At 67.4% G+C, this 57671-nt stretch carries 49 protein-coding genes (2 of these 49 cut by a window edge); 39 read left to right on the top strand and 10 right to left on the bottom strand.

Features of this window, described 5'->3' with window-relative positions; genetic code table 11:
- Positions 1 to 1346, top strand: the 3' portion of a protein-coding gene (locus IAG39_RS03935; protein ID WP_223283279.1) for a sensor domain-containing diguanylate cyclase. It extends 340 nt beyond the left edge of the window; the window shows 1346 of its 1686 coding nt (coding positions 341–1686); its start codon lies beyond the left edge, outside the window; it ends in the stop codon at positions 1344 to 1346.
- Positions 1347 to 1359: 13 nt separating this feature from the next.
- On the opposite strand, the gene IAG39_RS03930 is transcribed toward IAG39_RS03935, so the two are convergent.
- The gene (locus tag IAG39_RS03930) at positions 1360 to 4902 is read right to left on the bottom strand and encodes an indolepyruvate ferredoxin oxidoreductase family protein (protein ID WP_118931580.1); all 3543 of its coding nucleotides are present in this window, start codon (positions 4900 to 4902) and stop codon (positions 1360 to 1362) included.
- Positions 4903 to 5004: 102 nt separating this feature from the next.
- On the opposite strand from IAG39_RS03930, the gene IAG39_RS03925 reads away from it, so the two are divergent.
- Positions 5005 to 5910 carry a LysR substrate-binding domain-containing protein gene (locus IAG39_RS03925; RefSeq protein WP_118931579.1) on the top strand — a complete coding sequence of 302 codons (906 nt, stop codon included), beginning with the start codon at positions 5005 to 5007 and terminating at the stop codon, positions 5908 to 5910.
- Between the two features lie 20 nt (positions 5911 to 5930).
- Here IAG39_RS03925 and IAG39_RS03920 read toward each other — a convergent pair whose 3' ends face one another.
- Positions 5931 to 6839: a LysR family transcriptional regulator gene (locus IAG39_RS03920; RefSeq protein WP_118931578.1), complete on the bottom strand. Its 909-nt coding sequence runs from the start codon at positions 6837 to 6839 to the stop codon at positions 5931 to 5933.
- Positions 6840 to 6965: 126 nt separating this feature from the next.
- On the opposite strand from IAG39_RS03920, the gene IAG39_RS03915 reads away from it, so the two are divergent.
- The 8 genes from IAG39_RS03915 (at position 6966) to prpF (ending at position 18068) form a co-directional block, all read left to right on the top strand.
- A complete protein-coding gene (locus tag IAG39_RS03915) occupies positions 6966 to 7559 on the top strand; it encodes an amino acid synthesis family protein (RefSeq protein ID WP_088142851.1) in 594 nt (197 codons plus the stop codon).
- Positions 7556 to 8344 (top strand): alpha/beta fold hydrolase, encoded by a 789-nt coding sequence (locus IAG39_RS03910; RefSeq protein WP_118931577.1) that lies wholly within the window; start codon positions 7556 to 7558, stop codon positions 8342 to 8344. Before IAG39_RS03915 ends, IAG39_RS03910 begins: the two co-directional genes overlap by 4 nt.
- Positions 8345 to 8375: 31 nt before the next feature.
- Complete coding sequence (locus tag IAG39_RS03905; protein ID WP_054452078.1) at positions 8376 to 9347, top strand: Bug family tripartite tricarboxylate transporter substrate binding protein; 972 nt, start codon at positions 8376 to 8378, stop codon at positions 9345 to 9347.
- A 106-nt stretch (positions 9348 to 9453) separates the two neighbouring features.
- Positions 9454 to 11346, top strand: coding sequence for a sigma-54-dependent Fis family transcriptional regulator (locus tag IAG39_RS03900; RefSeq protein ID WP_118931576.1), 1893 nt, complete (start codon positions 9454 to 9456; stop codon positions 11344 to 11346).
- Between the two features lie 220 nt (positions 11347 to 11566).
- Entirely contained in the window at positions 11567 to 13369 is a 1803-nt protein-coding gene (locus tag IAG39_RS03895) for an NAD(P)/FAD-dependent oxidoreductase (protein ID WP_059371234.1), read from the top strand.
- A gap of 135 nt (positions 13370 to 13504) precedes the next feature.
- Positions 13505 to 14215, top strand: coding sequence for a GntR family transcriptional regulator (locus IAG39_RS03890; protein ID WP_118931575.1), 711 nt, complete (start codon positions 13505 to 13507; stop codon positions 14213 to 14215).
- A complete protein-coding gene (gene acnD / locus IAG39_RS03885; protein WP_118931574.1) occupies positions 14212 to 16821 on the top strand; it encodes a Fe/S-dependent 2-methylisocitrate dehydratase AcnD in 2610 nt (869 codons plus the stop codon). The genes IAG39_RS03890 and acnD overlap by 4 nt, the downstream gene beginning before the upstream one ends.
- 62 nt (positions 16822 to 16883) lie before the next feature.
- The gene (gene prpF, locus IAG39_RS03880; protein WP_118931573.1) at positions 16884 to 18068 is read left to right on the top strand and encodes a 2-methylaconitate cis-trans isomerase PrpF; all 1185 of its coding nucleotides are present in this window, start codon (positions 16884 to 16886) and stop codon (positions 18066 to 18068) included.
- Between the two features lie 69 nt (positions 18069 to 18137).
- On the opposite strand, the gene IAG39_RS03875 is transcribed toward prpF, so the two are convergent.
- Positions 18138 to 18809 carry an ankyrin repeat domain-containing protein gene (locus IAG39_RS03875; RefSeq protein ID WP_118931572.1) on the bottom strand — a complete coding sequence of 224 codons (672 nt, stop codon included), beginning with the start codon at positions 18807 to 18809 and terminating at the stop codon, positions 18138 to 18140.
- Between the two features lie 129 nt (positions 18810 to 18938).
- On the opposite strand from IAG39_RS03875, the gene IAG39_RS03870 reads away from it, so the two are divergent.
- A complete protein-coding gene (locus IAG39_RS03870; protein WP_059371229.1) occupies positions 18939 to 19811 on the top strand; it encodes a LysR family transcriptional regulator in 873 nt (290 codons plus the stop codon).
- On the opposite strand, the gene IAG39_RS03865 is transcribed toward IAG39_RS03870, so the two are convergent.
- Complete coding sequence (locus IAG39_RS03865; protein WP_118931571.1) at positions 19795 to 20997, bottom strand: amidohydrolase family protein; 1203 nt, start codon at positions 20995 to 20997, stop codon at positions 19795 to 19797. The two genes, IAG39_RS03870 and IAG39_RS03865, sit on opposite strands and share 17 nt — an antisense overlap.
- 612 nt (positions 20998 to 21609) lie before the next feature.
- Here IAG39_RS03865 and IAG39_RS03860 point away from each other — a divergent pair.
- Positions 21610 to 23301, top strand: a complete 1692-nt coding sequence (locus tag IAG39_RS03860; protein WP_118931570.1) for a sodium:solute symporter family protein — start codon at positions 21610 to 21612, stop codon at positions 23299 to 23301.
- Between the two features lie 28 nt (positions 23302 to 23329).
- Entirely contained in the window at positions 23330 to 23452 is a 123-nt protein-coding gene (locus IAG39_RS31465; protein WP_217278763.1) for a putative transporter small subunit, read from the top strand.
- A gap of 26 nt (positions 23453 to 23478) precedes the next feature.
- On the opposite strand, the gene IAG39_RS03855 is transcribed toward IAG39_RS31465, so the two are convergent.
- Positions 23479 to 24621, bottom strand: coding sequence for a glycosyltransferase (locus IAG39_RS03855; RefSeq protein ID WP_118931569.1), 1143 nt, complete (start codon positions 24619 to 24621; stop codon positions 23479 to 23481).
- Positions 24622 to 24907: 286 nt separating this feature from the next.
- Between IAG39_RS03855 and IAG39_RS03850 the strand changes: the two genes are divergently transcribed.
- The 16 genes from IAG39_RS03850 (at position 24908) to IAG39_RS03775 (ending at position 40376) form a co-directional block, all read left to right on the top strand.
- On the top strand, positions 24908 to 25582 hold the full coding sequence (locus tag IAG39_RS03850) for a heavy metal response regulator transcription factor (RefSeq protein ID WP_118931568.1): 675 nt from the start codon (positions 24908 to 24910) through the stop codon (positions 25580 to 25582).
- A complete protein-coding gene (locus IAG39_RS03845) occupies positions 25579 to 26961 on the top strand; it encodes a heavy metal sensor histidine kinase (RefSeq protein ID WP_118931567.1) in 1383 nt (460 codons plus the stop codon). Before IAG39_RS03850 ends, IAG39_RS03845 begins: the two co-directional genes overlap by 4 nt.
- Before the next feature lie 78 nt (positions 26962 to 27039).
- On the top strand, positions 27040 to 27531 hold the full coding sequence (locus IAG39_RS03840; protein WP_059371223.1) for a plastocyanin/azurin family copper-binding protein: 492 nt from the start codon (positions 27040 to 27042) through the stop codon (positions 27529 to 27531).
- A 42-nt stretch (positions 27532 to 27573) separates the two neighbouring features.
- Positions 27574 to 29376, top strand: coding sequence for a copper resistance system multicopper oxidase (locus tag IAG39_RS03835; RefSeq protein ID WP_118931566.1), 1803 nt, complete (start codon positions 27574 to 27576; stop codon positions 29374 to 29376).
- Positions 29377 to 29384: 8 nt separating this feature from the next.
- Positions 29385 to 30380 carry a copper resistance protein B gene (locus IAG39_RS03830; protein ID WP_165867767.1) on the top strand — a complete coding sequence of 332 codons (996 nt, stop codon included), beginning with the start codon at positions 29385 to 29387 and terminating at the stop codon, positions 30378 to 30380.
- A 189-nt stretch (positions 30381 to 30569) separates the two neighbouring features.
- Complete coding sequence (gene ccmA / locus IAG39_RS03825; RefSeq protein ID WP_118931564.1) at positions 30570 to 31184, top strand: cytochrome c biogenesis heme-transporting ATPase CcmA; 615 nt, start codon at positions 30570 to 30572, stop codon at positions 31182 to 31184.
- 12 nt (positions 31185 to 31196) lie between these two features.
- The gene (gene ccmB, locus IAG39_RS03820; protein WP_118931563.1) at positions 31197 to 31865 is read left to right on the top strand and encodes a heme exporter protein CcmB; all 669 of its coding nucleotides are present in this window, start codon (positions 31197 to 31199) and stop codon (positions 31863 to 31865) included.
- 7 nt (positions 31866 to 31872) lie between these two features.
- The gene (gene ccmC / locus IAG39_RS03815; RefSeq protein ID WP_059371219.1) at positions 31873 to 32607 is read left to right on the top strand and encodes a heme ABC transporter permease CcmC; all 735 of its coding nucleotides are present in this window, start codon (positions 31873 to 31875) and stop codon (positions 32605 to 32607) included.
- Positions 32604 to 32786, top strand: a complete 183-nt coding sequence (gene ccmD / locus IAG39_RS03810) for a heme exporter protein CcmD (protein ID WP_316253428.1) — start codon at positions 32604 to 32606, stop codon at positions 32784 to 32786. The genes ccmC and ccmD overlap by 4 nt, the downstream gene beginning before the upstream one ends.
- Complete coding sequence (gene ccmE / locus IAG39_RS03805) at positions 32779 to 33246, top strand: cytochrome c maturation protein CcmE (RefSeq protein WP_118931562.1); 468 nt, start codon at positions 32779 to 32781, stop codon at positions 33244 to 33246. Before ccmD ends, ccmE begins: the two co-directional genes overlap by 8 nt.
- On the top strand, positions 33243 to 35219 hold the full coding sequence (locus tag IAG39_RS03800; RefSeq protein ID WP_118931561.1) for a heme lyase CcmF/NrfE family subunit: 1977 nt from the start codon (positions 33243 to 33245) through the stop codon (positions 35217 to 35219). The genes ccmE and IAG39_RS03800 overlap by 4 nt, the downstream gene beginning before the upstream one ends.
- Entirely contained in the window at positions 35216 to 35737 is a 522-nt protein-coding gene (locus tag IAG39_RS03795; RefSeq protein WP_118931560.1) for a DsbE family thiol:disulfide interchange protein, read from the top strand. Before IAG39_RS03800 ends, IAG39_RS03795 begins: the two co-directional genes overlap by 4 nt.
- On the top strand, positions 35734 to 36192 hold the full coding sequence (locus IAG39_RS03790; RefSeq protein WP_118931559.1) for a cytochrome c-type biogenesis protein CcmH: 459 nt from the start codon (positions 35734 to 35736) through the stop codon (positions 36190 to 36192). Before IAG39_RS03795 ends, IAG39_RS03790 begins: the two co-directional genes overlap by 4 nt.
- Positions 36189 to 37043, top strand: coding sequence for a c-type cytochrome biogenesis protein CcmI (gene ccmI, locus IAG39_RS03785; protein ID WP_118931558.1), 855 nt, complete (start codon positions 36189 to 36191; stop codon positions 37041 to 37043). Before IAG39_RS03790 ends, ccmI begins: the two co-directional genes overlap by 4 nt.
- A gap of 15 nt (positions 37044 to 37058) precedes the next feature.
- A complete protein-coding gene (locus IAG39_RS03780) occupies positions 37059 to 37793 on the top strand; it encodes a cytochrome c biogenesis CcdA family protein (RefSeq protein ID WP_118931557.1) in 735 nt (244 codons plus the stop codon).
- A gap of 102 nt (positions 37794 to 37895) precedes the next feature.
- Entirely contained in the window at positions 37896 to 40376 is a 2481-nt protein-coding gene (locus tag IAG39_RS03775) for a heavy metal translocating P-type ATPase (RefSeq protein ID WP_118931556.1), read from the top strand.
- Positions 40377 to 40421: 45 nt separating this feature from the next.
- On the opposite strand, the gene IAG39_RS03770 is transcribed toward IAG39_RS03775, so the two are convergent.
- The 3 genes from IAG39_RS03770 to IAG39_RS03760 form a co-directional block, all read right to left on the bottom strand.
- Positions 40422 to 41948: an argininosuccinate lyase gene (locus IAG39_RS03770; protein WP_118931555.1), complete on the bottom strand. Its 1527-nt coding sequence runs from the start codon at positions 41946 to 41948 to the stop codon at positions 40422 to 40424.
- Positions 41949 to 42051: 103 nt separating this feature from the next.
- Complete coding sequence (locus tag IAG39_RS03765) at positions 42052 to 43065, bottom strand: NADP-dependent oxidoreductase (RefSeq protein ID WP_118931554.1); 1014 nt, start codon at positions 43063 to 43065, stop codon at positions 42052 to 42054.
- A 36-nt stretch (positions 43066 to 43101) separates the two neighbouring features.
- On the bottom strand, positions 43102 to 43710 hold the full coding sequence (locus IAG39_RS03760; RefSeq protein ID WP_165867766.1) for an NAD(P)H-dependent oxidoreductase: 609 nt from the start codon (positions 43708 to 43710) through the stop codon (positions 43102 to 43104).
- Between the two features lie 102 nt (positions 43711 to 43812).
- On the opposite strand from IAG39_RS03760, the gene IAG39_RS03755 reads away from it, so the two are divergent.
- Together IAG39_RS03755 and IAG39_RS03750 are read left to right on the top strand one after the other, a co-directional pair.
- Positions 43813 to 44706, top strand: a complete 894-nt coding sequence (locus tag IAG39_RS03755) for a LysR family transcriptional regulator (RefSeq protein WP_118931552.1) — start codon at positions 43813 to 43815, stop codon at positions 44704 to 44706.
- Positions 44707 to 44777: 71 nt separating this feature from the next.
- Positions 44778 to 45686, top strand: a complete 909-nt coding sequence (locus IAG39_RS03750; RefSeq protein WP_059371207.1) for a LysR family transcriptional regulator — start codon at positions 44778 to 44780, stop codon at positions 45684 to 45686.
- Between the two features lie 16 nt (positions 45687 to 45702).
- Here the strand turns inward: IAG39_RS03750 and IAG39_RS03745 are convergent, their stop codons facing one another.
- Positions 45703 to 47241, bottom strand: coding sequence for an AMP-binding protein (locus IAG39_RS03745; protein WP_118931551.1), 1539 nt, complete (start codon positions 47239 to 47241; stop codon positions 45703 to 45705).
- A gap of 297 nt (positions 47242 to 47538) precedes the next feature.
- Here IAG39_RS03745 and IAG39_RS03740 point away from each other — a divergent pair, with 297 nt between their 5' ends.
- From IAG39_RS03740 to IAG39_RS03710, 7 genes are all read left to right on the top strand, one after another.
- Positions 47539 to 48297, top strand: a complete 759-nt coding sequence (locus IAG39_RS03740) for a class II aldolase/adducin family protein (RefSeq protein WP_059371205.1) — start codon at positions 47539 to 47541, stop codon at positions 48295 to 48297.
- Positions 48298 to 48342: 45 nt separating this feature from the next.
- Complete coding sequence (locus tag IAG39_RS03735; protein ID WP_118931550.1) at positions 48343 to 49335, top strand: ketopantoate reductase family protein; 993 nt, start codon at positions 48343 to 48345, stop codon at positions 49333 to 49335.
- A gap of 33 nt (positions 49336 to 49368) precedes the next feature.
- A complete protein-coding gene (locus IAG39_RS03730) occupies positions 49369 to 50334 on the top strand; it encodes a Bug family tripartite tricarboxylate transporter substrate binding protein (protein ID WP_118931549.1) in 966 nt (321 codons plus the stop codon).
- Positions 50335 to 50378: 44 nt separating this feature from the next.
- Positions 50379 to 52376 (top strand): flavin-containing monooxygenase, encoded by a 1998-nt coding sequence (locus IAG39_RS03725; protein WP_118931548.1) that lies wholly within the window; start codon positions 50379 to 50381, stop codon positions 52374 to 52376.
- Positions 52377 to 53237, top strand: a complete 861-nt coding sequence (locus IAG39_RS03720; RefSeq protein ID WP_118931547.1) for a patatin-like phospholipase family protein — start codon at positions 52377 to 52379, stop codon at positions 53235 to 53237.
- 156 nt (positions 53238 to 53393) lie between these two features.
- Positions 53394 to 54593 carry a benzoate/H(+) symporter BenE family transporter gene (locus tag IAG39_RS03715; protein WP_059371200.1) on the top strand — a complete coding sequence of 400 codons (1200 nt, stop codon included), beginning with the start codon at positions 53394 to 53396 and terminating at the stop codon, positions 54591 to 54593.
- Between the two features lie 38 nt (positions 54594 to 54631).
- The gene (locus tag IAG39_RS03710) at positions 54632 to 55930 is read left to right on the top strand and encodes a serine hydroxymethyltransferase (protein ID WP_165867765.1); all 1299 of its coding nucleotides are present in this window, start codon (positions 54632 to 54634) and stop codon (positions 55928 to 55930) included.
- Positions 55931 to 55936: 6 nt separating this feature from the next.
- Here the strand turns inward: IAG39_RS03710 and IAG39_RS03705 are convergent, their stop codons facing one another.
- On the bottom strand, positions 55937 to 57430 hold the full coding sequence (locus IAG39_RS03705; protein WP_118931545.1) for a PLP-dependent aminotransferase family protein: 1494 nt from the start codon (positions 57428 to 57430) through the stop codon (positions 55937 to 55939).
- A 131-nt stretch (positions 57431 to 57561) separates the two neighbouring features.
- Here IAG39_RS03705 and serC point away from each other — a divergent pair, with 131 nt between their 5' ends.
- Positions 57562 to 57671: the start of a 3-phosphoserine/phosphohydroxythreonine transaminase gene (serC, locus tag IAG39_RS03700; protein ID WP_118931544.1), read on the top strand. It continues 973 nt past the right edge of the window; only the first 110 of its 1083 coding nucleotides appear in the window; it begins with the start codon at positions 57562 to 57564; the stop codon falls past the right edge of the window.

Raw genomic sequence — 57671 nt, 5'->3', positions numbered from 1 at the left:
CCGCGCCCCGCGCCCACACCTCCGGCCACAACCTGTCGACAGTGGTCGGCGACATGGTCGCGGTGGTTCCCGAACTGCGCGCCGCGATGTCCGACGGCATCGGCCTGATCGCCCGGAACCAGGGCGAAGACTTCGACCTGCTGTCGCTGGCGCTGCTGGCCGGCGAACTGCGCGAACAGGCCGGCCTGCTCGGCTCCACGTTCGCGCCCGCCCTCAGCAAGCGCCGCACCCTGACCGCCAGCGACCAGCTGCGGATAGAACGCGTGATCGGCCGCATCGACCAACTACGCGCGCTGATCGACGCCAACATCGCCAGCATGCCGCGATACGCCTCCTCCCTCGCCTACCGCGAACTGCAGCAGCAGTACTTCGGCGACGGCATGAATTACCTCGACAGCGTGCGCGCCATGGCCGAACGGGTGCCCGAAGAATCCCTGGTATCGATGTACGAACTGGGCGCGAACTATGTGCCGCGCATGAAGTCCATCCTCCGGTTCCGCGACCTGATGCTCAATGAAGTGGAGCGGCGCATCGGCGAAAACCGCCAGGCCGCGATCCGCGTGCTGCTGACCACCCTGGCGGCCGCCGCGATGCTCACCGCCGCGTTGATCATCGGCTTGTCCATGTTCCGCAAGCGCGTCATCCGGCCTTTCGTGCGCGCCACGAACATCATCGGCGCGATCGCAAAAGGCGGCGACGTGCCGGCCATTCCGGCGGACCAATACCGCGGCGAAGTGAACGGCATGTTCAAGGCCTTGAACGTGCTCAACGACAACGCCGCCGCCGTGCGCAAGCTGGAGCTCGAACGCGACCGCCTGATTCAAGACCTCGCCATCATGGCCGAAACGGATTTCCTGACGGGCCTGCTGAACCGCCGCGCCTTCGAGAAGCGCCTGGAAGCTTCGCTGGACGACATCCGCAACGACGCGCAGGACGGCCTGGGCTTCATCCTGTTCGACATCGACCACTTCAAGTCCATCAATGACACGCACGGCCATGCCACTGGCGACGAAGCGCTCAAGACCGTGGCCCACCTGTGCCGCACGACCTTCCGCGAATCCGACGTGGTCGCGCGCGTGGGCGGCGAAGAATTCGCGGTGCTGTGCCGCAGCCGCAATCCGGACCGCGTCCGGGACATTGCGGAACGCATGCGTCTGAGCATCGCGCAAACGCGGATCCGCGCCGACGGCGGTTCCTCCTTCAGCATGACCGCCAGTTTCGGCGTCTCCCATGCCCGCGGCGGCGATACGGCGGCGCTGGAGAACCTGTCGCGCCGCGCGGACGAGTTGCTGTACAAGGCCAAGCTGACCGGCCGCAACTGCGTGCTGCTCGAACAGATGGCTTGACGCCACGAGCCACTCAGGCCGCCAGCGTTTCCCGCGCCGGTGCGCGGTACTGCTCCCACAGCCCGGCTTCCCGCGCGCGCGCCCCTTCGACGTTTTGCTCCTTGACATGGCCATAGCCGCGGATCGTGTCCGGCAGCGCGGCCAGTTCCAGCGCCGTGGCGCGATTGGCCGCGTCCAGCGTGCGCGAGAACTCCCCGGCCAGCGCCAGATAGTCGGCCGCCAGTTGACGCTCCATGCGGCGTTCCGCGGTCTTGCCGAACACGTCCAGCCAGGTGCCGCGCAGCCGCTTCATGGGCGCCAGCGCGCGAAACGCCAGCCCCATCCACGAACCGTAGGCGCGCTTCTGCAGGCGTCCGCGCGCGTCGCGGCGCGCCAGCGCGGGCGGAGCCAGGTGATAGCGCAGCTGGTAGTCGCGGCCAGGCTCGCCTTCGAACTGCTGGCGCAGCCGGGCCTTGAAGGCGGGGTCCACGTACAGACGGGCTACCTCGTATTCGTCCTTGTAGGTCATGAGCTTGGCGAGATTGCGCGCGACCGTCTGCGTGACTTCGAAACGCTGCGGATCCGCCAACGTGGCCTCACGCGCGCGCACCGCCGCCACCGCCTCCAGGAAGCGCGCGGCGTAGGCCTCGTCCTGGTAGGCGCGCACGTGTTGCGCCAGCCGCTGGATCTGGCCGTCCAGGGACTCCGGCAGGGCCATCACCTGCGCTCGCGGCGCCGGCTTGAGCGCGGCGGCGCCATGATGCGCGGCTTGCCGGCCCAATTCGAAGGCGGCCAGGTTCTTCTCGACCGAGACGCCGTTCAGTTCGATGGCGCGCCGCAGGCTGTCCAGCGCCAGCGGCAGCCCGCCCTGCTGCCAGGCGTAGCCCAGCAGCAGCGGGTTGGCGTAGATGGTGTCGCCGAGCAGAGCTTCGGCCAGCGGACCGGCCTCGATGAAGTCGCAATTGCCGCCCGTGCTGCGCGCCAGCGCGGCTTCGGCCTGCGCGCCGGGAAACCGCCAGCTCGGCTGCGACAGGAAAGCCGCCGTCGGCGCGGCGCTGCTGTTCACCACGGCGCGGCCATGGTCCGGCCGCAGGCGCGACAGCACTTCCGGCGACGCCGCCACCAGCGCATCGCAGCCGATGACCAGATCCGCCTCGCCCAGCGCCACGCGCGTGGCATGCAGGTCCGCGGGACGATTGGCCAGTTGCACGTGGCTGAGCACGGCGCCGCCTTTCTGCGCCAGCCCGGCCATGTCCAGCACGGTCACGCCCTTGCCTTCAAGATGCGCGGCGGCTCCCAGCAGCGCGCCGATGGTCACGACGCCAGTGCCGCCCACGCCCGCTATCACCACGCGGTAGGCCCCTGGCGGGCGGATTTCCGCCAGGTCGGGCTGCGGCGGTTCGGCCAACGCGGGGAGATTCCTGCCCGTGCCCGGCTTGCGCAGCGTCGCGCCTTCCGCCGTGACAAAACTGGGGCAAAAGCCCTCCACGCAGGAGAAGTCCTTGTTGCAGGACGACTGGTTGATGCGGCGCTTCGTGCCCAGCGGCGTGTCCAGCGGCTCGACCGACAGGCAGTTGGATTGCACCGAACAATCGCCGCAGCCTTCGCAGACCGACTCATTGATGAAGGCGCGGCGCTGCGGGTCGGGATACTCGCCGCGCTTGCGGCGGCGGCGCTTCTCGGTGGCGCAGGTCTGGTCGTAGATCAGCACCGTCGTGCCTGCGACGTCGCGCAAGGCGCGCTGCACGTCGTCCAGCGCCTTGCGGTGGTGCACTGCCACGCCCTGCGGCAGCGCGGCGGCGCCGGCGTACTTTTCCGGCTCGTCGGTCACCACCACGGTCTGGACCACGCCTTCGGCCTGCATCTGCGCGGCGATCTGCGGCACCGTGAGCACGCCGTCCACCGGCTGCCCGCCCGTCATCGCGACGGCGTCGTTGTAGAGGATCTTGTAGGTAATGCTGGCGTGCGCGGCGACTGCCGCGCGTATGGCCAGCAGCCCCGAATGGAAATAGGTGCCGTCGCCCAGGTTGGCGAAGATGTGGCGCTCAGTGGTGAAGTCCTTCTGGCCCAGCCAGGCAACGCCTTCGCCGCCCATCTGGCTGAAGGTGTCGGTCTTGCGGTCCATCCACATCGCCATGTAATGGCAGCCGATGCCGGCGACCGCGCGCGAACCTTCGGGCACGCGGGTGGAGGTGTTATGCGGACAGCCCGAACAGAACCAGGGCTTGCGCTCTTCCACCAGCGTGGGGCGGGCAGCCTCGCGCTCCTTGGCGTCGATCACCGCCAGCCGCGCCGCGATGCGCGCCCGCAGCGCGTCCGACAGGTCGGCTTTCTCCAGGCGCGCGGCGATGGCGCGGGCGATCAGGGCCGGCGACAGCTCGTGGCGCGCGGGCAGCAGCCAGCCGCCGCGCGGCGTGGACCATTCGCCGCCGCCATTGTCGCGCTCGTCGAACTTGCCGTAGACGCGCGGCCGCACGTCGTCGCGCCAGTTGTAGAGTTCTTCCTTCAGCGCGTACTCCAGGATCTGGCGCTTTTCCTCCACCACCAGGATCTCTTTCAGGCCAGTGGCGAATTCGCGCGCATCCTGCGCGTCCAGCGGCCAGATGCAGCCCACCTTCAACACGCGTATGCCGGCCTCGCGACAGGCGGCCTCGTCCAGGCCCAGGTCATTGAGCGCCTGGCGCACGTCCAGATACGCCTTGCCGGCCGTCATGATGCCGAAGTGCGCCTGCGGCGAATCCAGCACCACGCGGTTCAGCTTGTTGGCGCGCACATAGGCCAGCGCCGCATACCACTTGTGATCCAGCAGCCGCGCCTCCTGCGCCAGCGGCGTGTCAGGCCAGCGGATGTTCAGTCCGCCTTCGGGCAAGGCGTCCTCGGGCAGCACAATCTGCACCCGGTCCGGATCCACTTCCACCGAAGCGCTGGATTCGACCACGTCGGTCACGCACTTCATCGCTACCCACAGGCCGGTGTAGCGGCTCATGGCCCAGCCGTGCAAGCCATAGTCCAGGTATTCCTGCACATTGGACGGATACAACACCGGTATGCCGCTGGCGATCAGCACGTGCTCGGACTGGTGCGCCACCGACGAGGACTTGGCGGCATGATCGTCGCCCGCCAGCATCAGCACGCCGCCATGCGCCGAGCTGCCGGCGGAATTGGCGTGCTTGAGCACGTCCACCGACCGGTCCACGCCAGGCCCCTTGCCGTACCACATGCCGAACACGCCATCGCGCGCCGCGCCCGGAAACAGGTTCAGCTGCTGCGAACCCCAAACCGCCGTGGCGGCCAGGTCTTCGTTCACGCCCGGCTGGAACACCACGTCGTTGGCCTGCAGGTGGCGCTTGGCCTTCCACAGCGCCTGGTCCAGCCCGCCCAGCGGCGAGCCGCGGTAGCCCGAGATGTAACCGCCGGTGTTCAGGCCGGCCTGCAGGTCGCGCTGCTTTTGCAGCAGCGGCAGCCGTACCAGGGCCTGGGTGCCGCTCAGATAGATGCGCCCTTGGCTGCGGGTGTACTTGTCGTCCAGCGTCAGGCCATGGGTATCGGCCGCGCCTGCGGAAAGGGGGGTGTCCACGCTTGTCTCCTGCGTTCCGGTTCTTGGTGTTTTGCCGCAGTGTAGGAACCAGGCTGGTTATCGTATATTCATATATTCAGGTATCAGGTATGCGATAAACAGATGGCTAACGACGTCACCTTGCGGCAGCTGCGCTACTTCGCGGCCGCCGCCCGGACCGGCCGGTTTTCCATGGCCGCCGCCGACGAGCATGTCTCCCAATCCGCGGTCACCAATGCCGTGCTGGCGCTGGAGGCGCAACTGGGCGTGCGCCTGTTCGACCGCCATCCGCATGGCGTCACCCTGACGCCCGAAGGGCATAACTTCCACCAGCGCGCACGTGAAGTGCTCGATTCGCTGGACGACGCCCTGCGCGAGCCCGGCTTCCAGCGCTATGCGCTGCGCGGCGCAGTGAGGATCGCCGCGTCCTACACGGTGCTGGGCTACTTCCTGCCAGATCTGCTGGCGCGCTTCCGGCGGCGCTATCCCGACGTGGAGCTGGACCTGGTCGACCCGGACCGGCCCGAGATCGAAGCCGCGGTGGCCAGCGGCGAGGTCGAACTGGGCGTGGCGCTGCTGTCCAACGTGGAACGGCGCGAGCGCTTCGGAAACCAGGTGCTGGTGCGCTCGCGGCGGCAGCTATGGACCGCGTCCGGCCATCCGCTGGCGCAGGCGTCGGCGCCGTCGCTGGCCGATATTGCCGGCTATCCCTACATCCTGCTGGAAATGGACGAAGGCGAGCGCTCCGCGCTGGCCTATTGGCGCGCCCATGGCCTGCAGCCTGATATCGCGTTCCGCACCCGTTCGATGGAGGCGCTGCGCGGGCTGGTTGCGCATGGCTTCGGCGTCACGATGCTGTCGGACATGGTCTACCGTCCGTGGTCGCTGGAAGGCCGCAAGATCGAGGCCGTACCCATTACCGACGCCGTCCCGCCCATGGAGGCCGGGCTGCTGTGGCATCCGCAAGCGCGGCTGGCCAAGCCCGCCGAGGCCTTCCGCCAGTTCATGATCTACGCCTGCGGCGTCTAGCGCCGCAGCACGCCTGGCCGCTATACCAGGATCGCGCCCTTGCGGCGCGTGAACTGGGCCAAGGAACGCAGGGCCAGCGCATGCATGGCCGCCACGGACGGCAGCAGCGTTTCTTCCTTGCGGGTCAGCACGCCGACGATGCGCTCGACCGTGGGTTCGGCCAGCGGCACGAAGGCCAGGCCGGTCGCGGCCGCCGGCCGCGCCAGCACCGGCAGCACGGTCACGCCCAGGCCGCTGAACACGCTGGCCAGCAACGACGCGCGGTTCGACACCACCATGAACGGGTCCTCGATGGCGCTGCCCAGTTGCCGGTTCTTCAGCGTGTCGAAGGTGGCATTGCCTATCAGGCGTTCGTCCGCCAACGCCGACCAGGGCACGGGGCCGCGCCGCCGCGCCAACGGATGGCTCTTGCGGCACACCAGGCCGAATGCGTCGCGCGCCACCGGCGCGAACGCCACTTCCGTGGTGCGCGGTACTTGTCCCGCCACCCCTACCTGGACCTCGCCGCTCAGCACCAGGCGGTGCACGTCCTGCGAGGACTCGTCGACGGCGCGGATGCGGATCGCGGGGTGGCTGCGCGCGTAGCGCTCCAGCAGGCGCGGCAGCCACTCGTCGGCCAGCGACGGCATCACCGCCAGCGACACCGGTCCCTGGCTGCCCAGGCCGAATTGACGCGCCGCGTCCAGCACCCGGTCGTGGGTGGACAGCAGTTCGCGGAACAACGGGGCCACGGCAATGCCCAGGGGCGTGAGCTGCGCGCGCTTGCCGGGTTCGAACAGCGGCGCGCCCAGCTGCTGCTCCAGATCCTGCATGGCCGCCGACACGGCTGCCTGCGAGCGGAACGTGCCTTCGGCCGCCATGCGGAAACTGCCATGGTCGGCCGCCAACAGGAACTGGCGCAGATGCTGGATTTTCAAGGGCGCGGACATGGCTTGAAGGCTGTAGAAAATTCGGATTTTCCGAAATTAACTTGAGTTAATTTGGATTGTCAAAAATCCGCTTCGCCTTCAACAATGGCCGCGTCTTTCATTCCTACAGGTACTGGAGCAGCGGTTATGTCTTTGCAAGTGCGCAAGGTAGTCAGCTATGTGGAAAAAACCCTGATCGAAGGCGGCCGCGAGGCCGAGCGCCCGCTGGTGATGGTCATCGCCGCGGCCGTGATCCGCAATCCCTGGGCCGGCCTGCCGTTCCAGGAAGACCTGCGGCCCAAGATCCTGGAAGCCGCGCCGCCGCTGGGCGAGCTGCTGGTCGCGGAAATCCTGCGCCAGGCCGGTTCGGCCGATCAGGTCGAAGCCTATGGCAAGGCGGCGGTCGTGGGCACTGCCGGCGAAGTCGAACACGCCTCGGCCCTGATCCACACGCTGCGCTTTGGCAATGCCTATCGCGGCGCGGTCGGCGGCACCAGCTACCTGAGCTTCACCAATATGCGCGGCGGCCCCGGCTGCGTGATCACCGTGCCGCTGATGCACAAGCTCGACGAAGGCCTGCGTTCGCACTACCTGACCGTGCAGACCACCATCAACGACGCGCCCGCCCCCGACGAAATCGTGATCGCCCTGGGCGCGGCGACCTCGGGCCGTCCGCATCATCGGATCGGCAACCGCTACTCCGACCTGCAGGAACTGGAACGCGAGGCGCAAGCCAAATGAGCGCGCATGTTCGGCGTTCGGGCCGCGGCGCGCCGCTGGTGCTGCTGCATGGCGTCGGCCTGGACCACACCTTGTGGGACGATCTGGCGCCGCTACTGGAACCGCATTTCGAGGTGCTGCGCTACGACATGCTGGGCCATGGCCGCGCCCCCGCCGTCGCCGATGGGGTGACGGTACAGGACTACGTTGCCCAGCTGGACGCGGAACTGGACCGCGCCGGCTGGCAAAGCGCCAATCTGCTGGGCTATTCCATGGGCGGCCTGATCGCGGGCGCCTATGCCGCCGCCCGCCCGCGGCGCGTCACCCGCCTGGCCTTGTTGAGCACGGTATTCCGCCGCAGCGCGGACGAAACACGTGCCGTGCTGGCGCGGCTGGAAGCGGCGGCCACGCAGGATCCCGCAGCCGCGGCCCAGGTCTCGCTGCAGCGCTGGTTCACGCCCGCGTTCCAGGCCCGGCGTCCCGAGCGCGTGGCCGGCATCGGCCAGCGCCTGCTGGACAACGACCGCGCCAGCTTTCTGGCCGCCTACCGCGTGTTCGCGCAGGGCGACCCGATCCTGGCGCAGGCCGCACCCGATATCGCCTGCCCCGCCCTCGTGCTGACGGGCGAGCTCGACGTCGGCTCGACCCCGCGCATGACGCGGGAACTGGCCAAGGCGCTGCCCCATGCACGGGCGCAGGTGGTGCCGGACCAGCGGCACATGCTGCCGGTGGAAGAGCCCGCCATCGTGGCGGCGGCGCTGCATGAGTTTTTTCTGCCGGCTGCCGGCGCGCCAAGCGCGGCCTAGCCCGCGTAGAGTGGATACGGAGACAAACAATATGAATCGCAGAACCATCCTGAAGAACATGGCGGCCCTGGCGCTCACGCCGCTGGGCGCCGCGCTCGGCGGCGCCGCCAGCGCGCGCGAAGCCCCCTTGCGCGTCATCGTGCCCTTCCCGCCCGGCGGCGGCACCGACGTGCTGGGCCGGGTGATCGCCGCCACGCTGGAAGGCGCGCTCGACCGCCCGGTGGTGGTTGAGAACAAGCCCGGCGCCAGCGGCATGCTGGGCGCCGACTACACCGCCAACGGCGCCAAGGATGGCAGCGTGCTGCTGTTCGCCGGCCTGGTGCCCTCGGTGCGCTACTACGCCAAGCCGCCCGAGGACGTACTCAAGCAACTGGCGCCCGTCTGCCCGATTGCCCGTTCGCCTTATATGGTGGCGGTCAACGCCGACCTGCCAGCCAAGACCCTGGGCGAACTCGTCGCCCAGGCCAAGCGCGAGCCCAAGGGGCTGACCTTCGGTTCCCCCGGCAACGCCACGCCGCAGCATCTGGCCACCGAACTGCTGCAGGCCGCCTGCGGCATCGACATGCTGCACGTGCCCTACCGCGGCACGGGCCCGATGATGACGGACCTGCTGGGCGGACAGATCCAGGTGGTGGTCGCCACCGTGGCGGCGGTGGAACCGTATCTGCAGGGCGGACGCCTGCGCGTGCTGGCCGTGACCAGCCCGGAACGCCTGCCCAAGTACCCGGACATCCCGACGGTGGCGGAAGGCGGCTACCCCGGCTTCTCGGCGCAGATCCAGTTCGGCACCTATTGCGCGGCCGGCACGCCGGAAGCCGCCATTGCGGCGCTGAACCAGGGCATCAACCGCGCGCTGCAGACCGAGACGGTGCGCGCCAAGCTGGGCGAACAGGGCTTCCAGCCCACCGGCGGCACGCCCGCGCAGCTGCAACAGGCGCTGCTGGCGGAAATCCGCGACGTGGCGGGGCTGGTGCAGGCCGGCAAGGTCAAGGTCGACCTGTAGCGTCCCCATACGTCCCGATGCTGGATAACCAGCATTTACAGGCATGTCGTCCTCTGTGCATGCTGCCCGTTGATCCGGCGCAGATCGGGCGCAACATGGAGACGACATGCCTAGTCAGGAATCCCTGCACTCCGCCCATATCCGCGAGATCGAACTAGTCGGCCAGGGCCGCCCCACCCAGCGCGACGCGCACGTGGTCAGCAGCTGGCTGCGCTGCCTGGACCAGTACCGGCTGGATCCCGCCCAGGCCTGCGAGGCCTACATCGTGCCGGATGGCCGGCTGCGCGAACACCGCCAGCAGTCCGAAGCGCTGATTTCCATTGCACGGTCCGGCCTGGACCATCTTTTCCGCCAGGTCGCCGGCCAGAACTACGTGCTGCTGCTGGCCGACCGCCAGGGCGTCACCGTGGAATTCCTGGGCGATGCGCAGCAGACCGCCAACCTGCGCAAGGCTGGACTGTATCTGGGGTCGGAATGGTCGGAGCGCCGCGCCGGCACCTGCGCCGTGGGCGCCTGCCTGGAAAGCGGCGAAGCCCTCACCATCCACCAGACCGATCACTTCGACAACACCCACACCCCCCTGTCCTGCACCGCCGCGCCCATCTATAACGCCGACGGCGAACTCGCGGCCGTGCTGGACATCTCGCTGCTGAGTTCGCCCATCCTGAAAGCCAGCCAGAACCTGGCGCTGCATCTGGTCACCAGCACCACGCGGCGCATCGAGATGGCCAACCTGATGGCGCGCACCAGCAACGAATGGGTGCTGCGCTTCGCGCGTTCACCGGAATTCCTGGACGTGGATCCGGAGGCCGCGATCTCGCTGGACGGCTCCGGCCGCATCCTGGGCATGACGCATACCGGCGCCAAACTGCTGGCGCGCGCCGCCGGCCTGGACTGGCGCAATCCCGCCGGCCTGATCGGCCAGCCCGTCACCCGTTTCTTCGACCTGCAGCTCGATGACCTGCCGCGCTACACCCGCGCCCATGCGCCGCAGCAACGCCTGATCGCGGCCCGCGACGGCAACGCGCTGTTCGCGCACGCCATCGAACCCAACCGGCACGCGCGCGGCGCCTCGGTCGCGGTGCGCGGCGCGCCGTCCGCGCTGCGCGGCCTGGATGGCGGCGACGCCCGCATGGCGGCCCTGCTGACGCGCGCAGCCAAATTGGCCCGGCAGGGGCTGCCCCTTCTGCTGCAAGGCGAAACCGGAGTCGGCAAGGAATACCTGGCCCGCGCCATCCACGACGGCAGCCAGCGCGCCGGGCGCTTCGTCGCCGTGAATTGCGCGGCAATTCCCGAATCGCTGATCGAAAGCGAGCTGTTCGGCTACCTGCCCGGCGCCTACACCGGCGCGGCGGCCAAGGGCCGCAAGGGCCTGATCGAGGAATCCGACGGCGGCACGCTGTTCCTGGACGAGATCGGCGACATGCCGCTGGCGCTGCAAAGCCGCCTGTTGCGCGTGCTGGCCGAATCCGAGGTCACGCCCATCGGCGCGAACGCTCCGCGCGCCGTGCGCCTGTGCCTGGTGTCGGCCTCGCACCGCGACCTGGCCGCGCTGGTGCGCGAGGGACGCTTCCGCGAAGACCTCTATTACCGCATCAATGCCGCCACCCTGACGGTGCCGCCGCTGCGCGAGCGCGCCGACCTGGAATGGCTCATCTCCCGCCTGCTGGCGCGCCACCAGGACGAGTCCGGCGCCCCCGTGCTGGCGCCTGCCGCGCTGATGGCGTTGAAGGCGCATGCCTGGCCCGGCAACATCCGCGAACTCGCCAACGCCATCGCGGTCGCCGCCGCGCTGTGCGAAAACGGCGTGATCGAACCCGCCGACCTGCCCGACGCGCTGGCGCCCGCGGCGGCCGCCGCCAGCCCCGCAGAGGCGGCCTTGCGCGCCATGCTGGCCAGTTGCGGCGGCAATGTCTCCGAAGCCGCGCGGCGCCTGGGCGTGGACCGCTCCACCGTGCATCGCCAGATGCGGCGCCACGGCCTGGCCTCGCGTTCCTGAGGCCCACGGCCGGGCGCCACAGCTGGGTGCCACACCCGGGCGCCACAGGTGTGGCGCGACGCCACGGCATCCCGCCCCCGTCCTCCTGTGCGCCGGGGCTGGCATGCCGATTGCTTGATCGTTATCGACGCCCACCGGCCGGCACAGGCCGGGGCCGCCAGCGGACCATGCCCCGGTCCGCCACGACAACGATCGCCCGCCACGGGCAAGGAGACTAGACATGCAGACCGATCAAGCCGGCGCCGCCCTGGACGCCGTGCTCGCGCGCCTGAACACGGCGCTGGGCAACAAGGACATCGATGGCGTCGCGGCGCTGTTCCAGGACGACTGCTACTGGCGCGACCTGGTGCTGTTCACCTGGAACATCCGCACGCTCGAAGGCCATGGCCAGATCCGCGACATGCTGCAACACCAGCTGCCGCAAGTGGAGCCGGTGCGCTTCAGCCTGGATCCCAAGGAAGCCGTATCGGAAGACGCCGGCCTGCTGCAAGGCTGGATCGAGATCGAGACCAACCGGGCCCGCGGCTACGGTCACATCCGCGTCCAGGACGGCAAGATCTGGACCCTGCTGACCACCATGTCCGAACTCAAGGGGCATGAGGAACCCAGCGGCCTGCGCCGCCCCAAGGGCGCCGAGCACGGCAGCAGCCGCACTCGCCAGACCTGGCTGGAAAAGCGCGAGCAGGAAGCCGCCGAACTCGGCTACCAGACCCAGCCCTACGTGCTCATCATCGGCGGCGGCCAGGGCGGCATCGCGCTGGGCGCGCGCCTGCGCCAACTGGACGTGCCGACCATCATCATCGAAAAGAACGCACGCGCCGGCGACAGCTGGCGGAAGCGCTACAAGTCCCTGTGCCTGCACGACCCGGTCTGGTACGACCACCTGCCCTACATCCCCTTTCCCGAGAACTGGCCCGTTTTCGCGCCCAAGGACAAGATCGGCGACTGGCTGGAGATGTACACAAAGATCATGGAACTGAACTACTGGACCTCCACCGTCTGCCAGTCGGCGCGCTACGACGAGCAGAAACAGGAATGGGAGGTCACGGTACTGCGCGAGGGCAAGCCCGTGGTGCTGCGGCCCAAGCAGTTGGTGCTGGCCACCGGCATGTCCGGCAAGCCCAATGTTCCCAGCTTCCCCGGCCAGGACGAATTCCAGGGCGAACAGCAGCACTCCTCGCAACACCCCGGCCCCGACGCCTACCGCGGCAAGAACGTGGTCGTCATCGGCGCCAACAACTCCGCGCACGACATCTGCGCGGCGCTATGGGAAGGCGGGGCCAACGTCACCATGGTGCAGCGCTCGTCCACCCACATCGTGCGTTCCGACACGCTGATGGACATCGGCCTGGGCGGCCTGTATTCCGAGCAGGCGCTGGCCAACGGCATGACCACGCGCAAGGCCGACCTGACGTTCGCCTCGCTGCCCTACAAGATCATGGCGCAGTTCCAGATCCCGCTCTATGACCAGATGCGCGAACGCGACGCCGGGTTCTACGCCAAGCTGGAAGAAGCCGGCTTCATGCTGGATTGGGGCGATGACGGTTCGGGCCTGTTCATGAAGTACCTGCGGCGCGGCTCCGGCTACTACATCGACGTCGGCGCCTGCGACCTGATCATCGACGGCAGCGTCAAGCTGCAGTCGCGCACCGACGTCAGCCACCTGACGCGCGACGCCGTGGTGCTGAAGTCCGGCGTCACGCTACCCGCGGACCTGGTGGTCTACGCCACCGGCTACGGCTCGATGAACGGCTGGGCCGCCGACCTGATCAACCGCGAAGTCGCCGACAAGGTTGGCAAGTGCTGGGGCCTGGGCTCGGACACCACCAAGGACCCCGGCCCCTGGGAGGGCGAGCAGCGCAACATGTGGAAGCCCACGCAGCAGGAGGCGCTCTGGTTCCATGGCGGCAACCTGCACCAGTCGCGGCACTACTCGCAGTACCTGTCGCTGCAGTTGAAGGCGCGGCAGGTCGGCATGCCCGTGCAGGTCTATGGTTTGCAGGAGGTGCACCACAAGCGGTAGGCGCCCGTCCTGCGCCCCATCGGGGCGGGCCGGGCTTGCGCCCGCCCTGCCCCCGAGGTAAATTGTTGACAATCTTGCGCCACGAGGCGCTTTTTTTCTAATTTTTCTTCCCGTAGCGGAAAGATTGTCAACACAATGAGCAAGGTGCTGACCCTGCCTGGCGCCGTCCCCGCCGATAACGAGACGCTTGCGGAACACATCTTCCGCAAGATCCAGTCCGCCATCGTCAAGGGTGAAATCGCCCCCGGCAGCAAGATTTCCGAGCCCGAGCTGGCCCGCATCCACGGCGTCAGCCGCGGCCCGCTGCGCGAAGCCCTGCACCGGCTCGAAGGCCAGAAGCTGCTGGTGCGCGTGCCCCATGCCGGCGCCCGCGTGGTGTCGCTGTCGCAGCAGGAACTGTCCGAACTCTACGAAATCCGCGAATCGCTGGAAGGCATGGCCTGCCGCCTGGCCGCCGAACGCATGCCGCCCTCGGAAATCGCCGAGCTGCGCGCCGTGCTGGAAGCGCACGAGCGCGACGAAGCCTTCCAGGCCGGGCTGGGCTACTACCAGCAGGAAGGCGACTACGATTTCCACTACCGCATCGTCAAGGGCAGCGGCAACCAGATGCTGTTCCGCATGCTCTGCGACGAGCTCTACCAGCTGGCGCGGATGTACCGCATCCAGTATTCGACCACCCCCAACCGCCCCCGGCAGGCTTACGCCGAACATCACCGCATTCTGGACGCCATCGCCGACGGCGATGGCGAGTTGGCTGAAATCCTGATGCGCCGCCACATCCGCGCATCCCGTCTCAACATCGAACAGCAGATCGCGCAGGGCAACCTGCAGCGCACCGAGGCATGAACCAAAACTACCGCAAGCCCCTGCCCGGCACTCGCCTGGACTACTTCGACACCCGCGCCGCCGTCGAGGCGATTTCGCCCGGGGCCTACGACCGCCTGCCCTACACCTCGCGCGTACTGGCGGAAAACCTGGTGCGCCGCTGCGATCCGGCCATGCTGACGGACGCGCTCAAGCAGCTGATCGAGCGCCGCCGCGACCTGGATTTCCCGTGGTTTCCGGCGCGCGTGGTCTGTCATGACATTCTCGGCCAGACCGCGCTGGTGGACCTGGCCGGCCTGCGCGACGCCATTGCCGACAAGGGCGGCGACCCCGCCAAGGTCAATCCGGTGGTGCCGGTGCAGCTGATCGTCGACCATTCGCTGGCCGTGGAGTACGGCGGCGACGATCCCGACGCCTTCGCCAAGAACCGCGCCGTGGAAGACCGCCGCAACGAGGACCGCTTCCATTTCATCGACTGGACCAAGCAGGCCTTCCGCAACATCGAAGTCGTGCCTCCGGGCAACGGCATCATGCACCAGATCAACCTGGAGCGGATGTCGCCCGTCATCTACACGCAGGACGGCGTGGCCTTCCCCGACACGCTGGTCGGCACCGACAGCCACACGCCGCACGTGGACGCGCTGGGCGTGATCGCCATCGGCGTGGGCGGCCTGGAAGCCGAGAACGTCATGCTGGGCCGCGCCTCGTGGATGCGCCTGCCCGACATCATCGGCGTGGAGCTGACCGGCCGCGCCCAGCCCGGCATCACCGCCACCGACATCGTGCTGACCCTGACCGAATTCCTGCGCAAGGAGAAGGTCGTGGGCGCCTACCTGGAGTTCTACGGCGCAGGCGCCGCCAGCCTCACGCTGGGCGATCGCGCCACCATCTCGAACATGGCGCCCGAGTACGGCGCCACGGCCGCGATGTTCTCCATTGACCAGCAGACCATCGACTACCTGCGCCTGACCGGCCGCGAGGACGAACAGATCGCCCTGGTCGAGAACTACGCCAAGACCACGGGCCTGTGGTCCGACAGCCTGAAGCACGCCGAATACGAGCGCGTGCTGCGCTTCGACCTGTCCAGCGTGGTGCGCACCCTGGCCGGCCCGTCCAATCCGCACCGCCGCCTGCCGGTCAGCGACCTGGCCGAGCGCGGCATCTCCGGCGTGGTGGAAAACAATCCCGGCCAGATGCCCGACGGCGCCGTGATCATCGCCGCCATCACCAGCTGCACCAACACCAGCAATCCGCGCAACGTCATCGCCGCGGGCCTGTTGGCGCGCAACGCCAACCGCGCCGGCCTGACCCGCAAGCCTTGGGTCAAGAGCTCGCTGGCGCCAGGATCCAAGGCCGTCTCGCTGTACCTGGACGAAGCCGGCCTGACCCCGGAACTGGAACAGCTGGGCTTCGGCGTCGTCGCCTTCGCCTGTACCACTTGCAACGGCATGTCGGGCGCGCTGGATCCCGTCATCCAGCAGGAAATCATCGATCGCGACCTCTACGCCACCGCCGTGCTGTCCGGCAACCGCAACTTCGACGGCCGCATCCATCCCTATGCCAAGCAGGCCTTCCTGGCCTCGCCGCCGCTGGTCGTGGCCTATGCCATTGCCGGCACCATCCGCTTTGACATCGAGCGCGACGTGCTCGGCACGGACGCCGCCGGCCGCGAGATCCGCCTCAAGGACATCTGGCCCAGCGATGAAGAGATCGACGCCGTGGTCAAGTCGGCGGTCAAGCCCGAGCAGTTCCGCAAGGTCTACGCCCCCATGTTCGGCATCCAGGACGACCGCAAGGCCGCCGTCAGCCCGCTGTATGACTGGCGCGCACAGAGCACCTACATCCGCCGCCCGCCGTACTGGGAAGGCGCGCTGGCTGGCGAACGCACGCTGCGCGGCATGCTGCCGCTGGCCGTGCTGGGCGACAACATCACCACCGACCACCTGTCGCCGTCCAACGCCATCCTGATGGACAGCGCCGCCGGCGAATACCTGCACAAGATGGGCCTGCCCGAAGAGGACTTCAACTCCTACGCCACCCATCGCGGCGACCACCTCACCGCGCAGCGCGCCACCTTCGCCAATCCCAAGCTCTACAACGAAATGGTGAAGAACGAGGACGGCACGGTGAAGCAAGGCTCGCTGGCCCGCGTGGAACCCGAAGGCAAGGTCATGCGCATGTGGGAAGCCATCGAAACCTACATGGACCGCAAGCAGCCGCTGATCATCGTGGCGGGCGCCGACTACGGCCAGGGCTCGTCGCGCGACTGGGCCGCCAAGGGCGTGCGCCTGGCCGGCGTGGAAGCCATCGTGGCCGAGGGCTTCGAGCGCATCCACCGCACCAACCTGATCGGCATGGGCGTGCTGCCCCTGGAATTCAAAGCGGGCGTGAACCGCAAGACGCTGGGGCTGGACGGCACCGAAAGCTATGACGTCATCGGCGAGCGCAAGCCGCGCGCCGACCTGACGCTAGTGATCCACCGCCGCAACGGCGAAACCGTCGAAGTCCCCGTGACCTGCCGCCTGGACACCGCGGAAGAGGTCTCGATCTACGAAGCCGGCGGCGTGCTGCAGCGCTTCGCCCAGGACTTCCTGGAAGCTTCCGGCGCCGACAAGAAGGCCGGCTGATCCGCCATCGGCCGGGCGGGCGCCGCGGCGCCCGCCCCAACACCCATCATCAGGACTGCCCCATGACCCATGCACCCCAGACCAAGATAGCCGCCACCTACATGCGCGGCGGCACCAGCAAAGGCGTGTTCTTCAAGCTCGATGACCTGCCCGAGTCCGCGCGCACGCCCGGCGCCGCGCGCGACGCGCTGCTCATGCGCGTGATCGGCAGCCCCGATCCCTACGGCAAGCAGATCGACGGCATGGGCGCGGCCACTTCCAGCACCAGCAAAACCGTCATCATCGGCAAGAGCACGCGCCCGGACCACGACGTGGACTACCTGTTCGGCCAGGTCTCCATCGACCAGCCCTTCGTGGACTGGAGCGGCAACTGCGGCAACCTGTCCGCGGCCGTCGGCCCGTTCGCCATCACCAACGGTCTGGTCGACCCCGCCCGCGTGCCGCAGGACGGCGTGGCCGTCGTGCGCATCTGGCAGGCCAACATCCAGAAGACCATCATCGCGCACGTGCCCATGACGGGCGGCGCGGTGCAGGAAACCGGCGACTTCGAACTGGACGGCGTGACCTTCCCGGCGGCTGAGCTGCGCCTGGAATTCATGGACCCGGCCGAGGAAGGCGACGGCGGCTCCATGTTCCCCACCGGCAAGCTGGTCGACGACCTGGAAGTGCCTGGCATCGGCACCTTCAAAGCCACCATGATCAACTCCGGCATCCCCACGATCTTCCTGGACGCCGAGGCCCTGGGCTACAAAGGCACCGAACTGCAGGACGACATCAACGGCGACGCCGCCGCGCTGGCGCGCTTCGAGACCATCCGCGCCCACGGCGCGCTGCGCATGGGCCTGATCAAGACGCTGGAAGAGGCCGCCAGCCGCCAGCACACGCCCAAGGTCGCCTTCGTGGCGGCGCCCAAGGAATACGTGTCCTCCAGCGGCAAGAAGATCGGCGCGGGCGACATCGACGTGCTGGTGCGCGCGCTCTCCATGGGCAAGCTGCACCACGCCATGATGGGCACCGCATCCGTCGCCATCGCCACTGCCGCGGCGGTGCCTGGCACGCTGGTCAACCTGGCGGCGGGCGGCGGCGAACGCGACAACGTCTGCTTTGGCCATCCGTCCGGCACCTTGCGCGTCGGCGCCGAGGCAAAGCTGGTCGACGGCGAATGGAAGGTCACCAAGGCCATCATGAGCCGCAGCGCCCGCGTGCTGATGGAAGGCCGCGTCCACGTGCCGCGCGAGGGCTTCTAAACCGGCCGGCGGTCGGCGGCATGAAAAACGGGGCTTGAGAGCCCCGTTTTTTTGCGCGGCGCCCGCGCCTCAGCCCTTCGCTCCCGCCGCCTCCAGCAGGCGCACGACCTCGGCCTGTCCGCGTTCACGCGCATGGCGCAGCGGCGTAATGCCCTTGCCGTCAGCCAGGTTGACGTCGGCGCCGGCTTCGATCAGCCGCTTGACGATGGCCTGATGGCGCGCGCCGCCATCGCCCAGGATCACGGCTTCCAGCAGGCCGGTCCAACCCAGGTTGTTCACATGATCCGCGTCCACGCCGGCGCGCAGCAGCATGTCCACCACTTCGACGTGGCCGCGCTCGCAGGCGGGAATAAGCGCCGTGCCGCCGTAGCGATTGGTGCTTTTCAGGTCGGCGCCATGCGCCAGCGTCAGCGCCAGGATCTCGCGATAGCCACGGGCGCCAGCCAGCAGGTAGGCGCTGTCGCGGATCGCGTTCTGCGCATTGACGTTGGCGCCGGCCTCGATCAGGACGCGCGCCGCTTCGACATGATTGCCTTGGGTCGCGCGCAGCAGCGGCGTATTGCCGTCCGCATCGCGCATATCCACGGCGGCGCCCTGCCCCAGCAGCTGCTTGACGCGGGCTGCGTCGCCATTGCCCGCGGCGGTCAACAGCGCGGTGTCCGGGCCCGCGGCCGCGGCCACGCCCCCCATGCCCAACAGGAATGCCGCCAGCCAAAGCCGGACCGCGCGAAAGATAGACATTGGTATTTCCTCCAGATCAACAGCCTGAGGCTCGGCGCATCGACTCGCGGCCTCGTGAGATTCCAAGTATGGCGGCCGGCCCAAGTATTATGAAATTAATTGGCTTGATAGATTCGAGTGGACATCCCAATGCTAGATCCGGTTCTGCTGCGCAGCTTTCTTACCGTCGTGGACACGGGCAACTTCACCCGCGCCAGCGAACACCTGCACCTGACGCAATCCACCGTCAGCCAGCACGTCATCCGGCTGGAAGAGAACCTGGGCTGCCGCCTGCTGGACCGCACGCAGCGCCATGTCCTGCCCACCGAGGAAGGCGAACGACTGCTGGGCTATGCCCGCAGCATCCTGCGGCTGGCTGAGGAAGCGCGCGAAAACGTGGCCGCTGCCCAGGCCAGCGCCGTGGTGCGCGTGGGCGCGCCCGAGGATTTCATGGGCGCCACGCTGATGCCTACCCTGGCCGCCGTGGAAGCGGCCTACCCGCGGCTGCGCGTGGAAGTAGAAGGCGGCCTCAGCCATCAGCTGCTGCGGCGCTACCGCGATGGCGAGTTGGACCTGCTGCTGGTCAAGCAATGGGAAGTGGACGCCGATTGCGATGCGCACTGGCCCGAACCCCTGTGCTGGATCACCGCCCGAGGCGCACCGCCGCCCGCGCCCGACACCGCAGTGCCGCTGGTGGCCTTTCCGTCCGGCGCGCTGTACCGTCAGGAAATGACCGCCATGCTGGAAACCAGCGGCAAGCCCTGGCACGTGCGCTTCTCCAGCCCCAGCCTCCCCAGCCTGAGCGCCGCCGTCGCGGCGGGACTGGGGATCAGCCTGCTGCCCGCCGCCTGTGCCACCGCCGAACACCGGCTGCTCACGCCAGAAGAAGGATTTCCGGCGCCGCGCGGCCTGCACTTGTCGCTGTATGCGCGCTCACGGCTCAGCGACGCGGGCCACGCGCTGCGCCGCGCGCTGACGGACTTTTGCACGCAGCGCGCCGCGCAGGTCACGCCGCCGGCGTGACGCTGGCGTATGCTTGCGCTGCCTCGCCCACGGGTTTGCCCTTGCGGAACAGAAAGCGCTGCGCCGGCACCGCAGCAACCGCTGCCGCGCCGTTTGGCGCGGGCAACGCCACGAAGTTCGCCTCGTTGCCCGCCTGCAGGCCGTAGCCGTCCAGGCCCAGCACCGCCGCACCCGCATGCGACGCCATGTGCAAGGCCGTCAACAGGTCGTCGTCCGTGTAGAAGCCCGAGCGGTAGCCGATCAGCATCGCGCGCTGCAGCATGTCGCCATTGCCATAAGGCCACCAGCAATCCTGGATGTTGTCGTTGCCCGTGAATACCTGCACGCCCGCCGCGCGCAGCGCCAGTATCGGCGGAAAAGCCCGGTCGCCCGGCGCGTTCGTCATGATGGCCACGCCGGCGTCGGCCAGCTTGCCCGCCACGTCCTCCAGCGCCCCTTGGTCGACGTCGCCCAGCGCATAGGCGTGGCTGATGGCGACCCGGCCCGCCAGGCCCAGCGCCCGCGTCCGCGCGGCGATGCGGGCAATCTGCGCGACGCCCTGTACGCCCGGCTCGTGCAGGTGGATATCGATCTTCGCGCCCAGCCGCTCGGCAATGCCGAAAACGCAATCCAGCTGGCCTTCGGCATCGCCATCCAATGTCGACGGATCGATGCCGCCCACCACCTCGGCGCCTTCGCGCACAGCCGCCTCCAGCCATTGCGGCGTGCCTGGACAGGACATCACGCCGGCCTGTGGAAAGGCCACCAGTTCGATGTCGACGATGCCGCGCCATTTCTCGCGCGCCGTCATGACGGCATGCAGATTGGCCAGTTCGGTCGTAGCGTCCACGTCCACATGGCAGCGCATCGCCATCGTGCCGAATGCCGCGGCTTGCGCGATGAGGGCATCGGCGCGCCCTTCGATGGGCGGTGCGGCGGCCAGTTCCTGCTTCTCGATGGCCAGCCGTTCGCGCAGGCTGGTTGCGGGCCGGTGCGGCCGCCAGCGATCGCCGACGAAACTCTTGTCCAGGTGGATATGGCCGTCGACAAAGCCCGGCAGCACCAGGTGTCCGCGCAGGTCGGTCACCTGCGCTGCGCCCGCGGCAGGCGGCTCGGCGCCCAGCGCCAAGATGCGGCCATCGCGCACGTGCATGAATAGGGGATTGCCGTCTGCTCCCACGGCGTTGAGGTATACGCGGTCAGTCATGTGTCGTCTCGGTCTTGCGCGGCCATGCCGTACGCATGGCCCGGGCTTGCGTACACCTTATCGGAGGACTCGCGCCGCGGCCAATTAAGTGTTGCGATACCCGTCAATGCGAATCGCGATACCCGCGCATGCACACCTGATGGACGCATGCTGGACTAGCGCGGGGTATGTCCCTATACTTTGCGCCTGTTGTAGTTCATTACGCATGCAGCCAGACGATGCACATCGCTGGAAGCATCCATCACACGGCCGCGCACAGCGGCCCGGCGTGTAACGCCGAAACACCCATACCCAGCCGTAAAGGCTGCGGAACAAAACTCCTGCTTACCAGGCAGGACCATCGCTCGCCGCATCGGGCAACGTAAAAAAGCAACCAGCGTTCTGCGCTATGCGGCAGCAAGACACCTATACGGTGTGCCTTATTGCTGTCCGTCCGAGGGCGTGTCCAATCACGTCCGCGCCGGGCAGGCATGCGATCGCGCCTACGGCCGCTCGCCTGGTGTTTCGGCTGCGTCACAGGGGTTTGCCGCCCATCGCATCCCGCGGAAACGGCCTTCATGCAGCCATGACTGTCCGTCATGAACACGCTGTCAAGGAGAAAGGACGAAGACGATGCAAGAAACAGAATTCTTTCAGCTATCCGCCACCACAGCCATCCTGTTGCTGGTGGGGTTCTATGGGGTGACCTTCCTCATGTCGCTGCTGATCAGCCAGAAGAACGAGAACGTAGACGGCTACATGGTGTCGAACAATGCGGTCGGCTTCGGCCTGTCCACCGCCAGCATGATCGCCACCTGGATCTGGGCCGCGTCGTTCTACGCCAGCGCCACCTCGGGCTACAAATACGGCCTGTCCGGCCCGCTGCATTATGGCTTCTGGGGCGCGCTGATGATTCTCTTCATCTATCCCTTCGGCAAGCGCTTCCGCAAGCTGGCGCCCAAGGCCCATACGCTGGCCGAGGTCATACACGCGCGCCACGGCACCTCCAGCCAGATGATCATGGCGGTGTCGAACATCGTCGGCAGCTGCATCAGCCTGATGGTGAACTTCACCGCGGCCGGCGCGCTGGTTTCGATCCTGAGTCCGCTCAGCTTCATCCAGGGCGTGCTCATCGCCGGCCTGGGCGTGCTGTCCTACACGCTGTGGTCGGGATTCCGCACCTCGGTGATGACGGACTTCGCGCAACTGGCCGCCATGATCATCGCGGCGGTCGTCATCATCCCGCTCATCTTCTTCAACGCGGGCGGACCCGACGTGCTGTCGGCCAACATGTGGCGGCTGAGCGCCGACCAGGCGGACTTCTATTCCACCCGCGCCATCCTGGAACAGGGCGCGCCCTACTTCGTGGCCGTGCTGGCCTACGCCATCGGCAACCAGACCATCGCGCAGCGCCTGTTCGCGGTACGCGAAGACTTGATCAAGCCCACCTTCCTGACGGCCACGGCGGGATATGGCGCCGTCGTGATCGGATTGGGCATGCTGGGTCTGTTGGCGCTCTTCGTCGGCCTGGAACCCGCCAACGGCGACATGAACAACATCATCCCGCAGATGGCGTCGACCTATCTGCCGCCCTTCGGCATCGCGCTGTTCTTCCTGCTGGTGGTGGGCTCGCTGTCTTCGACCGCCGACTCCGACCTGGCCGCGCTGTCGGCCATCGTCATGACCGATGTGTACGCCAAGAACCTGGCTGGCGGCCGCCCCGATCCGCGCCGCATGCTGTGGTGGGGCCGTATCACCATGATCGTCGCCACGATGGTGGGCGTGATCTTCGCCAGCCTGCGCCTGGATATCCTGGTCATGCTGGTGTTCGTCGGCGCGCTGTGGGGCGCCATCGTGTTCCCCGTCATCGCCAGCTTCTACTGGGACCGCGTCGACAACCGCGCCTTCGTCAGCGCCGTGCTCAGCGCCGTAGTCCTGTTCACCGTCGTGCGCTTTGAATTGCTGCCCATCACCGGCGCCGTCGCCGTGTTCTTCGAGATCTGCTCGGCCATCGGCGGCGGCGTGGTGCTGGGCCTCATGACCTTCGGGTTCTTCGGCCGCACCGCGGCGCTCGCCGTGGGCGCCCTGGGCATGCTGGTCATGCTGCCCCTGTTCGTGGGCACTTTGCGCGAATACATCGTCCTGATGGGCTCGCTGACCGCCTACGGCGTCAGCGCCACGGTCTGCGCCGGCCTCAGCCTGCGCAACCAGCAACGCTTCGATTTCAGCCTGCTGGCCGACCGCGTGACTTCCTTCCAGGAAGCGCAGGACGCCCTGTCCGCCCCTGCCGTGCAACGCCCCGAAGTCCAGCCAGCCCAAGGCTGAGCATCCATCCCGCAACAAGGAGACCGATATGTGGTTGACGTTCTATTTTCTGGTGTGGCCGGCCATTTCCGCCCTCATCCTGGCGCTGCTGTGCGTGACGCTATGGCAGGACATCCGCGCGGCCAGGCGTAGCGGCAAAGCGATGGTCTGAGGCCGTGAGCCGGGGTCCGTTGCCATTCACGCCAGCCGCAACGGACGCTGGGCCTGCGCCCGCGCCTCGAGGTAGACCGCGTGCGTGTCCGCCACGAAGCGCGACAGGGCGAAGTCCCGCAGGGCTTTCTCCCGCGCCGCGCGCCCCATGGGACCCAATAGCTGCGGTTGCGCCAGGATCTCGCGCAGCACGCCTGCCACGGCCTCGGGCGCGCGCGCCGGAACCACCCAGCCGTCCAGCCCCGCATGCACGTTCTCGGCCAGCCCGCCGGCATTGCTGACGACGACCGGCACGCCCATGGCCATCATCTCCCGGCACGCGAACGAGATGGTCTCCATCTCCGAGGACAGCACAAAGCCCACGTCCAGCGCGGCCACGAAGGACCGCACGTCGTCCAGCAGGCCTGCGAAGATCACTTGATCCTCCATGCCCAGTTCGCGCACCCGCCGGCGCTGATGTTCACCGGGCGGCTCGCCGGCGATCATGACGACGATGCGCGCGCGCAACTGGGCAGGCAGCAAGGACACCGCCTCGACCATGTCCGGCCAACGCTTGTAGTCCGCGGTGCCTGCATTGCTGCCGACCACCAGGCGGCCAACATGCGCGGCCGGCAGCCAACGGCGGCGGGCTTCATCCACCGCTTGCGGCGAGGGCGGCCTGAACCGCTCCACGTCCACGCCGTTGCGCACGGTGCGCAGGCCGCAGCGCCCGAATGCGCTGCCCGCCAGCTTGCGGCGCGTGTGCTCGCACACGCAGATGACGCGGTCCGTCGCCAGCCGGGCGCGCAGCATCGTGCCCAAGCTGCTGGCGGTCCGGTCGTTGTGCTGCGTGTACACCACCGCGGGGCTGTCCGCTCCCAGACCCAAGCCCGCCAGCATGCACACGCGGTGGTCGGCAGAGCCGTTGACGTGCGCGATGTCGAAACGCTCCTGCACCAGCAGCCGCCGCAGGCGGCGCGCATTGGGCAGGGCGGCCAGCAGGCCGCCGCGGAAATCCAGCGCTTCGGCCCGCACGCCTGGCATGGCCAAGGCCGCGTTGAACAACCGGCTGCCTGGCGGCGCCGCCACGACGATATCGTGCGCGCCGCGCAGCGCGCGGGCCAGCGACAGCACATACGTGGTGTGCCCGCCGCCGTCGCCGCGATGGAAATTGGTGTACAGGATCTTCATCGCGGAACGCCTGTTCAGATCCTGGACGGACCAGCCCCGCCGGCAGGCGTCCGCGCATATCGCCATGCACATTTTGGCGCGCAGGATGCATAATGCGCGGCAACGGCAATTTCATCGTTGGCCGTTGCCAAGCTCTTCGAGAAAGATTTTCGAGCACTCACGGATCGTTCCTTGCATTTCAGCGCCGCCAAGCGGGAACTTGGCTGACCCGCTGAACTCTACGCAGTCGGCAATTACAGAAGCCGGACCGACTCATTACATTTATGCAAGGAAAGCGAGGCGCCCCATGCGTATCCTCTTGATCGAAGATGAAAGAAAGCTGGCGGACTACGTCCGCAAAGGATTGACCGAGCACAACTACGTGGTCGACATCGCCCGCGACGGCGTCGACGGACGGCATGCCGCCATCGAAGGCGACTACGACGTGGTGGTGCTGGACGTGATGCTGCCGGGCGTCGACGGTTTCGGCGTGCTGGCGGACCTGCGCAAGCACAAGGAAACGCCGGTCCTGATGCTGACCGCACGCGACAAGGTGGAAGACCGCGTGCGCGGCCTGGAGGGCGGTGCGGACGACTACCTCGTCAAGCCCTTCGCCTTTTCCGAGCTGCTGGCGCGGATCCAGGCCCTGTTGCGCCGCGGCCGCGGGCAGGAATCGACGCTGCTCAGGCTTGCCGACCTGGAGATGGACCTGGCGCGACGCAAGGCGCAAAGAGGCGGCATGCGCCTGGACCTGACCGCCAAGGAATTCACGCTGCTGACGCTGATGCTGCGCCGCCATGGCCAGGTGCTGTCCCGTACCGTGCTGGCCGAACAGGTATGGGACATGAACTTCGACAGCGACACCAACGTCATTGAAGTCGCCGTGCGGCGCCTGCGGGCAAAGATCGACGATCCGTTCGAGACCAAGCTGCTGCATACCGTGCGCGGCATGGGCTACGTGCTGGAGCTGCGTGAAAAATGAAGCTGCCGCGCATCGCGTCCATGGAAATCCGGCTCACGCTGCTGCTCGGCGTCATTGCGCTGGTGGTGTCCAGCGTCGCCGGCTACACCTTGTTCTGGGCCTTGAAGCGCGAGGTGCAGCGCCAGGAGATCACCGAGGTGGCGGGCAAGCTGGAGCTCATCAACCACCTCATCGGCATGCAGGCCACGCTGGCGCAGATGCAGGATCTGCGCGGCGCCCTGGACAACATCATGGTCGGTCACGGCAACCTCAAGACCTGGATCACGCTCGCCGACGGCAGCGTGTTCTACGGCGACGCGCCGCCCGTGGACGTACGGCCCCTATCCGGCCGCGAGATCAGGCTGCACTCCCAGGACGGCTGGAACATGCGCGGACTGCGCGTGCCGCTGGAAGGCACGCTGCTGCCTGGCGCCGAGCTCACCGTGGCCGTGAACCTGCGTCCCGGCACGCAGTTCCTGTATGCCTTTGCCACCGCGCTGGTCCTGATCTGCGCCATCTGGGTCGGCGCCACGCTGGTGCTGTCGGCGTGGGCCGTGCGGCGCTCGCTGTCGCCCATCCGCCGCCTGTCGCAGCAGGCCGCCCGGATCCAGCCGGACAATCTTGCCGTGCGCCTGCCGGAACAGGGCATAGACCGCGAGCTGCGCGAATTTACCCATACCTTCAACGGCATGCTGGGCCGGGTGCAAACGGCCTACCAGCAGATGGAAGGCTTCAACGCCGACGTGGCGCACGAACTGCGCACGCCCCTGGCCACGCTGATCAGCGGCGCCGAGGTCATCCTGTCGTCCCCGCGTTCCGAGCAGGAGCTGCGCGAGGTGCTGGAGTCCAACCTGGAGGAACTGGAAGGGCTGAAGGCGCTGGTCAACGACATGCTGTTCCTGGCCCGCGCCGACGGCGGCGAACCGGCGGGGGACCTGCAGGAAGTGGACGTGCGCCGGGAGGTCGCCCGCGTGGCCGAATACTACGAGGCCGCGCTGGACGAAGCCGGCGTTTCCCTGACCGCGCACGGCGCCGCCACCCTGATGGCCAACCCGCGGTTGTTGCGGCGCGCCATCGCCAACCTGCTCAGCAACGCCATCCGCGCCACGCCCCACGGACGCGGCATCGACCTCTATTGCATCACCCGGCAGGACGAGATCGAAATCAGGGTCAGGAACCCCGGCGCGCCGATCGCAGCGGAGGCGCTGCCGCGCATCTTCGACCGCTTCTACCGGGGCGACGATGCCCGCAGCCGGCGCGCCGACGGGCACGGCCTGGGCCTGGCCATCGTCCGCGCCATTGCCCGCATGCACGGCGGCAACGCGTTCGCCCGTTGCGGCGGCCAGGGCACCGAGGTCGGCTTCACGCTGTCCCGGACGCCGAACATTACAGGAAAGTAATCCTCCCGACAGGTTGCGGTGTGGAGCGCGTCACTAAAGTGGCGCCTCCTACCCCCAATTCGAGTCTAGAGGATACGCATGAAGAAACTGGTGAAACTCGCGCAGGGCGCCGTCGCCGCGGGCGCCCTTTTGCTTTCCTTCGGCGCCATGGCTGCCCCCGGCCACGGCGCGGGCCACGGCGGCGGCCATGAAGCCGCAGCCCCCATCGGCAAGCCCGGCAACCCCGCCAAGGTCTCGCGCACGATCGTGGTCGACATGACGGATGCGATGCGCTTCACGCCGGACAAGATCGACGTCAAGGCAGGCGAGACCATCCGTTTCAAGGTCAGCAATTCCGGCAAGATCCGCCACGAAATGGTGCTGGGCACCACGGCGGACCTGAACAGCCACTACCAGATGATGCTCAAGGATCCGGGCATGCGCCACGAGGAACCGAACTCCGTGTCGCTGGAAGCGGGCAAGGCCGGCGACATCGTCTGGACCTTCGACAAGGCGGGCACCGTCGCCTTCGCCTGCCTCGAACCCGGACACTATCCCGCCGGCATGAAGGGCGCGGTTTCCGTCAAGTAATCCACAGCCGGGATGCCGGTCCGGCTACCGGGGAGATAGAGCATGAGTAGAGCAGTTTCGAATCCGCGCCGCCGGTTTGTGCAGGGCCTGGCCACGGGCGGCGCGCTGGCCGGCATGGGTCTGTGGAGTCCGTCCTCATGGGCGCAGTCCGGCGCCGCCCGGCAGAGCGTGCTGTCGGGCACCGAGTTCAACCTGGAGATCGGCGAGAGCCCCGCCAATTTCACTGGCGCTCCCCGCATCGCAACCACGGTCAACGGCATGCTGCCCGCGCCCACGCTGCGCTGGCGCGAAGGCGACCGCGTCACGCTGCGCGTCACCAACCGCCTGCGCGAAGATACCTCGATCCACTGGCACGGCATCATCCTGCCCACCGGCATGGACGGCGTGCCCGGCCTGAGCTTTCCCGGCATCGCGCCAGGCGAAACCTTCACCTACCAGTTCGACGTGGGCCAGAGCGGCACGTACTGGTATCACAGCCATTCCGGCTTCCAGGAGCAGACGGGACTGTACGGCGCCATCGTCATCGATCCCAAGCGCCCGGACCCGGTACGCGCGGACCGCGATTACGTCGTCCTGCTGTCCGACTGGACCGACGAGGACCCCATGAGCGTGTTCCGCAAGCTCAAGGTGATGCCCGACTACTACAACTACATCCAGCCCACGGTCGGCAGCCTGATGGACGACGCCGAGAAATCCGGCTGGAAGAACGCGCTGAACGAACGGCTCATGTGGCAGAAGATGCGCATGAACCAGACCGACCTGGCCGACGTCTCGGGCGCGACCTACACCTTCCTCACCAACGGCAAGTCGCCAGCCGGCAACTGGACCGGCCTGTTCCGTCCGGGCGAACGGATCCGCCTGCGCTTCATCAACGGGTCTGCCATGACCTACTTCGACGTGCGCATCCCCGGCCTGAAGATGACGGTGGTGGCCGCCGACGGCCTGGCCGTGCGCCCGGTGGAAGTGGAAGAATTCCGCATCGCGGTGGCCGAGACCTATGACGTCATCGTCGAACCTCAAGACGAGCGCGCCTACACGATCTTCTCGCAGGCCATGGACCGCTCCGGCTATGCCCGCGGCACGCTGGCGCCGCGCGAAGGCATGCAGGCCGAGATCCCGGCGCTGGATCCGGTGCAGGTGCTGACCATGATGGACATGGGCATGGCGCACGACATGCCCGGCATGGACATGGGCGGGTCGCAGGCCGGCGGCATGGACCACGGCGCACAGGGCGCGATGAACCATGGCGCCCAGGGCGGCATGAATCACGGCTCCATGGCAGGCATGGACCATGGCGCGGGCGGCAACGAAGGCGGCATGGTCGAGGTCAAGCACCCCTACCCCGCCGAATACAGTCCCGCCAACTCCATGGTGCCCGACATCGTTTCGACCCGGCTGGACGATCCCGGCGTGGGCCTGCGCAACAACGGCCGCCGCGTGCTGACCTATGCGGACCTGCACTCCATGGTCGAACCCGCCGACAACCGCCCGCCGACCCGCGAGATCGAGCTGCACCTGACCGGCAACATGGACCGCTACATGTGGTCGTTCAACGGACTGAAGTTCACCGAAGCCAAGCCCATCGTGCTCAAGTACGGCGAGCGCGTGCGCTTCGTGCTGGTCAACGACACCATGATGACGCACCCCATCCACCTGCATGGCTTGTGGAGCGACCTCGAATCCGCCGATGGCAATTTCCAGGTGCGCAAGCACACGATCAGCCTGAACCCGGCGCAGCGCCTCAGTTACCGCGTCAGCGCGGACGCGCGCGGCAACTGGGCCTATCACTGCCACTTGCTGTTCCACATGGAGGCCGGCATGTTCCGCGCGGTCGTCGTGGAATAGGAGGAATAATGAGAACAACGACTTCCAGAAAGCACTGGCCCGGGCTCGTCGCGGGCGCCGCCCTTCTTTCCGCCGCATCCGGACTGGCCGTGGCGCAGACGCCGGCGGGAACCATGAGCGGCATGGACCATGGTTCGATGCAAGGCATGGATCATGGATCGATGCAAAGCCAGGCGCCAGCCGCGAAGCAGAGCATGGATCACAGCACGATGCCGGGTATGGACCACAGCTCGATGCCCGGCATGGATCACAGCGCCATGCCCGGCATGGACGAAGCCCCGCCCAAAGGCCCGCCGGTGGGTTCGCTGCCCTCCAGCGACGGCAGCACGGAGCAGCGCTACGCCGCCTATCGCATCCATCCGCACATGATGGACAACGTCGTCACCAGCCACCTGCTGTTCGACAAGCTCGGCGTCGCCTACGACCGCAACGAACAAACCAGCCTGCAATGGGACGGCCAATTCTGGATCGGCCGCGACCTGAACAAGCTCTGGATCAAGAGCGAAGGCGATCGGCTGAACGGCAGCACGGACGCCAAGATCGAGGCCTTCTGGAGCCACACGATCTCTCCGTTCTGGGATCTGCAGCTGGGTGCGCGGCGCGATTTCGGCACGGGTCCGAAACGCAACTGGGCCGCGTTCGGCGTGCAGGGCGTGGCGCCCTATGGCATCGAAACCGAGATCACCGGCTATGTCGGCGGATCCGGCAGGACCGCGTTGGCGCTGAAGGCGGAATACGATCTGCTGCTTACCCAGCGCCTGATCCTCACGCCCGAGATCGAAGCCAGCTTGTACGGCAAGAATGACGAAGCGCGCGGCGTGGGTTCCGGACTGTCCGACGCCTCGTTCTCCTTGCGGCTGCGCTACGAAGTCACGCGCGAGTTCGCGCCTTATGTCGGCGTGTCGTTCGGACGCAAGTTCGGCAAGACCGCAAGCTACGCCAGCGAAGCCGGAGAAAGCCGTTCCGAACGCGCGATCCTGGCCGGCGTGCGCATCTGGTTCTAAGCATCGCCGGCGCCGCGATTCGCGGCGCCGGTCAGAACTTTTTCAACTGCTACGCCCGCATCCGCGCAAGCTGTGCTGAAACACGGCCATTTCCGCTCGAACATTACAGGAATGTAAACCGCCAGCAATCTGGCGGTCAGACGCGCCTCCCTATAGTTTCCCCTTTGTCCACACAGCGACGGGGCGGCAATGCTTGAAGCGATGGATCTGGGTTGCATGCGCGCTGAGCGCCCGCTGTTCAAGCAGCTGACCCTGCGCGTGGCGCCCGGCGAATGCCTGTTCGTCCACGGACGCAACGGCAGCGGCAAGACCAGCCTGCTGCGCATTCTGGCGGGCTTGGCGCGGCCCGCCCGCGGCAAGGTGCTGTGGCAGGGACTCGGCATCTCGCAATCCGGCAGCAGGTATCGCAGCCAGTTCTTCTATCTGGGCCATGCCGACGGCCTCAGTGGCGAACTCAGCGCCATCCAGAATCTGCGGGCGCTGCAGGCCGCAAGCGGAGACGCGGACCGTCCCGCGGCGATTGCGTCCGCGCTGCGCGACGCAGGCCTCGAAAGCAGGCAGCATCTTCCGATCCGTGCCCTGTCGGCTGGCCAGAGGCGGCGGGCAGCCCTCGCTCGCTTGCTTGCCGATTTCCGCCCCCTCTGGATTCTCGACGAACCCGTGACCGCCCTGGACGCCGCCGCCCACTCATGGCTGGCACGCGCCATGGATCGCCATCTGCGCGATGGCGGCGCGATCGTGGCGACGAGTCATCAGGAGATCGCGCTGGACCATCCGCACCAGCAGATCCGGCTTGGCCCCTAGCGCATGAGTTCCATGACGAAATCGTTCGCAGCCATTGCGCTGCGCGACCTGCGCATCGCCCAACGGCGCGCCAGCGACACGCTGACACCGCTGGCCTTCTTCCTGGTGGCCGCCAGCCTGTTCCCCCTGGCTGTCGGCCCCGAACGGGAAATGCTGCGCGCCATTGCGCCGGGCGTGCTCTGGGTGATGGCCTTGCTGTCCTGCCTGATGTCGCTGGGCCGCCTGTTCGAGGCAGACCATCGCGACGGTTCGCTGGAGCAGTTGATCCTGTCCGCCGCGCCCTTGCCGGTGATCGTGCTGGGCAAGGTCGCGGCCCACTGGCTGCTGTCCGGTTTGCCGCTGACCCTGCTTGCGCCCGTGCTGGGCCTGCAATTCGGCCTGGATGCCGCCGCCCTTCTGATCCTGACGCTGGGCCTGGCCATCGGCACGCCCGCGCTTGGCCTGATCGGCGCCATAGGCGCGGCGCTCACCCTGACCGCGCGCGGCGGCGGCACGCTGCTGGCCCTGCTGGTGCTGCCCCTCTTCATTCCCATTCTGGTATTCGGCGCGGGCGCGGTACAGGCGGCCCAAAGCGGCCTGGGCGCGAATGCGCACCTGTCGCTGCTGGGCGCCGTGCTGGCCTTGTCCCTGTTCCTCGCGCCGCTGGGCGCGGCGGCCGCCATACGCATCTCGCTTGAATGAGGAGCCCATGATCCGCTGGTTTCACTATGCCTCGCCCAAGGCCTTCTATCCCCTGGCCGGAAAAGCGATCCCCTGGTTCGCCACGGCCGCGGTCCTGCTGGCCGCGGCCGGCCTCTATATCGGCTTTATCGCCGCGCCTGCCGATTTTCAGCAGGGCCAGGGCTACCGCATCATCTTCGTCCACGTCCCGGTCTCCTGGATGTCGATGTTCGTTTATCTGGTGATGGCGTTCTGGGCGCTGATCCACCTGGTTTTCAACAGCAGACTATCGGCCATGATGATCGCCGCGCTGGCGCCCACCGGCGCGCTGTTCACGTTTCTTTCGCTGTGGACCGGCGCGCTGTGGGGCAAGCCCATGTGGGGCGCCTGGTGGGTCTGGGACGCGCGTCTGACCTCGGAATTGATCCTGCTGTTCCTGTACGCGGGCTACATCGCGTTGAAGGCCGCCATCGACGATCCGCAGCGTGCCGACCGCGCCGGATCGGTGCTGGTGCTGGCCGGCGTGGTCAACATTCCCATCATCTATTTCTCGGTGCAATGGTGGAGCACCCTGCACCAGGGCGCTTCGGTCTCGCTGACCGCAGCGCCCAGCATGGCCGGCATCATGCTCGCCGGCATGCTGCTGATGTCCCTGGCCGCGTGGATGTACAGCATCGCAACGGCGCTGGCGCGCCTGCGCTGCATCGTGCTCGAACGCGAGCGGCACGCGGCCTGGATCCGCGAACAATGGAGTAGCGAATGATGCACTGGTCCAGTCTGGGCGAGTTCCTCGCCATGGGCGGTTACGCGGTTTACGTGTGGGGATCGCTGCTGATGACGGCGTTCCTGCTGGGCAGCGAGCAGCTGCTGCTGGCGCGCCGCCGCCGCGCGATCCTGGCGGGGCCGCACCCCGCTGAACGGCGGGAGGACAACGATGAATAAGCGGACGCGGCGCTTGTGGCTGGCCCTGGGCGGCCTGGCTTCGGTGGGCGTGGCCAGCGCCCTGGTGCTCAACGCCTTCCAGAGCAATCTGGTGTTCTTCTACACGCCCACCCAGGTCAGCAACAACGAAGCGCCGGCAGGACGCGCCTTCCGCGTGGGCGGCATGGTCGAAGCCGGCAGCGTGCAGCGCACGCCGGGCGCGCTGACCGTCCGTTTCGTCGTGACCGACACGGCCCACACCGTCCCCGTGGCCTATGAAGGCATCCTGCCGGACCTGTTCAGCGAAGGAAAGGGCGTCGTGGCGCAGGGCCGGCTGGACGGCGATGGCCTGTTCCGCGCCGACGAAGTGCTGGCCAAGCATGACGAGAACTACATGCCGCCCGAGGCGCAGCACGCGATCGATCAGGCCGTATCGCAGGCCGCACCGAAGACCGCCCCCCAGGAGGCCCTCTCCCGATGATTCCGGAACTCGCTCATTTCGCCCTGATCCTGACGCTGTTCGTGGCACTGGCGCAAGGCGCGCTCGCGCTGCGGGGCGCGGCCCTGGACCGTGCGGACTGGATCGCCATTGCCCGGCCCGCCGCACGGATCCAATTCCTGCTGGTGTCCTTCAGCCTTGCGGCGCTGGTCTGGTCGTTCGCGGCCAAGGACTATTCGGTGGCCTATGTGGCGTACAACTCGAATTCCCAATTGCCCTTGTTCTACCGCATCGCGGCGACCTGGGGCGGGCATGAAGGCTCGCTGCTGCTGTGGCTGTTCATGCAGACCGGCTGGGCCTGCGCGGTCAGCCTGCTGTCGCGGCAATTGCCGGACGCCATGGTCGCGCGCGTGCTGGGCGTGCTGGGCTTGATCAGCGCGGGTTTCCTGCTGTTCGTGTTGCTGACGTCGAATCCGTTCGAGCGCCTGGTCCCGGCCCCGGCCGACGGGCTGGACCTGAACACGCTGCTGCAGGACATCGGCCTGATCCTCCACCCGCCGCTGCTATACATGGGCTATGTGGGCTTCTCGGTGGCGTTTGCGTTCGCCATCGCCGCGCTGCTGTCGGGCAATCTGGACGCGGTCTGGGCCCGCTGGTCGCGGCCTTGGACCACGGCGGCCTGGCTGTTCCTGACCCTGGGCATCGCGGTCGGCAGCTGGTGGGCCTACTACGAGCTGGGCTGGGGCGGCTGGTGGTTCTGGGACCCGGTGGAAAACGCCTCCTTCATCCCCTGGCTGGCCGGCACGGCGCTGATCCATTCGCTGGCCGTGACCGAGAAGCGCAGCAGCTTCAAGAGCTGGACCGTGTTGCTGGCGATCGGCACGTTCTCGCTGGCGCTACTGGGCGCGTTCCTGGTGCGCTCGGGCGTGCTGACCTCGGTGCACGCGTTCGCCACGGATCCGGCGCGCGGCGTTTTCATCCTGGCGCTGTTCACGGTCACGGTCGGCAGCTCCCTGTTCCTGTATGCCTTGCGCGCGCCCCGGATAGGTCACGGCGGCCAGTTCGCGTTCGTATCGCGCGAGTCGCTCCTGCTGGTCAACAACGTGCTGCTCGCGGTTGCCGCCGCGAGCGTGCTGCTGGGTACGCTGTATCCGCTGATCATCGACGCGCTGGGCCTGGGCAAGCTGTCGGTCGGACCGCCCTACTTCAACGCGGTCTTCGTGCCGCTGATGGTGCCCGCGCTGTTGCTCATGGCGGTGGGGCCTATCGCCAACTGGAAATCGGCCGATGCCGCCAGCCTGCTCAAGCGCCTTGCGATTCCCGCATTGCTGGCCGTGCTGGCGGCCGCGGGCGCCCCCCTGCTCTTCGGCCGCTGGTCCGCGGGCGCGGCCTTGGGGCTGGGACTGGCCGTGTGGTTGGCGGCCGCCATCGCCGCAGACGTGACCAAGCGCATCCGCGCGACCCGCGACCGCTGGTGGCGCCAGCCTCGCAGCTGGCTGGGCATGCATCTGGCTCATCTGGGCGTGGCGGTATTCGTCGCCGGGGTTGCGCTGGTGGGCAGCTACGAGACCGAACAGGATCTGCTGCTGCAACCCGGGCAAAGCGCGCCGGTGGCCTCCTACCGCGTCGAGTTCATGGGCGTGGCACGCGTGCGCGGCCCGAACTACGAATCCGATATGGGTACCTTCGCGCTCTACCGCGGTGAAAAGCGCCTGCGCGACCTGCATCCCGAAAAACGCACCTATGCGTCCTCGGCGCTGCCGATGACGGAGGCGGCCATCGCCGCCAACGGCCTGCGCCACGTCTACGTCGCCCTGGGCGAACCCATGGAGCAAGGCGCCTGGAGCGTGCGCCTGTACTACAAGCCCTTCGTGGACTGGATCTGGGGCGGCTGCATCCTCATGGCCCTGGGCGGCCTGCTGGCGATCAGCGATCCGCGCTACCGCCTGAAACGCCGCGAAAAAAAGCAACCGCAACGCACAGCACCGCAGGCGCCGGTGGAGGCTCGGCCATGAGCCGCTATATCTGGCCCCTGGCGGGCTTCGTGGTGCTGGTGTTCTTTCTGGGAATAGGCCTGACCCTCAACCCGTCCGAAGTGCCGTCTCCACTTATCGACAAGCCCGCGCCCGCTTTCGCCCTGCCCGAACTGCATGAACCCCGCAAGACCTTCACGCCTGAGCGCATGAAAGGCCGGGTCTGGGTGTTGAACGTCTGGGCGTCGTGGTGCTATGCCTGCCTGACGGAACACCCCTATATCCAGGAGTTGTCATCGCAGCACGGCGTGCCTGTCATAGGCTTGAACTACAAGGACATACGGGACGAAGCCATCGCCTGGCTGGCGCGCAACGGCGATTCCTACGAGGCCTCCGTGTCCGACACCGACGGCAAGGTCGGCATCGACTATGGCGTCTACGGTGTGCCGGAGACCTTCGTCATCGACCAGGCCGGGACCATCCGCTACAAGCACATCGGCCCGGTGACGCGCGAATCCCTGCGCGACACCCTGCTTCCGCTGATCCGGGGGCTGCAATGAAGATACTCCTGCGCGTATTCGCGCTCTCGCTGGCGCTGGGCCACGGCGCGGCCGCCCATGGCTCGCCCGAGGACCGCCGCGTCACCGAGATCGCCTCGGAACTGCGCTGTCTGGTCTGCCAGAACGAATCCATCGCCGCCTCGCGCGCCGACCTCGCCGTCGATCTGCGGCGTCAGATCCGCCAGCAACTGGACGCCGGCAAGTCCGAGGCCGACATCCTGGCCTATATGGAGGCCAGGTACGGCGACTTCATCCTCTACCGGCCGCGCCTGAAAGCCTCCACGCTGCTGCTCTGGTTCGGCCCCGCCGCGCTGCTGGCCGCCGGGCTGGCCGCGCTGGCCCTGACCTTGCGCCGGCGCAGGCTGCGCCAGCACCGCCCCGCGCTGACGCCTGCGGAGCGCCGAGCCGCCGACGCCCTGCTCGGCATCGACGCTGAAAAAGGACCTGGAACATGATGCAGTTTTTCTATCTGTCGGCCGCCTTGATGGCCGCCGTCGTGACCCTATGGTTGATCGCCGCGTTGCGGCGCACGCCCGCCGCCAGCGCCGCGGACAAGCGCCGGGCGGCGAACGTGGCGGTGCTGCGCGACCAGCTGCACGAACTTGAACGGGACCGCGCAAACGGCATCCTGTCGCAAGACGCCTTCGTGGAAGCGCGCACCGAACTGCAGCGCCTGGCGCTGGAAGAAGCCAGCCAGGCGCAAGGGCATGCACCCGCGCCCGGCCGCGGCCGTCTGCTGCCCGCCAGCCTGGCCATCGCGCTGCCGCTGGCAGCCATACTGGTCTATGTCGCCCTGGGCAATCCTGGCGCCATCGCGCCGCCCCCGGCGCCTGCCGCACAGCCCCAAGTCACCGCCGCCGACATCCAGGCCATGGTGGCAAAACTGGAGGCCCGGCTGGCCGCCAATCCCGACGACTATCAGGGATGGCTGATGCTGGCCCGGTCCCACCGCTACTTCGGCAGGCACGCCGACGCGGTCCAGTCCTTTGCCCGGGCCGCGCCGGTGGTGGACAGCAACCCGGCAGCGCTGGCCGAATACGCCGAATCCCTGGTGCTCAGCGCCAATCGGGGCTTCGGCGGGCAGCCTGACCAGCTGTTGCGGCGCGCGCTGGACCTCAACCCCGAGGAGCCGTTGGCCCTGGTGCTGGCGGGCGCAAGCCGCTTCGACCAGCGCGACTTCCCGGCAGCCATCGATTTCTGGCAGCGCCTGCTGGCCAGGCTGCCTGCCGGCAGCGACATGGCGCGCACGGTCAACGAGGGCATCGCGCTGGCCCGCGAGCGCCAGCGCGAAGGCGCGGCGCCATGACCGCGGCGGCGCGTCATGCTTGACCTGTCCCTCGTCGGTTTCGCCACTGCCTTCATCGCGGGGACCGCGTCGTTCCTGTCGCCTTGCGTGCTGCCGCTGGTGCCAGGCTACCTGTCCTACATCGCGGGCGGATCCGGCGCGTCCGCGGACGATGGCCGCACGCTGCGCTGGCGCATGCTGGGGCTGGCGGCCTGCTTCGTGGCCGGTTTCTCCGCCGTCTTCGTCATCTTCGGCGCCAGCGTCACGGCGCTGAGCCGCCTGCTGCTGTCCTACCGCTACGAACTGAACCTGGCCGCAGGCGCCATCATTGCGCTGGCGGGCCTGATGCTGCTGGGCGTGCTGCGCCTGCCCGCCTGGACCCAACGCTACTACCGGTTCGATCCGGCGGGCAAGGGCAGCCCCGGCAGCGCCGCCGTTCTGGGCCTGGCGTTCGGCTTCGGCTGGACCCCTTGCATCGGCCCGATCCTGGCCGGCATCCTGGCGCTGGGCGCGGCGTCAGCCAGCGTGGGCCAGGGCGCGGCCCTGCTGGGCGTCTACGCGCTGGGGTTAGGCGTCCCCTTTTTAGCCGCAGCCTGGTTCATGAGCCCCTTCCTGCGTCGCATGCAGGGTTTGAAGCGCGCCGGCCAGATCCTGCGGATCCTGACCGGGCTGATCCTGATCGTGATGGGCTGGGCCATCGCCACCGGCCAATTGGCCCGTTTCGCCATCTGGATGCTGCTGACCTTCCCCGCCTTGGGCAGGCTGGGCTGAGCCAGGTCAAAACCCGTCCGATCAAACGCTTGACCTTGACATCATTGGAATCTTTATAGTGACACCCATCAGCAGGAAATTCCAAGTTTTCAAGGAGCGGATATGAGTGCCATCCCAGCAGACAGCGTCGCGGTCAGCCTGCCTATCGAAGGCATGACCTGCGCCTCGTGCGTGGGCCGGGTCGAAAAGGCCTTGAAGGCCGTGCCGGGCGTCAACCAGGCCAGCGTCAACCTGGCGACCGAACGCGCCGACATCACGTTTGCAGGCACGCCGGACGTTGCCGCCGCCGTGCAGGCGGTGCAGAAGGCGGGTTATGCCGTCGCCGAAACCACGATCGAACTGTCGGTCACCGGCATGACCTGCGCCTCCTGCGTGGGCCGCGTCGAAAAAGCCCTGAAGGCGGTGCCCGGCGTCAGCAGCGCCAGCGTCAACCTCGCCACCGAGCGCGCCAGCATCACCGCAGCCGGCGGCGTGCCCGCCAGCGCCCTGATCCAGGCCGTGGCCAAGGCTGGCTACGAAGCGAAGCCGCTGGCCGCCGAAGCCAGCGACACCGACGCCGTGGCCGAACGCCAGGCCGCGGAACTGAAGTCGCTCAAGCGCGCCCTGACCGTGGCCACGATCTTCGCGCTGCCCGTGTTCATCCTGGAAATGGGCGCGCACATCGTGCCGGCGTTCCACCACGTCATCGCCGAAACCATTGGCACGCAGAACAGCTGGTACCTGCAATTCGTGCTGTCCAGCATCGTGCTGTTCGGCCCCGGCCTGCGCTTCTTCAAGAAGGGCATCCCCGCGCTGCTGCGCGGCGCGCCCGACATGAACTCGCTGGTCGCGGTGGGCACCTCCGCCGCCTATGCCTATTCGGTGGTCGCCACCTTCGCGGCCGGGCTGCTGCCCGCCGGCACCGTCAACGTCTATTACGAGGCCGCCGCGGTCATCGTGGCGCTGATCCTGCTGGGCCGCTACATGGAGGCGCGCGCCAAGGGCAATACGTCCGAAGCCATCAAGCGCCTGCTCGGGCTGCAAGCCAAGACCGCGCGCGTCGTGCGTAACGGCACGACGCTGGAACTCGCCATCGAGGAAGTGGTGGCGGGCGACCTGATCGAAGTCCGCCCCGGCGAGCGCATCCCGGTGGACGGAGAGGTCGTGGAAGGCAACAGCTACATCGACGAGTCCATGATCAGCGGCGAACCCGTGCCGGTCGAAAAGCAGCCCGGCTCCGAAGTGGTCGGCGGCACCGTCAACCAGAATGGCGCGCTGACGTTCCGCGCCACCAAGGTCGGCGGCGACACGCTGCTGGCGCAAATCATCCGCATGGTCGAACAGGCGCAAGGCTCCAAGCTGCCGATCCAGGCCTTGGTGGACCGCATCACGATGTGGTTCGTGCCTGCCGTCATGGCGGCCGCCGTCCTGACCTTCATCATCTGGCTGACGTTCGGCCCCGAACCCGCCCTGACCTTCGCGCTGGTCAATGCCGTGGCCGTGCTGATCATCGCCTGCCCCTGCGCCATGGGCCTGGCAACGCCGACCTCCATCATGGTGGGCACGGGCCGCGCCGCGCAGATGGGCGTGCTGTTCCGCAAGGGTGAAGCGCTGCAGTCGCTGAAGGACGCCCAGGTCGTGGCCGTGGACAAGACCGGCACGCTGACCAAGGGCCGCCCCGAGCTGACCGACCTGATCGTCGCGCCGGGCTTCGAACGCGCCGCCGTGCTGGGCAAGGTCGCCACCGTCGAAGCCAAGTCCGAACACCCGATCGCGCAAGCCATCGTGGACGCGGCGCGCGCCGAGGACATCGCGCTGGGCACGATCTCGCAATTCGAATCGATCACCGGCTTTGGCGTCAGCGCCCGTGTCGACGGCGACCTGGTCGAGATCGGCGCCGACCGTTTCATGCGCGAACTGGGCCTGAGCGTCGAATCCTTCGGCTCGGACGCCGCGCGCCTGGGCGACGAAGGCAAGACGCCGCTGTACGCTGCCGTCAACGGCAAGCTGGCCGCCATGATCGCCGTGGCCGACCCCATCAAGGAAACCACGGCCGCCGCCATTCGCGCCCTGCATGACCTGGGCCTGAAGGTCGCCATGATCACCGGCGACAACCGCCGCACCGGCGAAGCCATCGCCCGCCAGCTCGGCATCGACGAAGTCGTCGCCGAAGTGCTGCCCGACGGCAAGGTCGCGGCGGTGCAGCGCCTGAAGCAGCAGTACGGCCCCATCGCCTACGTGGGCGACGGCATCAACGACGCGCCGGCCCTGGCCGAAGCGGACGTGGGCCTGGCCATCGGCACCGGCACGGACATCGCCATCGAAGCCGCCGACGTGGTGCTGATGTCGGGCGACCTGGGCGGCGTGCCCAACGCCATCGCCCTGTCCAAGGCCACCATCCGCAACATCAAGCAGAACCTGTTCTGGGCCTTCGCCTACAACGTGGCGCTGATCCCGGTAGCGGCGGGCCTGCTGTACCCGGTCAATGGCAGCCTGCTGTCGCCGGTGTTCGCGGCGGGCGCGATGGCCCTGTCCAGCGTGTTCGTCCTGAGCAACGCGCTGCGGCTGCGCCGCTTCGCGGCGCCCTTCCCGGCCCGCGGCTGAGCGGGACTTCCCGGCAGACGCCGGGAAGCGCCCTTCCTGCTGGTTCTACTGCTTCGGCGTGCTGGCCACCAGCGCGCCGAATTTCTTGTCCAGCTCCGCCAGCGCATCATTGATGTAGGCGCGGCGCGCCTTGATCCAGGCGTCCTGCTCGGCCAGCTGCGCGCGCGCTTCCTTCAGCATGCGGTCCATTTCCGCCGGTTGCGGACCGCCCGAAGTGGCGCGGTTCTTGACGATGGCCACGGGGTCCAGCGTCGAGCGGAACTCCGCCTCGCTCATCGGCAGTTCGTTGCCGTACTTCGAGTCCTTCATGGCATCCGCATAGATGCGGCGCGCCTGTTCGTACGGAAAGTCCAGCGGCTTGATGTTGTTGGTCTTGGCGTAGCTGACGACCTCGGACGCGAAGTGGTGGCCGTCGCGGAACGGCAGCTTGTACTTGCGCATCAGCACGTCGGCCAGTTCCTGCGAGGCGGTCCAGTCGCTGTTCAGTTCCTCCAGCGCCCGCTCGGGGCTGAGAACCATCGCTTTCAGCACCCGGTCCCAGCGCTTGAGCGCCGAAATGCCGGCGTCCACCATGGCGGAATTCTGCTTCACGTCCTTCGGGTCGCTCATGCCGGGCGTGATGTTGTGCGTCTGCACCACCGGCCCCATGGCCAGTGTCACGGCGGTGGACGCATCGCTGCGGGTGTCGTTGAGCAAGCCGGGATTACGCTTCTGCGGCATGGCGCTGGACACGTAGGTATTGCCGCCGCCCTCTTCCAGCAGGATCCAGGGACGCGGCTGGGCGTACTGCGTCATCACGTCCTCGACGAAATTGCCCGTGCGCAGCGCGATGCTGGTGACGATGGACGCGACTTCGACGGGCTGATCCATGGACGAGATCTGCGAGGCGTCATAGGCGTTGTCGACCAGCGCGGCAAAGCCCAGGTATTGCGCCATGCGCTTGCGGTCCAGCGGCCAGCTGGTGCCGTTGAGCACCGTCGTGCCCATGGGCGAACGGTCGATGCGCACGTAGGCCTCGCGGATGCGTTGGGCGTCGCGCGCCAGGCCGGCGGCCTGCCCCAGCAGATAGTGGCCATAGCTGTTGGGCTGCGCGGCCACGCCGTTGGTGTAGTTCGGCACGATGGTCGCGGCATGCTTGCCCGCCAGTTCCACCAGAGTGGTGGAGGTGGCGTTCAACTGGGCCGCGAGGTCCAGCAGCTTGTCGCGCAGGATGGCGCTGCGGTAGGTCGCGTGCATGTCCTGGCTGGAGCGCCCCGCGTGCAGCAGCGTCACGTCCTCGCCCGCCGCCTTGATCAGCAGCGGCTCGAAGGTAATGACGCTGGCCGGCCGCTTGGCGCCGGGCTGGTTGCCGTCGTTGATCACCTTGGCCACGCCGGCCGCCAGTCGCGGCGCCATGGACTTGTCCAGCAGCCCCTCGTCCGTGTTGATGACGGCGGTGGCCTTGTTGATCTCGCCCAGCCAGAAGAACGGATCGCGCGGCACGGAGGCCGCGGGCTGGGCTTGCTGGGCCGATGCCTGCGCGCCGAACGTAAAGGCAAGCGCGGCGCCCAGGGCGGGAAGTAGATGTCTCATGGCTGTCTCGTTAGGATGGCGAGCGGCCAGTGTATCGGCAGGCCTGGCGGCGGGAAATGGCGGATTTCACCGAGCCATCCGCCCGCATGTGCCGGCTGGATCTTCAGGACTTGGTCAGCCTGACCAGCATCTTTCCCGTGTTGGCGCCCTTGAACAACCCGATGAAAGCCTCGGGCGCACGCTCCAGCCCATCCACCACCGTTTCCCGCAGCTGCACCTGTCCGGCCTTGATCCACGCGCTCATCCGGGGGACGAATTCCGGCAGTACGTCAATGTGATCGGATGCGATCAGGCCCTGCAGCTTGATGCGCTTTTCAATGGCCGAAAACAGGTTGCGCACGCCGACGGCCGGCTTGCCCTCGTTGTAACCCGAGATCATGCCGCACAACACGAAACGCGCATGATCGCGAGCCAGCGCCAGCGCGCTGTCCAGGTGGTCGCCGCCAACGTTGTCGAAGTAGATGTCGATGCCCTGCGGCGCGGCCTGCGCCAGCGCCGCGGTCAGGTCAGGCGCGTTGCGGTAGTCGATGACCGCGTCGGCCCCGGCCACGTCGCGCAGCCAGCGCGCCTTGTCCTCCGACCCCGCGGACGCCACCACGCGCAACCCCATCTGCTTGGCCATCTGGACCACCACGCTGCCGACCGCGCCGCTGGCTGCGGACACGAAAATGGTCTCGCCTGCTTGCGCGTTGGCGATCCGCGTCAGCCCCACGTAGGCCGTCAAGCCCGGAAAGCCCAGCGCGCCCAGATAGGTCTGCAAGGGAATGCCGTCGTCGGCGACAGGGGTGGCGTGCGCCGCGTCGATCAGCGCGTGCTCGCGCCACCCGGCGAAATGCACCACGCGGTCGCCTGCGGCGAAGCGCGGATCGGCGCTCTGCTCGACCACGCCGACCGCCGCGCCGTCCATCACCTGATCCAGCGCGAACGGATCGATGTAGCTCTTGCGTTCATCCATGCGGCCGCGCATGTACGGATCTACCGACATCCACAGATTGCGGACCAGGATCTGCCCCGGCTTGGGCGCGGGCAGCGTTGTTTCGACCAGCGCGAAGTCGGCTGGCGTGGGCAGCCCCGTGGGGCGATGCTTCAAGTGGATTTCCCGGGTGGCGATAGACATGGCGGACCTCATTGAAAAGAGTAGGAAGAGAAAGGGTCAGCGCGCGGCTCGTGAGCCAGGCGCCGCGTACGACAAGCCGAGCGCGTGCGCATCCGACAGGCCGCGCACGCGCGCCTCGTCGTCACCGCTCTCGACATCAAGAAACAGGTGCGTGCGCACATCGCTCACGCCGCTGTAATGGAAGACCCCGTGTTCGATCTGCGTGGCAATCGCGGCGCGGTAGCCGTGTCCGTCATAGGCTTGCGCGCCGGCGCCGCCGGTCGCGATCAGGCGCACGCGCTTTCCGGCCAGCCGGCCGGGCTGCCCGTCGCCGACGCCGAAAGCCCATCCCTTGGTGAACACGCGATCGATCCAGCCCTTGACCAGCGCCGGCATGCTCCACCAGTAGACCGGGAACGCCAGCACGATCAGGTCGGCGGCCTCCACCCGCAATTGCTCACGCCGCGCGTCGCCGGGCAAGTTGCCGTTGCCGCGATAGAAGGCCAGGTCGGCCGCGGTCATGCGCGGGTCGAAGGACTCCGCGTCCAGGTCCGCCCAGACGACGCGGGCCCGGCCGCCAGCCAGGACGCCGGCCACGTAGCGCTCGGCAAGCGTGGCGGAGTAAGAGCCAGCAGGCGCGCTGGCGGCGATAACCAGGATGTTCATGTCGGCCCTTTGTGTCGCGATGACGATGAGCCATTGAATCATCTACCCATCAGATAAAATAGTTCAATATTTCGTTAAAACCTATCTAACTGGTAGATATATATGCCGCCTCGGATTTCGCTGGAGCAATGGCAGGCCCTGGTCGCCGTGGTGGACGCGGGCGGCTATGCCCAGGCCGCCGACGCGCTCAGCAAATCGCAGTCGACCATCAGCTACGCGATCCGCCAGATCGAGGAGCGGCTGGGCGTGGCCGTGTTCGCCATGGACGGGCGCAAGGCCTTGCTCACGGACGACGGCAAGATCCTCTACCGGCGCGGCAAGTCGCTGGTGGGCGAGGCCCAACGCCTGGAACGGGCGGCGGCCAATCTGGCCAAGGGACGGGAGCAGATGCTGACGCTGGCCGTGGAAAGCCTGTTCCCGACGGACCTGCTGTTGCGCTGCCTGGACAGGATTGCCGGCGAGTTCCCCGAGACACGCATCGAACTTCACGAATCAGTGGTCGGCGGCACGGATGAACTGTTGCTCTCGGGCGAGGCCGACCTCGCCATCTGCGCCGATCACATTCCGGCCGGCCATGTCGGCGACGCGCTGCTGCGCTATTGCGCGATCGCCGCGGCCGCGCCGTCGCATCCCCTGCACCAGATGAACCGTCCGCTGTCGCTCGAAGACCTCAAGGCGCATCGCCATCTGGTGATCCGCGACAGCGGCCGCCAGCGCGTGCGGCCCAGCGTCTGGGACGTCGCCGAGCAGCGCATCACCGTCAGTCACAAGAGCACGTCGATACGCGCGGCGTGCATGGGCATGGGCTTCGCGTGGTATCCGCAGGACTGGATCCGCGAACAGTTGGCCTCGGGCGAATTGAAGCCGCTGCCGCTGCTGGATGGCGCGCAGCGCTGGGGCGCGCTGTACCTGGTCTACCCCGATCCCGACGCAGCAGGACCTGGCGCGCGCCGCCTGGGCCAGATACTGCGCGAAGAGAGCCAGAAATCCGAATGAAACCGCGGCGCGGACAGCCCGTCCGCGTCCTTTGGCCTTAACATACCGCCCAAAAACCACACCATGCGCCCATGCCCCGTCCGAATCTGACCAACGCCGAAACCCTGTGCCAGATCGCCAAGCTGGGCAGTTTCCGCGCCGCAGCCGAACGGCTGCACACTTCCCAACCCGCCGTCTCGGCGCGCATGAAGGAGCTGGAGCAGTCGCTGGGCTTTCCTCTCTTCGAGAAGCGCGGTCGCCGGCTGGAACTTACGGTGCCCGCGCGCCGTTTCGTCGAACGCGTGGAACCGCTGCTGCTGGCAGTGGAAGACGCCTTCACCGACGCGGAGGCCGTCAATAACGCTGCCGGCACGGTGCGCATCGGCATGGGCGAGATTTCCATGACCTGGTTTTCACGCGTAGTGCCCGAGCTGCGCCGCGCCCTGCCGCGCGTTTCCTACGAGATCGAGCTGGACCTCGCGGTCAAGCTGCAGGAGCACCTGACGTCCGGCGCGCTGGACATCGCGATCATGGCCAATCATCTGCGCGACGACCAGTTCATTTGCGAGTCGCTGGGTACGACCCGCATGTCGTGGATGGTCTCGTCCCGGCTGCTGAGCAACGCTGAAGGCCAGCCTCGCACCATGCAATCGCTACTGCAAACCGAGCCGCTGTGGTGCGTATCGCGCCCGTCGGGTTTCTTCGGACCGGCGCAGGACGAGCTGCGCGATATGGGCGCCAACCTGGACAACATCTGCAGCTGCAATCGCCTGAACAGCCTGATCGAAGTCGTCGAGGCCGGCGGCGGCATCGCGCAGTTGCCGGAAATGATGGTGGCCGAACAAGTTCGCGCCGGCACTCTGGTGCTGGTGGACCCGGCGCAGACGCCGCTGACGCTGGAGTTCACCATCGCCATCCACCGCAACCAGGGCCAGTCCGTCGTCCATCAGGTCGCCGAAGCCCTTGCCCGCCTGGGCAAGGCGGCTACCGGCCACGCCTGATGACTTGCGGCCGCGCTCAGGCGTCGAGCAGCGCGCGCTTCTGCACTTTGCCGCTGGCGTTGCGCGGCAACTCAGTCATGAACTGCACGTGCTCGGGTACCTTGAAATATGCGAGCCGCCCGGCGCAATAGGTCTTGATGGCATCCGCATCCGCCTGGTGCCCGGCGTGCAGCACGACGAAAGCCTTGACCGACTGGTCGCGCACCGGATCGGGTATGCCCACCACGGCCACGTCGCGCACGGCGGGATGCCCCATCAAGGCCTCTTCCACCTCCGCCGCCGAGATGTTCTCGCCAGCCCGCTTTATCACTTCCTTCTTGCGGCCGAAGAAAAAGAAGTTGCCCTTGGCATCCTGGTAGCCGAGGTCCCCCGTGTGCAGCCAGCCGCCCTCGAACACCGCCTGCGTCGCCGCCGGGTCGCGGTAGTAGCCCAGGGTCAGCGTGCGCCCAGGACGTCCGCGCACCACGATCTCGCCGACTGCGCCCACGGCCACCGGCCGGTTGTCGTCGTCGACCACGAACACTTCGCGGTCGGGCGTGGCGCGCCCGATGGACGGATAGGCCGAGGGCGAGGCATGCGGCTGCAAGGTGATGTAAAGCATGGTCTCGGACTGCCCGTAGCCGTTGCGCAACGGGATACGGAAACGCTCGATGAACGCCGCGATCTCGGCTTCCGAAATATTGATGGCATAGCCCGCGTACCGCACCTGATGCGCCGTATCGAAAGGCGTGGGCGGCTGGTTCAACAAGGTTCGGCACAGCATGCCGGACAGGCTGCATATCGTGATGCGGTGTTCGATGAGCTGGCGCAGGTAGCGCGTGGCGCTATAGCGTTCCCCGATCACCGCGGTGGCGCCCGCGGTCAGGCAGGACAGCACGGTTTCCTGGCAGTTGGCGTGGAACAGCGGCTTGTTGTTGAACACGCGGTCAGCGCGGCCTATGCCGCTGTTGGCCGCGCCCGCCTGGCCACACCAGAGCAGGTTGGCGTGCGTGAGCATCACCCCCTTGGGCCGCGCCGAAGTACCCGACGTGTACAGGATCTGCGCAAGGTCGTCGCTGCATAGCTCGGGCTCGCGGTAATCCGCGGACGTCGCCGCCAACGCGCCGCTCACTCCTTCCGGCCCCAGGCTGCCGCGCGCCACCGGCACGATTTCCGGGCCTTGATCCATCGCGTCGCGGACTTCGCGGATCAACGCTTCGTGCGCGGGCTCGACCAGCGCCAGCGCGGGCTGACAATGCTCAAGCTGATAGGCTACTTCCGGCGCAGTGAGATGGATGTTGCCGGCCACGATAACGGCGCCCGCCAGCATCAGGCCCATCCACAGCGGCACGTACTCTGCGGTGTTGCCCATGAAAACGAATACGCGGTCGCCCGGCTGCACGCCGCGCGCCTGCAAGCCCGCGGCGAATGCGCGGGCCGCCTCGCGCAACTGGATGAAGCTCAACTGGCTGATGTCGCCGTTCTGGTACTCATGCACGATCGCCAGCTTATGCCCGTGGCACAGCGCCTGTTCATCGAGCAAATCCGTGATCCCGCGGTTTCCTGCTGCGTCCATCCAGCCTCCGGCTATTCTGATTTTTCAACGGCGCGCCGGCTCCTTGCGGCTGCGCCCATGAGTAGGAAAATCAGTATAGGTAGCGGCATTTCGCGGCACTAGCTAAACGTTTTTATGCATATCCATCAAGGTTTTTCATGCATGCCGGCAAGGCTGAATGATTGATGGGATTTATGCTTTTCCATCAAAACGTTTGCTTAGTCGCCAGCAGTCGGAAAACCTATACTCCGGTTCAAAGAGGCCACGCAGCAGAAGCGCCGGCCAGACCAAGAAGAATGCAAAACTGGAGGAGCTGCCGTGCAAGAGGCATCGATCAAGGACCAGGTTTCGGCCGAGGAATGGGCAGTGCGCGTAGACCTCGCCGCAGCCTATAACCTGGCTGTCGAAATGCGTATGACCGACCACATCTATACGCATATCTCGGCGAGGGTTCCCGGCGCCCAGCCGCACTTCCTGATCAATGCCTACGGGCTGATGTTCAACGAAATCACCGCGTCCAACCTGGTCAAGGTGGACATAGACGGCGGCATCCTGCTTGACCAGACCGGCCTGGGCATCAACCCCGCCGGCTTCGTCATCCATAGCGCCATCCATCGCGTCCGCCACGACGCGGCCTGCGTCATGCATACGCATACCGCGGCCGGCATCGCGGTATCCGCGCAAGAGGCCGGCCTGCTCATGATTTCGCAGCATGCCATGCGCTTTCATAACCGCATCGGCTACCACGACTACGAAGGCGTCGCGCTCGACATGGACGAACAGCAGCGCCTGATCGCCGATCTCGGCCCCCACAGCGCGATGATCCTGCGCAATCACGGCCTGCTGGTCTGCGGCGCCAGCGTGCCAGACGCCTTCGACGCCATGTTCTATCTGGAGCGCGCCTGCCAGGCGCAGGTCGCGGCGCTGGCCGGCGGCCTGCCGCTTGTAACACCCTCCGCCGCAGTTGCCGAGAAGGTCGGCCGCCAGTTCGACCGCCTCGACCGTCCGTCCCGCCACAAGCACTGGCCTCCCCTGCTCCGGCTGCTGCAACGCATCCGGCCCGAATACCAGGAATAGCGGCAACCGCGCCGCCCCCTGGCGGCCACTTTTCGTAGAGTAGAAATGGAAGATGCTCATCAATGCCGCGTCGCGGTATATGGTGCGGGCGCGATCGGCTGTCTGCTCGCCGCGCGCCTGGCCCAGGCTGGCTGCGAGGTGACCATGATCGCCCGCGGACAAACGCTGGCCGCCCTGCGGCAACATGGCGTCGGCTTGACGGCTGACGGCGCCACGCGCCACTACCCGGTGCGCGCCACCGACGATCCGCGTCAGGTGCGCGGCGCGGACTACCTGATTCTTGCGGTCAAGCAACAGGCGCTGGACGATATCGCCGCGCACCTGGCGCCGATGCTGGCGCCGCAAGGCGTCGTGGTGCCGGCCGTAAACGGCATCCCCTGGTGGTATCTGCCCACGTTGGACAGCCCGCTGGGCAACATGCCGCTGCAAACGGTAGATGGCCGCGGTGCCCTCAGGCAAGCGCTGCCATTGGAGCGGGTGCTGGGCGCCGTGGTGTACATCGCAGCGAACGCCACCGCGCCTGGCATCGCGGCCCAGAACGCACGCAACACTCTCATACTCGGCGAACCGGACGGCTCCAGGTCTGCGCGGGCCGACCGGCTCGCCGGACTGTTGCAAGCTTCAGGCCTGCAATGCGAGGTCAGCGGCGACATCCACCAAGCGGTCTGGGTCAAGGCGATGGGCAATGCCACCTTTAACCCCTTGAGCGTGCTGGCCCACGCCACCATGGAGGCCATGGTTCGCGATCCCCATCTCGGCAAACTGGCGCGCGCCATGCTGGGCGAGTACCTGGCGCTGGGCCAGGCGCTCGGGCTTGCGCTGCCGGTGACGGTCGAGCAACGCATGCAGGCAGCCGCCAGCGCGGGCGCCGCCCAGACCTCGATGTTGCAGGACGCGCTGCAAAACAAGCCGTTGGAAATCGACGCCATCGTCGGCGCCATGATCGAGATCGCAGCAAAGCTGAACCTGGACATGCCCCACGCCAACACGGTCTGGGGATTGATCCGGCACCGGAACCTCAGCGCAGGCGCCATCTGAACACCCCACCTAGAAAACCACAGGAGACAATCCATGAAATGGCTATCGCATTGCCTGGCCGCAACCCTGATCTGCACGGGCGCAGCCGCCCACGCCCAGGACTATCCCAACAAGCCCATCAACATCGTGGTGCCCTTCACGCCGGGCGGCGTCACCGACGTGATGACCCGGCAGGTCGCAGCCAAGCTGCAGGCAGATCTGGGCCAACCGGTGGTAGTGGTCAACAAGCCCGGCGCCGGCACCATGATCGCCTCGGCCTATGTGGCCAAGGCGCCGGCCGACGGCTATACGCTGCTGATGGCGGCATCGTCCCTGGGCATCGCTCCCAGCCTGTACAAGAACACCGCGAACTATGACCCGGTCAAGGATTTCCAGCCCGTTTCGCTAATCGCCAGCGTGCCTCACGTGCTGGTGACGGGCAAGCAGGTGCAGGCGTCCAGCGTGAAGGAATTGATCGCCACGCTCAAGAAAGACGGCAAGTCGGCGACCTTCGCCTCTTCCGGCAACGGCACGTCCAACCACCTGGAGGGCGAGCTATTTGCCGCGCTGACCGGCCTGAAGATGACCCACATCCCCTACAAGGGCAGCGTTCCGGCGCTGACCTCCTTGGCAGGCGGTGAAGTCGACATGCTGTTCGTGGACATCGCGGCCGCGCAGCCCTTTCTCGACAGCGGCAAGGTACGGCCGCTCGCCGTCACCACCAAGACGCGGTCCTCGGTGCTGCCCGACCTGCCCACGGTCGAGGAATCCGGCCTGCCCGGCTACGACGCCATGCCCTGGCTGGGGATCGTGGCCCCGGCCGGCACGCCGCCCGCGGTCGTCGCGAGGCTGCAAGCATCCCTGCAGAAGATGAAGGCGGCGCCCGACGTGCAGGAGCAGTTCAAGAAAATGGGCCTGGACGCCCTGTTCACCAAGCCGGGCGATTTCGGCGCCTTCATCGTCAGCGACAGCGCCAAATGGGCCGAGTTGATCAAGAAGTCCGGCGCAACCGCCGAGTAGGCCGACACCCCCAACCCCCACGCCATTCCAGGAAGGACCCTTACATGCATCGCGATACTCCGGCCCCGGCAAAACCGCTCGGCAACGACGTGTGGGAGGCCACGCTCAAGCGCGCGCTGGCCAGCGCCAACATCCCCACCTTGCTCATGGTGCTGGTGCACCTGACGGGCGACACGCAGTGGCTGTCCGAACGCTACCAGTGTTCGCGCATCCGTGGCCTCGAAGACAACGACCCCGGCGGGCTGCCGCAAGCCGTGCAGGAGGAAATCCGTGAAGCCGCGTACTCGGCCATCCTGCGCAGCCGCAGCGGCCACCCGCCCAGACTGCCCGCCCCCACGCACGAACAGCTGGTCGCGATGCTGCGCACCAGCATCGGGGAAACCGTTCCCGACTCGTACGGCCCCATGATCGCCGCCTGGCTGGGACTGGATCCGGACTTCGCGCTGGAGCAACGCAATGCGTTCCGGGTGCCGCGAGGCTATCGGGTCCTGGTCATCGGCGCCGGCGTGGCCGGCCTGTGCGCCGCGATCCGCCTGCAAGGCGCGGGCATTCCTTATGTCGTGATCGAGAAGAACGCCGAAGTCGGCGGCACCTGGTACGAGAACCGCTACCCCGGCGCGGGCGTGGACACCCCCAACCACATCTACTCGTACTCGTTCGCCAAGCACGACTGGTCGCGCTACTTCGCCCTGCAAGGCGAGATCCAGGGCTATTTCGAAAGCGTCGCCGACCAGCATGGCGTGCGCTCCAACATCCGCTTCAACACGCGCGTGGAGTCCGCCCGCTACGACGAAGCCGCACTGTGTTGGAACGTACGCACGGTCGGGCAGGACGGCCAGGTCCAGGACTATGTGGCGGACATCGTCATCAGCGCGGTCGGTCTGTTGAACGTACCCAAGCTGCCCCCCATACCCGGCCTGGAGAGTTTCAAGGGCCCCTGCTTCCATACGGCGAACTGGCCGGAAGGCCTGGACCTGCGCGGCAAGAACGTGGGCATCATCGGCAACGGCGCCAGCTCCATGCAGGTCGTGCCCGCCATCGCCGACCAGGTCCGCTCCCTGACCGTGTTCCAGCGCTCCAAGCAATGGGCCGCGCCGTTCGAGAAATTCCAGAAGCCCGTGCCAGAGGACGTCCGCTTCCTGCTGCGCGAGGTACCGTATTACCAGGAGTGGTATCGCCAACGCCTGGCCTGGATCTTCAACGACCGGGTCCACGCGACGCTGCAAATCGATCCGCAATGGCCGCACCCCGAGCGCGCCATCAATGAGATCAACGACAAGCACCGCGAACACTTCACCAGCTACATCAAGGCGGAACTCGGCGAACGCCAGGATCTGCTGCCCGACGTTCTGCCCGACTACCCGCCCTTCGGCAAACGCATGCTGATGGACAACGGCTGGTTCCGAACCATGGCGCGGGACCATGTCGAGTTGGTCACTGGCGGCATCGCGCGGGTCACGGAAAACGCAGTGGTGAGCGACAACGGCCAGGCGCACGAACTGGACGTGCTGGTGGTCGCCACCGGTTTCGACGCGATCAATCTGCTGTCCTCGTTCAAGCTCTATGGCCGCGGCGGACGCTCGATCCGCGAGGCCTGGGACGAAAAGGGAGCCGAGGCCTTCATGGGAGTCGCGGCGCCCGGCTTTCCCAACCTGTTCATCCTGGCCGGTCCCAACACCGCCCTGGGCCATGGCGGCAGCGTCGTCGCCCTGCTGGAGACCCAGGTGCGCTATGTCATGGGCCTATTGCAGCAAGGACTGGACAAGGCCGGCGGACGCTTCGAGATTGAAGTCCGCAGGGACAGGCACGACGCCTATAACGCCCGCGTCCAGGCCGCCCACGACCGCATGATCTGGACCCACAAAGGCATGAGCAACTGGTATCGCAACGCGCATGGCAAGGTGGTGGCGCCCACCCCGTTCCGCAACGACGACTACTGGCACATGCTGCGCAAGACGGACATGGGCGACTACCACTACCGCCCGGCGTCTCGCGTGGGCGAAGCCAAGCCGTCCGCATCCGACCGCGTCGAGATTGCCTGAATGCCACAAGCGCAGAAGAAGCGTTGCCTGGTGCTGGGCTGCGGCGGCGTGACAGGGCTGGCCTGGGAGATCGGCATTCTGGCGGGCCTGGAGCGCCACGACGTCGACCTCTGCTGCGCGGACTTGTTCATCGGTTGCTCCGCCGGTTCCGTCGCCGGCGCGCAACTGGCGCTGGGCGTCCCGCCCATGCAGCTGCTGGCGACGCAGCTGTGCGGGACAGGCGCCGAACAATACCGTCCGTACTCGCAACAGGCGGCTGACGACAAGAACCGCGAGCTGTACGGCAAAGTGGGCGCTGACCTGGGGCAGGCGCGCCGGCGCATCGGCGCCTATGCGCGGCGCTCCGCCACGCCCACACTGGCAGAACGCCGCGCCATCATCGCCTCCCGTCTGGGCGCAAGCAACTGGCCCTCCCGTCCATTGCTGGTGGTCGCGGTCGACACGGCCACCGGCGAAGGGCGCAGTTTCAGCGCCGCCGACCAGGTCGATTTCATCGATGCCATCGCCGCCAGCTGCGCCGTGCCGGGCGCCTGGCCAGCCGTGCCCATCGGCGGCGCGACCTACATGGACGGCGGCATCCGTTCCATGACCAATGCCGATATGGCGGCCGGCTACCAGCAGGTCGTGGTGCTGGCGCCGCTGGGTTATCGGGAAGGAAATCCTGTCAGCGGCCATCTGCGGCGCGAACTGCAGACCCTGTGCGAGGCCGGCAGCCTGGTCCACGCCGTGCTGCCCGACGCGGCCAGCGTACAGGCCATCGGCGACAACGTGCTGGACCCTGCGCGGCGCGCCGACGCCGCCGAGGCCGGGCTGCGCCAGGCATCGGCGATCGCGCAAGCCCTGCGGCAAGCCTGGCGCTGATCCTGTCCCGCATTCCGCGCAGCGCTGTTCCCGTCAGAAAGCGGTCTGCTCACTTTCCTGAATGTGGCAGGTATCGACATACCGCCAGCACCCTAGACTCCCCGTTCAAGCCCGGCCGCCACGCGGCCTGGCCCCACCACGAACGCGGAGTGAACCATGAACGCATCACCGGCTGGCCTTAGACCCGCCGATTTCTTTTCCCCCACCGTCGCAGCCCTGATCTCGGTGCTGGTGAACTACGGTGGCACCTTCGTGCTGGTGTTCCAGGCGGCGGAGCTGGCCAGGCTGACGCCGGCCCAGACCGCGTCCTGGGTGTGGGCGGTTTCCATCGGCGTCGGCATCACCGGCGCGCTGCTGAGCTGGCGCTACAAGGCGCCCGTCATCACGGCCTGGTCCACGCCCGGCGTGGCGTTCCTGGCGACCGTGATGCCGTTCACGCCCTACGGCGAGGTCATCGGCGCCTACATCCTGTCGGCGCTGGGCTTCATCGTGCTCGGCCTGTCCGGCGCATTCGAGAAGCTGGTGCGCATGATTCCGGGCGGCATCGCCGCCGGCCTGCTGGCCGGCATCCTGCTGCAATTCGGCGTCAATGCCTTCGGCGGGGCCAGCGCCGATCCGCTGCTGGTGATCGTGCTGGTCATCTCCTACGCCCTGCTCAAGCGCTACACCTCGCGCTTCGCGGTGGTCGGCATCCTGGTCATCGGCCTGGGACTGCTCATCGCGCAAGGCCGCATCGACTTCTCGGCGGTCCACCTCAGTCTGGCCGCGCCGGTATTCGAGATGCCGCGGTTCTCGCTGCAGGCGCTGCTGGGCGTCGCCTTGCCGCTTTTCATCATCACGCTGACAGGGCAATACATGCCCGGCATGCTGGTGTTGCGCAACGACGGCTACCAGACCAGCGCGAATCCCATCCTCACCGTCACGGGCCTGGGCTCGCTCATCATGGCGCCCTTCGGCGCGCACGCCTTCAACGTCGCGGCGATCACCGCCGCGATCTGCACCGGCCGGGATGCGCATCCGGATCCGGCCAAGCGTTACCTCGCGGGCCTGGCCTGCGGCGTGTTCTACATCCTGGTGGGCACCTTCGGCGTCACGCTGGCGACCTTGTTCATGGTGCTGCCCAAGGCGTTCATCACCACGCTGGCCGGCCTTGCCCTGCTGGGCGCGATCGGCGGCAGCCTGGCCAACGCCATGGCCGACGCCCGCACCCGCGAAACCGCGCTCATCACCTTTCTGGCCACTGCCGCCAACGTCACGCTGCTGGGCGTGGGCGGCGCGTTCTGGGGCCTGGTCGCCGGCCTGACCGCGCACCTGCTGATCCATGGGGGCCAGCGAGCGCTGGCCGCCAATTCTTGACCTCCCGTCGCCACTTGCCAATCGAAACAGGAACCACCGTGACGAACACCGATCTTCCCGACAGCCTCGCGCTGCCTAGTGTCAACGCCCAGCCCCTGGCGCAGGCCGATCCCGGCATCTGGGGCGCCATCGACGCCGAACGGCGCCGGCAGAGGCACTCGATAGAACTCATCGCCTCCGAGAACTTCGTCAGCCGCGCGGTGCTGGAAGTCCAGGGCTCCGTGCTGACGAACAAGTACGCCGAAGGCTACCCCGGCCGCCGCTATTACGGCGGCTGCGTCAACGCCGACGTGGCCGAGGAAATCGCAATCGAGCGCGCCACGCGTCTGTTCGGCGCCCGCTACGCCAACGTACAGCCCCACTCCGGCAGCCAAGCCAACCAGGCGGTCTACCTGGCGCTGCTGGCGCCCGGCGACAAGATCCTGGGCCTGGACCTGAAGGCGGGCGGACACCTGACCCATGGCTCCAAGGTCAACATGTCGGGACGCTGGCTGCAGGCGCTGAGCTACAGCGTCGATCCCGCCACGCACCGGGTGGACATGGACGAGGTCGAGCGCATCGCGCGCCAGGAAAGACCCAAGCTCATCATCGCCGGCGGCTCGGCCTACTCGCGCACGCTGGACTTCGCACGCTTTCGCGCCATTGCCGATGAGGTGGGCGCGATCTTCATGGCGGACATGGCCCATTTCGCCGGCCTGGCCGCGGCCGGCGCGTATCCCTCGCCGGTGCCGCATGCGCACGTCACGACCACCACCACCCACAAGACCTTGCGCGGTCCGCGCGGCGGCATGATCCTGACCAACGACAGCGAGCTCGCCCGCAAGATCGATGCGGCCGTATTCCCGGGCCTGCAGGGCGGTCCGCTGATGCACATCATCGCCGCCAAGGCCGTGGCCCTGGGTGAAGCGCTGCAGCCCGCCTTCCGCACCTACGCCCACGCCGTGGTCGAGAATGCGCGCGTTCTGTGCCGCCGGCTGGCCGAAGGCGGCCTGTCCATCGTGTCTGGCGGCACGGACTGCCATCTGGGCGTGGTCGATCTGCGGCCCTGGGGGTTGGCCGGCAATACCGCGGAGCAAGCGCTGGAACAGGTTGGCATCACCTTGAACAAGAACGCCGTCCCCAACGATGCCGCCAAGCCTGCCGTCACCTCCGGCATACGCGTGGGCAGCGCCGCCTGCACGTCGCGCGGCATGGGGCCCGCCGAATTCCAGGAAATCGGCGACATGATCCTGGCCTTGCTGGGCGGCGTACGCGCCGGGGCCGTCGACGCCCGCACGGAAAGCGCCATCCGCGAAGGCGTGGCCGGGCTGGCCAGGCGCTTCCCGCTGCCGTACTGAAGCGCCCTAGCGCTTCAGTGCATTCGACAGCCGCAGCACCGCGGCTTCGATCTCGTAGGCCGTCAGCGAGGCATAGCCCAGCAGCCAGCCCTGCTGCTTGTGATCGCCCGCATAGAGCCGGCTCAGTCCGGGCAGCCGCAGGCCTGCGGCCTCGGCCTGGCGGATGGTCTGTTCCTCGGACCATCCGCGCTCGAGCAGGCATGGAATCTGCAACCCTCCGGGAGGCCTGTAGGCCTGCACGACTCCGCCGAGCTGCTTGCCCAGCGACTCCAGCAACACCTGCCGCCGTCCCGCGTACAGTTTTCGCATGGCCCGCACGTGCGAGTTGTAATGGCCGTCGTCCATGAAGCGCGCCAGCGTCAGCTGCAGGATCTGCGGCGTATGCCCGTCCATGATGCTGCGCGCGCGGGCAAAGGCATCGACCAGGCCGGGCGGCAGCGCCATGTATCCCATCCTGAGGCCCGGATACAGCGTCTTGCTGAACGTACCCAGGTAGAGGGTGCGCTGGTGCATGTCCAGCCCCTGCACGCAGGCTGTAGGCAGGCCGTCGTAGTGGAATTCGCTGTCGTAGTCGTCCTCGATGATCCACTTGCCGTGTTCCGCCGCCCAGCCGATCAGATCCAGCCTGCGCTCAAGCGACAACGTTACACCGGTGGGGTATTGGTGCGACGGCGTCACGTACACGCAGTTGGCGCCGCTGCGGTCCGCGCGCAGCAGGTCCATGCGTATGCCCTGCGCGTCGACGTCAATGGGCACGATGCGCGTTTCCGCGGATTCGAAGGCCTTGCGGGCGCCGAAGTAGCCGGGGTTTTCCATCAGGATGGGCTTGCCGGCGTCCGCCAGCAATTGCGCGCACAGGAACAGGGCCTGGCGGGTGCTGCTCAACACCAGCACCTGCTCGGGCAAGACCTTGGCCCCGCGCTCCAGGTTCAGGTAGGCGGCGATGGCGCGGCGCAAGGGCTCGGCGCCCTGCGGGTCGCCATGCAGCAGCACATGGCTGCGGTAGTCCTTCAGGACCTGGCGCTGCAACCGTTCCCAAACGTCGGTGGGAAAGGTGCGGGTTTCCGGCAGGCCCGTGGCGAACGCCTTGATGACCTGCTGGTCCGCCACACCGCCGCTGTCCAGGATCATGCGCCCGCGCCGGCTCAGCCCCGCCCCAGGCGGTAGCGCGCCCAGCTTGCCATCCAACTTCGCACGCCTGCGCGCGGCGCCGCGCAGTTCGGTGCTCACGGTCTGCGACACGTAGCTGCCCGAGCCCTCGCGCCGCACGATGTAGCCGTCGCGATGCAACTGCACATAGGCGTTCTCCACCGTATCGCGCGCCACCCCCAGCGATTTGGCCAATCCGCGGGTCGCGGGCAGCCTGAGGCCCGGCTCCAGCGCGCCGTCCAGGATCAGGGCGCGCAGCGCCCGCTGGATCCTCTGATGCAGCTCCAGGCGCTGGAGCTCCGCATCGTTCATGCGCATCTTCAGCGTATCCAGCTCGAAGGTCTTAGGCATGCGGTCTGCTCACAAGAAGAAAACTGGCCTGTCCGGGCCGGCCATTCTATCCGTAGACTCACCCCTTCGCCACGGCAACCGCGGGCGCAACCATGCAGGAGCCCGCGCCAGGCGGGGCAGGATCGGGAAACATGGCAAGGTCATACAACTTCAGCGCAGGTCCGGCGGCGCTGCCGCTGGAAGTGCTGCAGGAAGCGCACGAAGAGTTCTTCGATTTCGCGGGCACCGGCATGTCGGTGAT

It is taken from the genome of Achromobacter xylosoxidans, assembly GCF_014490035.1.
GTDB classification, from domain to species: Bacteria; Pseudomonadota; Gammaproteobacteria; order Burkholderiales; family Burkholderiaceae_B; genus Achromobacter; species Achromobacter bronchisepticus_A.
The sequence above is the reverse complement of the archived record's forward strand: the minus strand, read 5'-3'. Positions and strand labels throughout refer to the sequence as shown.

Excerpts from the sequence above, each read along its gene's own strand:
- IAG39_RS03925 (WP_118931579.1), top strand. The coding sequence starts at position 5,005 with ATGGCTAACGACGTCACCTTGCGGCAGCTGCGCTACTTCGCGGCCGCC.
- IAG39_RS03920 (WP_118931578.1), bottom strand. The coding sequence starts at position 6,839 with ATGTCCGCGCCCTTGAAAATCCAGCATCTGCGCCAGTTCCTGTTGGCG.
- IAG39_RS03915 (WP_088142851.1), top strand. The coding sequence starts at position 6,966 with ATGTCTTTGCAAGTGCGCAAGGTAGTCAGCTATGTGGAAAAAACCCTG.
- IAG39_RS03910 (WP_118931577.1), top strand. The coding sequence starts at position 7,556 with ATGAGCGCGCATGTTCGGCGTTCGGGCCGCGGCGCGCCGCTGGTGCTG.
- IAG39_RS03905 (WP_054452078.1), top strand. The coding sequence starts at position 8,376 with ATGAATCGCAGAACCATCCTGAAGAACATGGCGGCCCTGGCGCTCACG.
- IAG39_RS03900 (WP_118931576.1), top strand. The coding sequence starts at position 9,454 with ATGCCTAGTCAGGAATCCCTGCACTCCGCCCATATCCGCGAGATCGAA.
- IAG39_RS03895 (WP_059371234.1), top strand. The coding sequence starts at position 11,567 with ATGCAGACCGATCAAGCCGGCGCCGCCCTGGACGCCGTGCTCGCGCGC.
- IAG39_RS03890 (WP_118931575.1), top strand. The coding sequence starts at position 13,505 with ATGAGCAAGGTGCTGACCCTGCCTGGCGCCGTCCCCGCCGATAACGAG.
- acnD (WP_118931574.1), top strand. The coding sequence starts at position 14,212 with ATGAACCAAAACTACCGCAAGCCCCTGCCCGGCACTCGCCTGGACTAC.
- prpF (WP_118931573.1), top strand. The coding sequence starts at position 16,884 with ATGACCCATGCACCCCAGACCAAGATAGCCGCCACCTACATGCGCGGC.
- IAG39_RS03875 (WP_118931572.1), bottom strand. The coding sequence starts at position 18,809 with ATGTCTATCTTTCGCGCGGTCCGGCTTTGGCTGGCGGCATTCCTGTTG.
- IAG39_RS03870 (WP_059371229.1), top strand. The coding sequence starts at position 18,939 with ATGCTAGATCCGGTTCTGCTGCGCAGCTTTCTTACCGTCGTGGACACG.
- IAG39_RS03865 (WP_118931571.1), bottom strand. The coding sequence starts at position 20,997 with ATGACTGACCGCGTATACCTCAACGCCGTGGGAGCAGACGGCAATCCC.
- IAG39_RS03860 (WP_118931570.1), top strand. The coding sequence starts at position 21,610 with ATGCAAGAAACAGAATTCTTTCAGCTATCCGCCACCACAGCCATCCTG.
- IAG39_RS31465 (WP_217278763.1), top strand. The coding sequence starts at position 23,330 with ATGTGGTTGACGTTCTATTTTCTGGTGTGGCCGGCCATTTCCGCCCTC.
- IAG39_RS03855 (WP_118931569.1), bottom strand. The coding sequence starts at position 24,621 with ATGAAGATCCTGTACACCAATTTCCATCGCGGCGACGGCGGCGGGCAC.
- IAG39_RS03850 (WP_118931568.1), top strand. The coding sequence starts at position 24,908 with ATGCGTATCCTCTTGATCGAAGATGAAAGAAAGCTGGCGGACTACGTC.
- IAG39_RS03845 (WP_118931567.1), top strand. The coding sequence starts at position 25,579 with ATGAAGCTGCCGCGCATCGCGTCCATGGAAATCCGGCTCACGCTGCTG.
- IAG39_RS03840 (WP_059371223.1), top strand. The coding sequence starts at position 27,040 with ATGAAGAAACTGGTGAAACTCGCGCAGGGCGCCGTCGCCGCGGGCGCC.
- IAG39_RS03835 (WP_118931566.1), top strand. The coding sequence starts at position 27,574 with ATGAGTAGAGCAGTTTCGAATCCGCGCCGCCGGTTTGTGCAGGGCCTG.
- IAG39_RS03830 (WP_165867767.1), top strand. The coding sequence starts at position 29,385 with ATGAGAACAACGACTTCCAGAAAGCACTGGCCCGGGCTCGTCGCGGGC.
- ccmA (WP_118931564.1), top strand. The coding sequence starts at position 30,570 with ATGCTTGAAGCGATGGATCTGGGTTGCATGCGCGCTGAGCGCCCGCTG.
- ccmB (WP_118931563.1), top strand. The coding sequence starts at position 31,197 with ATGACGAAATCGTTCGCAGCCATTGCGCTGCGCGACCTGCGCATCGCC.
- ccmC (WP_059371219.1), top strand. The coding sequence starts at position 31,873 with ATGATCCGCTGGTTTCACTATGCCTCGCCCAAGGCCTTCTATCCCCTG.
- ccmD (WP_316253428.1), top strand. The coding sequence starts at position 32,604 with ATGATGCACTGGTCCAGTCTGGGCGAGTTCCTCGCCATGGGCGGTTAC.
- ccmE (WP_118931562.1), top strand. The coding sequence starts at position 32,779 with ATGAATAAGCGGACGCGGCGCTTGTGGCTGGCCCTGGGCGGCCTGGCT.
- IAG39_RS03800 (WP_118931561.1), top strand. The coding sequence starts at position 33,243 with ATGATTCCGGAACTCGCTCATTTCGCCCTGATCCTGACGCTGTTCGTG.
- IAG39_RS03795 (WP_118931560.1), top strand. The coding sequence starts at position 35,216 with ATGAGCCGCTATATCTGGCCCCTGGCGGGCTTCGTGGTGCTGGTGTTC.
- IAG39_RS03790 (WP_118931559.1), top strand. The coding sequence starts at position 35,734 with ATGAAGATACTCCTGCGCGTATTCGCGCTCTCGCTGGCGCTGGGCCAC.
- ccmI (WP_118931558.1), top strand. The coding sequence starts at position 36,189 with ATGATGCAGTTTTTCTATCTGTCGGCCGCCTTGATGGCCGCCGTCGTG.
- IAG39_RS03780 (WP_118931557.1), top strand. The coding sequence starts at position 37,059 with ATGCTTGACCTGTCCCTCGTCGGTTTCGCCACTGCCTTCATCGCGGGG.
- IAG39_RS03775 (WP_118931556.1), top strand. The coding sequence starts at position 37,896 with ATGAGTGCCATCCCAGCAGACAGCGTCGCGGTCAGCCTGCCTATCGAA.
- IAG39_RS03770 (WP_118931555.1), bottom strand. The coding sequence starts at position 41,948 with ATGAGACATCTACTTCCCGCCCTGGGCGCCGCGCTTGCCTTTACGTTC.
- IAG39_RS03765 (WP_118931554.1), bottom strand. The coding sequence starts at position 43,065 with ATGTCTATCGCCACCCGGGAAATCCACTTGAAGCATCGCCCCACGGGG.
- IAG39_RS03760 (WP_165867766.1), bottom strand. The coding sequence starts at position 43,710 with ATGAACATCCTGGTTATCGCCGCCAGCGCGCCTGCTGGCTCTTACTCC.
- IAG39_RS03755 (WP_118931552.1), top strand. The coding sequence starts at position 43,813 with ATGCCGCCTCGGATTTCGCTGGAGCAATGGCAGGCCCTGGTCGCCGTG.
- IAG39_RS03750 (WP_059371207.1), top strand. The coding sequence starts at position 44,778 with ATGCCCCGTCCGAATCTGACCAACGCCGAAACCCTGTGCCAGATCGCC.
- IAG39_RS03745 (WP_118931551.1), bottom strand. The coding sequence starts at position 47,241 with ATGGACGCAGCAGGAAACCGCGGGATCACGGATTTGCTCGATGAACAG.
- IAG39_RS03735 (WP_118931550.1), top strand. The coding sequence starts at position 48,343 with ATGGAAGATGCTCATCAATGCCGCGTCGCGGTATATGGTGCGGGCGCG.
- IAG39_RS03730 (WP_118931549.1), top strand. The coding sequence starts at position 49,369 with ATGAAATGGCTATCGCATTGCCTGGCCGCAACCCTGATCTGCACGGGC.
- IAG39_RS03725 (WP_118931548.1), top strand. The coding sequence starts at position 50,379 with ATGCATCGCGATACTCCGGCCCCGGCAAAACCGCTCGGCAACGACGTG.
- IAG39_RS03720 (WP_118931547.1), top strand. The coding sequence starts at position 52,377 with ATGCCACAAGCGCAGAAGAAGCGTTGCCTGGTGCTGGGCTGCGGCGGC.
- IAG39_RS03715 (WP_059371200.1), top strand. The coding sequence starts at position 53,394 with ATGAACGCATCACCGGCTGGCCTTAGACCCGCCGATTTCTTTTCCCCC.
- IAG39_RS03705 (WP_118931545.1), bottom strand. The coding sequence starts at position 57,430 with ATGCCTAAGACCTTCGAGCTGGATACGCTGAAGATGCGCATGAACGAT.